This window comes from Rhizobium sp. CF142 (genome assembly GCF_000281145.1).
Classification (GTDB): Bacteria; Pseudomonadota; Alphaproteobacteria; order Rhizobiales; family Rhizobiaceae; genus Rhizobium.
On sequence record NZ_AJWE01000089.1, the window covers coordinates 1 to 57,671 of the forward strand.

Sequence of the window (57,671 nt, forward strand, 5' to 3'; positions counted from 1 at the left end):
TGTAGGAGAGGTTCTGACGGGAAAAGGAGATGATCGGCGGAGCCCGCTGAAGGAGAAGAACCTCCAGCAAATCTGCGTCCTGGTCGTCGAGGCTGACACAATATCACCGCTCCACCCAGCACATCTCTTGAAGTCGTTGTCATCTCAGCAATCCGTCAATTGAGCCACGTATAAGTCGCACCAACAAACGTCGAAGCGCAGCGTGTTTTGACATGCGATACCGCTTCGAAACGCTCTCCGTAATTACTTTGCTCTTGTTAAGCAAACAGTTGAAACGCGTCGAGATCGTTGTCCGGCCCCGCTCATTGAAGGCCTGTTGACCACACTTTGGCGAATACGTTCGAGCCGTTTCCACGCGACAGGGTTATTTCGCCATCGCCAAAATGTGAACTATTAGTAACTTGAAATACAAAATGCAAAGCGCTTTATCCGGGCGATGAATCCGAAGCACTTCATCTCAGCAATGAGCATCGCGGCTTTGACGGCATGTTCACATATCGAGCCGCTTGAGACGCCCCTCGCCCAGTCAGCAACCCCGCACCAGGCGCCCTTGACCGATCAAGCGGTGATCGCAGATACAGTCGGTCGCAGTGCTGTCGGTGCAACTGCGCTCGCTTGGGCCAACCCATCGACAGGCAGCGCGGGCGTTATCGAACAGATCGATGCCAGTAACGATGGACCGGGCGGATGTCGCGGTTTTGTAACCAGTCGGCAATCGCTCGACGGCATGACGCGCTTCAACGGCGTAGCTTGCCGGTCTGGGGACAGTTGGAAGCTGGGTGGGCAGTAGGGTATCCTACTCCTACCCTAGCTCCTTGAATTATATCCGCTAGAATCGCAGCGTGGTATCTTCGCGAGATTGCGAGGAGACCTGGCTTGGTTATGGAGCCTAAACGACTTCATCGCGCCCGAAGTGAGAGGATCTCGTCATGCCGAATTCCAAAACATTGTTCGTGGCTTCGTTTCTGGCGTTGGCTATCGCAGCCTCCGCCTCCGCGCAAATGCCTCCGCAGCAGCCGGACTCAAAAGCCTTCAAGATTGGTTCCCTCGATCTGGTTTCGTTGCACGATGCCCAGTTCGTGCTGCCGAACGACGGCAAAGTCTTCGGTGTCGGACACTCCCCAGAGGAAATTGGTGAAGTGCTGAAGGCAGCAGGCGCGCCCACTGACGCCGTCACGCTAAGCGTCGACGCGTTGTTGGTGAAAGCGCCAAAGCGCGTGATCCTGATCGATACTGGGGTTGGCGGAGCGCTGCAACAGTCCCTCGCTCAGGCAGGCACGAAGCCGGAAGAAGTTACCGACATTCTGATAACCCATTCGCATCCCGACCACATGGGCGGCCTCGTTAAGGACGGGAAGCTGGCCTTCCCCAAGGCAACGATCCGCATGTCCTCGGCGGAATGGGCATTCGCCAGGAAGAACGCCCAGCTTGCGAACATCGTCAAGGTGATCGACGGAAACGTGAAGACCTTCAAGCCGGGCGCGACGGTCGTGCCACAAATAACCTCGGTCAGCTTGAAGGGCCATACACCAGGCCATGTCGGGTATGAAATCGTATCCGGCAAGGGGAAGTTACTGGACATCGGAGACACGGTGCACAGCTCGATCATCTCGCTTGTGAAACCGGAATGGCTAGTCGGGTTCGACAATGACGAAAAAGGCGGCGAGAAGAACCGCATCGACACCTTGAAGAAACTAGCGAAGGACAACGAACTTGTATTCACCCCGCACTTCCCCTTCCCCGGCGTGGGTCGCATCGCAGCCGACGGCGATCACTTCTCGTGGGAGCCGAGCGTCCCGGCAGCGAAGTAACTCGGAACTACCGGGACTAGAATTGGGAAGCAATTGCCGAAGCTTCATCCAGGAACGCGTTAAGTGACGAGGGTTGGCTTCCGACCTGAATGCGACTGGCCATCTCAGACACGTTTGACGGCGGATGGGTCACCTCTCGCCCGTCAACGCATTCGGATCGACGGCGCGCATCAGGCAGTCTTCGCAGGACTTCCGGAACAGGTGTCCTGTCGGTGTACTCGCTCAATTGAAAAAGCTCTGAGTGAGAGGTGGCCGCCTTGAGAGGAATCGAACCGGCGACCTGATCTTTGTGTCAGCCTCTCCATTTCAAGGATATAAGATGTGGAGACGTAGCGGCACGAGCCAAAACCATATCGGGAACGCAGGGAAAACGTCGGCTCCAAGCTTCGCCGCTTTCGCTTGGAACTGCTATCTCCCTCAGCCGTCCAGTTAGAAATGCTCCCCGACCCAAGGCGCGAGTCCCGCGAATGCGCGGTCGAGCATCATGATTGCCTCGTCGGACTCATTGAGACCGCCTGCACGACGAAGGAACGCCGCCGATCGAAAGCCGGTGTACAGGCTCGGAAGCTGCGCGGCATCTATACTCACGGTTACCGGCGTTTGGCTCCCCCGATCGACCGAGGCAATGCCGTCGACAATGGAAACCGTGAGGCAACGATGTCCGGGGCATCGATATACTGGAGGATTTGGAGGAGATTCTAGGTGCTCGACTTAATCTGCCTGACGGTCTGGAAGGACATGAACATTAAAGCAACATCGAGGCACCGCGGTCGAGATAAGTATCGAGGAATTGTTCAAGGCGGGGGTTTCTCGGCTTCTTAAAGACCTCCTGGGGCGATCCGCTGAAGAGCACCTTGCCGTGGTCGAGAAAGATGATCTGCTGGCCGACGGTCGCAGCAAAACCTATCTCGTGCGAGACAACGACCATGGTCATGCCCTCGGAGGCCAGATCGCGCATGACGTTCAAGACTTCGCCAGTCAGCTCCGGATCAAGCGACGAGGTGGGCTCATCAAACAGCATGATCTTGGGCTTCAGCGCCAGGGCACGGGCGATCGCCACCCGCTGCTGCTGTCCGCCTGACAGCTGGGAGGGATAGTGCCCGGCCCGGCCCTCGAGGCCAACCTTGACGAGCTGGGCCATTGCCCGCTCCTCCGCATCCTTGCGGCTCATTTTGTGAACCGTCTTCAATGCTTCGCTGACATTGCCGAGGGCCGTCATGTGCGGCCAGAGATTGAACTGCTGGAACACCATGCCGATTTGGGCGCGGATCGCCCGGTTGGTGGCGATCGAGACCCGCTCGCGCCGTCCTTGAGAATCCTCGGTAAAGCCAAGCACCTCGCCGTTGATCGAGATCGTCCCGCGCGTTGTCTCCTCAAGAAAAGCCATACAGCGCAAAAGGGTGCTCTTGCCGGAACCGGAAGGGCCGATGAGGCAGGAAACCTGTCCGGGCTCGATAGCGAGATCGATGCCATGAAGGACCGTGGTCTCTCCGAAAGTCTTGATGAGATTCCTAACTGCTATTGCGGGGACGCTCATGCGTTGAAAAACCTGAATCTGGAAAGTTTCGTTTCAGCAAGGTTGCCAAGCCAGCCCGTGACTTCGACGAGCACCCAATAGAAAAGCGCCAATGCGGAGAGTGCTTCGACGAAAGCATATTGCTGCGACCCGATTGCACTCAGCGTGGCCGTCAGCTCCGGCACGGTGATTATGGACAAGACCGCCGTCTCCTTCATCAGGATGACCACCATATTCACGGATGGCGGCAGCACCAGCATCGTCATTTCCGGCAATAGAATGCGCCTGACGATCTGCGCCTGCGTTAGGCCGACACATTCACCGGCCTCGATATGTCCCCTCGGTACAGCCTGGAAGCCGGAGCGGAAGATCTCGCTGAAATAGGCCGCGCCATAGATCGAAATGCCGATCAATCCGGCGGGCAAGGGATCGAGATCAAGGCCGACAAAGGGGCCGCCGTAATAGACTAGGAATATCTGGATGAGAAACGGCGTGCCGCGCAGTACGGCTACGACGGCACCCAGCGCCTTGTCGATCAGCACGCTGCCATATTGCCTGGCGACTGCCATCAGAAAGCCGATGACGGCTGCAGCGATTGTGCCCAGAATCCATATCATGATCGTCACGCCGGCACCGCTGACGATGGCGGGCCACTGCCCGATGAGGACATTGATGTCGAAGGTCACCGCGGCGCCCCCGGGAGTCTATTTTCGATCAGGCCGCCGGCAAGCGCCACCAACCAGTTGATCATCAGATAGATGAGACCGGCGGATGCGAAGAGCTGCAGCGGCAGGAAGGTGCTGCCGGCAAGATCCTGAGCCATGCGCGTCAGTTCGACGATGCCGACAACTGAGACCAATGACGACGCCTTGAGAATGAGGATCGCCTCGTTGACGAGAGCTGGAAAGGTGAGGCGCAGGGCGATCGGAACCTTGACGCGTCGGAAGATCTGGCTCGGTGTCAGACCGACCATTTCCGCCGACTCCACCAGGCCCAGAGGCACGCTGGCAAAGCCGCCGCGCAGGTTCTCGGCCTGGTAGGCTGCGGTGCAGAGCGACAGGCCGATGACCGCGGCCACGATGCTCGGTACATTGATGCCGATGACCGGCAGCAGATTGTAGATCAGCAGCAGTTGCACCAACAACGGCACGCCGCGAAAGAAGCTGATGAAAATCTGGGCAGGTCGCACGAAAAGCCCTCGTCCCGACAGCAGCATTCCCGAAAGAAGGATCGCAATCGCAAAGCCGATGAGGATCGACACAACACTGATGGTCACCGTGTAGATCGATGCCTGCAGAAGCAACTCGAAGAGTTTAACGGACATTGTTCAGATTTCGCTCGCTTGCCGGTGAGGAAGATCCGGTCGCATTCCTCGGCCATGCCCTGGCATCCCCGCGGGCATGGCCGATTTCCGATGGCTGATCAGAATGCCGGGTCCTTAACGGAATCCGGTGTGTCGAAGCTCGCGCCGAACCATTTCTTTTGCAGCGTCGCCATCCGGCCGTCAGCTTTGATCTTGAGCATTGCGGCGTCGATTGCGTCCATCAGTGGTGCATGATCTGCATCCCTCAGGCCGATAAAGCCGAAATAGGATTTCTTGCCAAAGGGCGGCAGCACGACTTCGAACGTGCCTTCGCGCTGCTTCGCGACGAAAGCAATATTCGGCAGTGAGTTGGCAACACCGGCGATACGGCCGGCCGCGAGATCCGCATAGGACTCGGTGAAGGCCGGATATTCGCGGATATCGACCTTTGTCGGCAGGGCTTCGGAAAACTCCTTAAGCTGATCCAGCTGGGCGGTCGCCTTGCCGACGCCAATCTTCTTGCCAGCGATATCCTCCGGCTTGCTGATCGTCTGGTCGCCGGCCTTTTTCAGGATCGCGATGGTCGCCTCGGCAAGCGGCGGTGTGAAACGATAGCGCTCCATGCGCTTCTTGGTGATCGTCGCTGGGCCTGCGACGACGTCGAACTTGCCGGCCTCGAGTGCGGGGAAGACCCCATCCCAGGGGAGCGTGACCCATTCGATTCTCACGCCGAGTTCCTTGCCGATCTCGTTAAAAAGATCGACGTTCAAGCCGACATGTTCGCCAGCGTCGATAAAATCGAACGGTGCGAAGGCCGTCTCGGTACCGACCTTCATGGTGCCAGCGGCCTTCGCGGCAGCAAGCGTATCGGCCGCATGGGCGGAAATCGTCGCGCCGAACAGAAATGCAGCGCCGACCAGCCCCTTCAGAAGCGAATTCTTCCTCATGTTTTTCTCTCCAGTTTTTACCCTTCCGGTGGAAGGTCCAAGTTCCCCAATCGTTGTCCCGCCGAGCGGATTTCTCTGATCCGCTTTTGTCTATACAAATAGATACAGGCCGGCCTACACTGTCAAACGCTAAACTCGGCGGACGCAAGATTTGTGCCGCATGATGCCGGTAGACCTGGTAGCGGCGGCTTTGGTGGAAATTGAATGTCATCGCTGGATCGAGGTGAGTTTTGGTCTCAATTCATCAGAGAATTTTTGAAGACATCGAAACCAGGATCATGGCCGGCGTCTGGCAACCTGGTCACCGCATCCCCTTCGAACACGAGCTGGTACATGAGTATCAATGTTCCCGAATGACCGTGAACAAGGCTCTTTCGGCCCTGGCGCAACGCGGCATGATCACACGCCGCCGCAAGGTTGGCTCCTTCGTCGCCTCCCGGCAGATTGACCGCACCGTGATGGATATCCAAGATATCTCCACGGAAGCCGAATTGGCGGGGCATGACCACAGCTACAGGATCCTGCGGCGAAAGATCGAGAGACTGGATGCTGCCACTGCCGCACGGCTCGGCGAACCTACGGGAGCGGACATCCTGCGGCTTCACTGCCTGCACACAGTGGACGGGAAGCCAAATGCGCTGGAGCGGCGCATCATCATGCTCGCCATGGTACCGTCTGCCAGAACCGAAAGCTTTGCTTTGGTTCCGCCCGGCAAATGGTTGCTGGACATGGTGCCTTGGTCGAAGGCAAGGCATGTCATTCGCGCCGTATCGGCCGATGCCGCCACTGCACGACTGCTTGAGACCGAGCGTGGCAAGGCCTGCCTGACCCTGATCCGCCAGACATGGCAGAGCAGCCGCACGGTCACCTATGTCGAGATCATCCATCCCGGCGACCGTTTCCAGTTCGCCGGCGACTTTCATCCAACGGAGAGAGGCATCCCAGATCAACCGCCGCGGAGAAGCGCCTCTTGACTGAGAAACAGGCTATCCGGACAGTGCCGCTCAAGGGCTTGCAGGCCTTCGAAGCCGTCGGCCGCTGTGGCGGCGTAAGCGCCGCGGCCCTCGAGCTAAAGGTTTCCCCGGGCGCGATCAGTCAGCAGATCCGCAAGATCGAGAGCTTTCTCGGCGTCACCTTGCTGGAGCGCAACGGCCGCACTGTGGAGCTCACCCAATGGGGGCGGCTCTATCACCAGGAAATATCGAAAGGTTTCGAGCAATTCGCGCTTGCGGAACAGATTTTGGAACGGGCACGCAATGAGAATGGCCTGGTTCTCAGCGCCCTGTCTTCCGTCGTCAACAAATGGATAGGGCGCCGGATCTTCGACTGGCAGGCCCTTCATCCGAATGCTCATGTCAGGATTGTCGGCCGCGACAAGGAACCCCGCATGGGCTTCGACGACGTCGATTTCCGCATCAGCTATGGATCGGATGTGCTGCAGCATGAACACTATACCGAACTGTTCCGCGATTGGGTCGTGCCAGTCTGCTCGCCGGCGCTGATCAAGGGCAAGGCGCCCTCCGTCGCGCGGCTTCTCGAATATCCACTCCTGCATGTCGAATGGGAGCGGCATTTCACACCCTACCCAAGCTGGCGCGAATTTGCTGCTACGACGGGCGCCACGTTCGAGGAGAGCACAGCCGGTCTTTCCTTCACTCTGTCGAGCAGTGCGATTGACGCAGCCGTCAACAAGCGCGGCGTCGTCCTCGCGCAGATGTCTATGATTGCCGATGAGCTCGAGGCACAGACGCTCGTCATTCCCGTCGACACACGCATAGCACTGCGCGAAAGCTATTATCTCGCCTGGGATCGCGCGGCGTTGCAGAAGCCCCATGGGCGCGAATTCCGTGATTGGCTCGTGGCTGTTTCCCGTCAGCAGGCCGTGGCGTCCGCACCCAGGCCAACACTTTAGAAAAACTAAAACAGAACTCAGCTGCGCAATATTGATGAAAATTTGTGCCTGACGATAATTTGCGCAGGCGGTTTCCCGCGGTGGCGTGACCGACATGGCAGGAGAGCTCGATGGCGCGAACCGACAAGATGAAACTCGGAACTTTCGTCTATACGTTCGGCTTTCATCCGGCCTCCTGGCTGCATCCGGCAAGTAACGTCAATGGCGCCAACGACTTCGCTCATCTGCTCGATGTCGCCAAACGATCCGAGGCGGCCAAATTCGATTTCATGTTCATGGCGGATTCTCCCGCCGCTGCCGTCGGTGATGCGAATGCGCTTGCACGCATTCCGACCAAGATGAACCGTTTCGAACCCCTCTCGCTGCTTTCGGCTCTGGCGGTCACAACCGATAATCTCGGCCTCGTGGCGACGGTCTCGACGAGTTATTACGAACCGTACAATGTCGCGCGCCTATTCTCCTCAATCGACCATCTGAGCAAGGGACGCGCCTGCTGGAACGTCGTCACCTCCGACCATGACGAAACCGGTTACAACTTCAACCGCGAGGGGCTCGATCCGCACGCGCTGCGTTATGAGCGTGGCAACGAATTCGTCGATGTCGTGTTCGGCCTTTGGGACAGCTTCGAGGAAGGCGCACTCCTTCTCGACCGCGAAAACGGTGTCTACTACGACAAGAGCAAACACCATACGCTCAATCACAAGGGCAAGCACTTCCAGGTTCGCGGCCCCCTCAACATCGCGCGAACACCCCAGGGTCGTCCAGTGATCGCCCAGGCGGGCGGTTCGGAGCCCGGAATGGACATGGCGGCACGCACGGCCGAGATCGTCTTCAGCCTCGCATCGAATATCGAGCGGAACCGGGCCTTCTACGAAAATGTCAAGAGCCGAATGGCGGCCTATGGGCGCGATGTGGACGACCTGAAAATCATGCCGGGCATCGTTATCAATGTCGGTGAAACCGAAGCCGAGGCAAAGGCCAAGGTGGATTATCTGATCGACAAGATGCATCCGGATGTCGGCCGATTGATGCTTTCCGAATTCCTGGAAGCGGACCTGCGTGATGTGGCGCTCGACAAGCCCTTCCCCATGGAACGGCTGCCGGCGGCACCAAAGGGATCACGCGCTCTGTTCGATGAGCTGGTCGATTTCGTGAAAGGCGGCCACACTGTCGGCGAACTCATCCGGCACTATGCCGAGAAACATACCGGAAATGGCATCACCGGCACGCCCTCCCAGATTGCCGACTTCATGGAGGAATGGTTCGAGACGCGTGCCGCCGACGGTTTCATCCTGATGTTTCCCACCTTGCCGTCCAGTCTCGACGATTTCGTGCGGCTGGTCCTGCCTGAGCTTCGACGCCGCGGGCTGTTCCGTGAGGAATACGAGGGCAAGACCCTGCGTGAAAACCTCGGTCTTTCAATGCCTGTAAGCCGCTTTGCCAAAGCGCAGGCGCCAGCCGGATGAGTGCTGGGGCTTTGATCAGCGAGGCGGACTTTAAGCTTTCGATGCGTCATCTGGCCGGCGCGGTCAGCGTGATTACGGTCGGCGACGGACAAGACCGCACCGGCTTCACCGCAACCTCGGTGTCCTCGCTTTCGGCGGCGTTGCCTTCCGTCATCGTCAGCGTCAACCGAGCGTCTTCCTCGTGGCCGGCGTTGCAGCAGTATGGCTGCTTCTGTGTCAACGTGCTCGCCGCCGACCAGCAGCCGGTGGCGCAATCCTTTGCCGGCCTCGACGGGCGAAAGGGCGCTGAACGCTACGGCAACGCGGGATGGTATCGCCTCAAAACCGGCGCAGCCGTCCTTAAAAATGCCCTGACGGTCCTGGACTGCAAGCTTGAAACCGCATTCCACCACAATTCCCATGCCATTTTGGTCGGACATGTCTGCGCGATCGAAATCCGGCAGGGCATAGGACCCCTGCTTTACTGGCGCGGCGGCTATCGCCAACTTCCGTCGATCGCGGTGGACTAGCGAAGGCGCTCGGATAATAGCCCGATCGAAGCGACATCGGCGTTGGCGAAGGCAAGTCTGAGGTAACGCTCCTGGCCTTCGCCGAAATAGGCACCGGGCAAACAAACGATGCCGGATTCCTTGGCGAGCTTTTCAGCAATCTCTGAAGACGATCGATCGGCGTGGGGATGGCGGACAAAGGCGAAATAGGCGCCGATCGCTCCGATCTCCCAATCCGGCAGCCCGGAAAAGACCTGCCTCAACGCCTGAGCCCGGCGGGCGATCTCCAGCCTGTTGCCGGCCCGCCAATCGGCGAGCGCCGGGAGAGCCGATGCAACGGCGACCTGAGCCGAACGCGGCGCGCAGATCTGCATATTGTCCATCACCTTGGCGATCTCGGCGATGAGTTTAGGCCCTGCCGTGATTGCACCCAGCCTATGGCCGGGAATGCAGAAGGATTTCGAAAAGCTGTAGAGAAGAACGAGTGTGTCCTCCCAGCCCGGCTCGGACAGCAGAGCGTGCGGCCGTCCGTCATCGGCGCCAAGGAACTCGCGATAGGTTTCATCGAGGATCAGCCAGGCGCCATATTTCCGGCAAAGAACAAAAAGCTCATGAAGCAGCTCCGGCGGATACACAGCCCCTGTGGGATTGTTGGGGCTCACGACTGCAAGGATCTTCGCGCCGGCCGCAAGTGCAGCCTCGGCCGAACGCGGGTCGGGAAGGAACCCGCCGGCGGCGTCGCAATCGACCAATCGACGCCCGATCCCCAACATCGACAGCGTCGTGTCGTGGTTGAAATAAAAGGGATTGGTGAGCGCCACGGTATCGCCGGCGCCCGCAAGCGCGATGGCCGAACACATGAAGGCCTGATTGCAGCCGGCGGTGATATGGATATTGCCGGCGGAAAGATCGGCGCCGTAAAGATCGGCGACATGAGCCGCATAGGTCTTACGCAACAGAGGTTCGCCCTCGATCGGCCCGTATCCGGTCATCGCCTGTTGTCCGGCCGCCTCGCCAAGAAGCCGCAGCATTTCCGGATGCGCGGGATAGCCGGGCACGGCCTGCGACAGATCGACGAGTGGCCCTTTTTCTCCTTTGTATTCGCGACTCCAGGCGACGACGGAAGGAATGGGCGGGGCAGAGAGGCGGGCAACGAGGGTATTGGGTTTTGCAGCGATCATATCGATTTCTCTTTGATACCGATTGCTACAACGATACCAATTACTTTCTCAACCTCTTTGTCTGACGAGACGGACCTGAAGCGGAGGCGCAAGCGCATGGTGTGGGATAAAACGCGGCTGGAACAACTGCGGGCAGAATTTGCGGACGCCAATGGCGGCGAGATCTTCGACGAGAAGTTTCGGAAAGTGGCGGAGAAGATCATCTCCAAGAACGGCACGAGACTGGCGCCCTATGCCGGAATACCGACCTTCCTCAGCGCGCCCCACATGCAGGTTGCGGCCGAGGATCCGGACTTCGGCAATCTCCAGGTTGCAATCACAGGGATCCCCATGGATCTTGGCGTCACCAATCGTCCAGGCTCGCGCTTCGGACCGAGAGCGCTTCGCGCCATCGAAAGGATCGGCCCGTACAATCACGTTCTCGGCACGGCGCCGGTCTTCGATCTTCGGGTCGCCGACATCGGCGACGTACCATTCCAGAGCCGCTACCGGCTGGAGCTCAGCCACGACGACATCGAAAAACGCATCGGCCAGATCGTCGATGCCGGCGTTGCCCCGCTTTCCGTTGGGGGCGATCATTCCATCACCCACCCGATTTTGAAGGCCATCGGTCGGCAGCAGCCGGTCGGCCTCATTCATATCGATGCCCATTGCGACACGAGCGGCGCCTTCGATCAGACGAAGTTTCATCACGGCGGGCCGTTCCGGAATGCGGTACTGGACGGTGTGCTTGATCCGACAAGGACAATCCAGATTGGCATCCGCGGTTCGGCGGAATATTTGTGGGAATTCTCCTATGCGTCGGGAATGAGCGTGATCCATGCCGAGGAGATCAGCGGAATGGGGATCGCGGCGGTCGTCGCCAAGGCAAAATCCATCGTCGGCGACGGCCCGACCTATCTTTCCTTCGACGTTGACAGCCTCGATCCGAGCTTTGCACCTGGCACGGGCACGCCCGAGGTCGGTGGATTGACCACGCGCGAGGTCCTTGAATTGATCCGCGGGCTGAAAGGCATAAATCTGGCCGGCGGCGACGTCGTTGAAGTTGCGCCGCAATATGACGCGACGAGCAACACTGCGCATGCCGCAGCGCAGGTGCTCTTCGAGATCCTGAGCCTGATGGTGTTCAGCCCGTCGATCGGCAGACGCTGAGCATTCTGTTCAACGAATGCGAGTATGCGGGGCCTCTCCAGGCCAGGCTGCCGAGCAGCCAATGACCGATAAAGAGCGCATTGCCAATAATGCAACTGTTATGGCTGAAAAGCTCAAGAGCTGTATTGATCGCCTTGAAGGGAATCGAACCATAAACGCTGCAAAAGGCGCCGGTTTGATGCCAAGTTTTGCGCATGTCGATGCTGTGTGCCTGGCGATATTATGTTAGCTTGCAAGGTGAATTGGCTTTTCGTGGGTCGTCGATACGCCGCCCCCACTCCCGGGCGATTTTAGTGCACGGCGCTTCAGGTAAACGCTTCAATGAAAGTGCTAGCTGATGTCCAAAATCAGTCTGGCAAATACACACTGGATTCATGCAGCAATCAAAAAACCAACCTACCGACATCGAAGTCGCGCTCTGGCAATATTCGCAGGACGAACACGACTGGGGCCGATGGATGCGGTCGCTTTCACAGGATGAGCTTGAACGCGCTGCGGCCTACCGGTTCGACCGGGATCGGGTCGCGTTTATCGCCGGACGTTTTCTCCTGCGGCGATTGTTGAGCGCGCATACCGGGACATTGCCGAGGGAGATCATGTTGGTTGCGGATGCGCAAGGCAAGCCGAGCCTCGAGGGGCGTGGGGTACCGCAATTCAGCCTCGCCAATGCCGACGGTCTGGTAACGGTCGCGGTCGCTTCGAGCTGCGATCGCGTCGGGATAGACTGCGAACGCGCTGGCGCAGAGATTGAAGAGGCGGCATTGGACGCCTATTGCAGTTTGAACGAACGACGCTGGCTCGATGAAATGCCCGCGCGCGAAAGGGCGCGTGCCGCCATTCAACTTTGGGGCGCTCAAGGAGAGCCATCTGAAGGCGCTTGGCGTGGGCTTGTGCGAAGATCCCCGGAACGTCACCTTTTCCTGGGAGGACGGTTTCGCCTTTTGCATTCCCGACCAGGTTGCGCGCGATAAAGATCTTTGTCGGCAACGGAAGCAGCATGGCAGCCGTTCGCTTCGGGCGCCTCCGCTCGCAACTCGAAGATCTGCGCTTGCGAGCGACATGGCACAAATCGAGCTGTTCCGTTGTCGCTTTCCACTCCCGGTTTCCAATGGCAAAATGCCATGAGGCACTTGGGCTTAGCGGCCATGAGGGGCCTCGACTTCGGCTAAGGATTTCGCTCTGGCGTGGAATAGCAAAAGTGGTCGAGAGCCTTGGATAATCGCAAGTTCTCCGCAGGCCGGTTCTTGCTTGTGCCATATGTTGGCTTGCAGGGTGACTCGGCTTTTTCGTGGGGTGTCGAAACGCCGAAGCCCTTGCTCTCAGCCGACGCAGGGACGCCTTGCTTTGGAGTCCGAGATCGACCGCTCATACGCAGGGCGCGTAGAGCGAGAAAAGGAAGCATCACCGTCTCGACACTGGAGGCTTTTGCGCGGGTTCAAAAAGGTGGGCGTCTCAGTGCTGCTCGCTCAGATCGAGGCCAATGCGCTAAAGCCAACGGCGCTTCAGTCAGACAGAAAACGGAAGCGCCGGTAATTTTAAGAAACTTCTGTCGCCATTGGTCTCTTGATGAATCGCCTCGAGAGAATAGAAGCCGGCCGCACTGCCCGGCTCTTCGGCAATGATCAGGCGACACCGAGCCCGATCGTGAAATCGACGCCCCTCAGCTGCTTCAATTCGAAACCGCGATTCGGCAGATCCTGCGTCCATTCCCGCACGAAGCCGATGCCAAGGCCGGCTGAGACAAGCGACACCAGCGAGAAGGTGTCATCGCAGGTGTAAGTGACATTGTCCGTCAGATCATGCTCCTCGAATTTTTCAGCAAAATAGCGCTCGCTGTAGGAGAGGTTCTGAGGGGAAAACGAAATGATCTTCTCGGAGCGCGCAGATCCTCAAGGTCAATCTCGCTCTTCAATGACAACGGGCTCTCCTTGGCGACGGCCAGCAGATAGCGCTCATGGGCAATCGAGAAGAAGCGTAAGGAGCCGATATTCTCCACCGGCCTGATGAAGCCGAGATTGATGCGGCCTGCCTCGATATGGCGGATGATGTCATCGGTGGTGCCGCTTTCGATATGCAGGCGGATATCGGGGATATTTGCGGGCAATGCGCGACAGGAAGGCCGGCAGGGACCGGATCGCCGTGACCAGACGCCTAAGATCTGTGGACTTCCCGAATTTTCAAAAAGGCCGGCGCGCGCAGATCGCTGCGGCTAACGCAACGGTCAATCTCGCATCGGCCTCACCAAAAAAGCTGCCTTCGTGTCACTCAATGCTCCATTGCCGCCTGCAGTCACCTTGCACCTTCTAGAGTCGCACCAACGCCCAAGCGGTTGCAGGCCGTCCATCACTTGAATGAGAATTTAACTTCTGGTTGATACCATCTGAAGGTGCATTAGGAGACACCATATGTCGGAGACAGCCAGAGCGCGAGGATTCTTAATTGGCCTTACCGGATGTGTCTACACCGTCGTCCCAATACTGACCTGGGTCGTTGGTCTATCGGTCGATCCAAGAGGCTTCGCCGAGCTAGTCGCGGCGGCCCTAGTTTTTCTCCTCGTCTTCGCCCCCCTTTGCCATTGGCGCAGAATTCCCTCACTCAAATGTATCGTCGAGTGCGCTGGCGTTGGATTATTGCTTACGGCGCCACTTTTAGTGTCCACCTACATTGCTTTTGCCCTCAATCTGCCTCTGCAGGATCAACAGCTTCTCCAATTAGATCGCCGTCTTGGCATAGACTGGTTGAGCTTGATCACATTCGTCGACTCAAGTGCCCTGCTGGCTAAATCGCTGACACTTGCTTATCAGACCTTCCATCTTCAGCTTTTATTTCTGCCAGTAGCGCTAAGCCTTTACGGTCACCAAGCTCGCGCGTATCAGGTCGCCGGGATCTACGGACTTATTTGCGTCATCGCTAGTATCATTACCATTTGGTATCCTGCACTCGGAACCTACACCGATTTTGCTGTCAATCCCAACGACCTCAAAAACATCAACGGAATGCTCGGCGTAGAATACGTCCCGCAAATTTTAGCCGTCAGAGATGACCCGCATTTTGTCCTGCGATTGGAGCACGCAAGCGGCATCATTTCATTTCCGTCAGTCCACGCGGCGGTGGCGGTACTATGCAGTTGGGGCGCATGGACAATAAGATGGATTCGATTTCCGCTGATCTTCTTGAACACATTGATGCTGCTGTCCGCTATCACCGAAGGCGGCCACTATATTGTCGATTTGATCGCAGGAATTGGCGTTGCTGGTTTCAGCATAGCTGTGGTTCTCAATCATTCCCGCGGCAGTAGGCTTCAGTTTCATCGCAAACCGCTTCAGGAGGTTCAACAGATCTAGCGCCCTTAACATTTAGAAAAACTGCTTGAGAGTAGTCCTGAGTCAATTACGGCCCGACCTGATGAGCCCCGGCAGACAACCCGAGGAAATCTTCCTCGTAGATCGCGTTCAGCAATGAAACCATCGCCCTTTGGACAATCTTGTCCTCCAGCGCGGTGACCGCAAGATCACGTCCCTTTCGCGGCTCAATGGCTGGCCTGCGCATTCTCCTGCCGACGCTTCGCCAACGACCTCGCGATCGCCAGTGCACGGCTCGGCGTCAATGTGGACTGCTACTCCTTCATTGAAATGGACTTCCCCCATTCTATTCCTTGCCGGTTTTTCCGGCACCCACAAGCGGGACCGACTGCCCCATGCCTGAGTGTTCCGCTTCCGGGCCGACCTCGCCACAGTCACAACCCTCGCAACAGACGACCGGCCTTGACGCACTTGACCGGGTGCTTGCCCGCATCGAGGGCCGTCCCTAGAACGTCGGAGGCGTGCAGGCGCTGACGACTTCGCAGGCAACGGGGCCGACGCATCGAAAACGATGCGGGCGGCGGCTCTCGAAATAATAGGCGTCACCCGGACCTAGGATTCGTCGCTCATTGTCGACTGTGACCTCGAGTCTTCCCGACAGGACGATGCCGCCCTCCTCCCCCTCATGCACGAGGGGCACCTTTCCCGTATCGGCGCCGGGCTGATAGCATTCCTTGAGAATCTGCAGGCTTCGGCCGAACATGCTCTCGCCCACCTGCCTGAAGGAAATGCCGCCCTTGCCGATCTCCACCAGTTCGTCCGCTGCATAGAATGCCTTCCTTGGCTTTTCCGGCTCAAGTGCAAAGAATTCCGCGAGCCCAATCGGAATGCCATCCAGAATCCGCTTCAACGCGCCGACCGACGGATTCGAGGTGTTCGATTCAATCAGCGAGATCGTCGAGTTCGGCACGCCGGTCCGCTTCGCCAGTTCACGCTGAGAAAGCTTGTGAGCCGTTCGCACATAGCGCAGGCGATTTCCGAGATCGAACGACATGCATCACCGTTTGCGTTGTCTAGAATATCGAAATCTGTAGGCCAGCATCCGCGTATATTCAATAGGTTATGGACACAAAGAAAAGGACTTGTTCGATCGATGAAAATATCGGAGGTCTCTTGCAGCCGATGGAGGGCAAGATGGATCAGATCAGCAAGACGAACGCGCCGGTGCTCGATAATTTCTGGATGCCGTTCACGGCGAACCGGCAGTTCAAGGCGGCACCCCGCCTCCTCGCTTCCGCTGAAGGCATGTATTATACCGATGTCGACGGCAACCGCGTTCTTGACGGGACGGCCGGCCTCTGGTGCTGCAACGCCGGCCACGGCCGCAGGAAAATTTCCCAGGCCGTTGAGCGCCAGCTATCGACGATGGATTTTGCGCCCACCTTCCAGATGGGACACCCGATTGCCTTCGACTTCGCAGCCAAGCTGGCAAAAATCGCGCCCGGCGGGCCTGACGCGAAGCTCGACCGCGTCTTTTTCACCGGTTCCGGCTCGGAATCGGTCGATACCGCGCTGAAGATTGCGATCGCCTATCAGCGCGCGATCGGCCAGGGAACCCGCACTCGCATCATCGGCCGGGAGAAGGGCTATCACGGCGTCGGTTTCGGCGGCATTTCGGTTGGCGGCCTCGTCAACAATCGCCGGATGTTCCCGCAGATCCCAGCCGACCACATGCGCCACACGCTCGACGTGGAGCGCAATGCCTTCACCAAGGGCCTGCCGGACCACGGTCTCGAGCTCGCCGACGATCTCGAACGCCTCGTTCAGCTGCACGGGGCCGAGACCATCGCCGCCGTCATCGTCGAACCGATGTCCGGCTCGGCAGGCGTTATCCTTCCGCCGAAGGGATATCTACAAAGATTGCGCGCGATCGCCGACAAGTACGGTATTCTCCTGATCTTCGATGAGGTGATCACCGGCTTCGGACGGCTCGGAACGCCGTTCGCAACAGACTATTTTGGCGTCGTTCCAGATTTGGTCACGACGGCAAAGGGGCTGACGAACGGCACGATCCCGATGGGGGCGGTCTTCGCCAGCCGGAAGATCTATGACGGACTGATGGTCGGTCCGGAAAACGCCATCGAGCTGTTTCACGGCTATACCTATTCGGGCCATCCGGTCGCCTGTGCCGCCGGTATCGCTACTCTGGAGATCTACGAGGAAGAGGGGTTGCTGACCCGTGCCGCCAGCCTTGCCGATCACTGGCAGGAAGCCCTGCATTCGCTGAAAGGCAGTCCCCATGTTGTCGACATCCGCAATCTTGGTCTTGTTGGCGCCGTAGAGCTTACGCCTCGCGAGGGAGCACCGGGCACACGCGCCTATGACGTCTTCGTTGATTGCTTCAACAAAGGACTGCTGATCCGCGTCACCGGCGACATCATCGCCCTCTCACCGCCGCTTATCGCAGAGAAGAGCGAAATCGAAGCGATTGTCTCCAAGATAAGCGATGCCCTGAACCGGGTGGCATGAATACGGCTAAGACGTGGAGATTGCGCAACGAGAAAGAAGCGTATCGGAGCCGGACATGTCAGGTAACTGCATGCCGCGGAATTATCCCGAGCCGCAATCGCCGGATGAGCAGGACAGAATGGCTCAATACTGCGTGAGATCGCCCGATTCCGACTGAAGCAGCGTCAGAGGGTAACGCGCAGGATGATGGACCAGCGCCGTCAGGTTGACCGGGCGGTTGCGATCGTCGAAAGCGATCTGGTCCACGGTGAGAACCGCGGCTGGCGGAGGCAGCTCGAGCATCGCAGCCTCCTGATCCGTCGCAAGGCGTGCGCTCAGCGTTGTCTGCCCACGTTTCGGATGAATGCGATAGCGCTCGCGAAGCTCGGCATAGAGCGACCGGTTGGCAACGGCCCAGTCGAGATCAAGCAGGCCCGGAACGCGGGCCGCCGGTATCCAATCGGTCTGGACGACAGCAGGTATATTGTCGAGAAGACGAAGCCTTGACAACAGAACCACCTCGGCGCCGGGTGCCAGGAAAAGCGGACGGCTCACCTCAAGCGGCGCATGTACGATGCTTGCATCGATCAGTCTATGCCCGGGACTTCGCCCGTTCGCTATGGCGATGCTGGTGAAGCTTTTCAGAACCTGGAGCTCGAAGCCGCCGCCGCGCTCAGCGACGTAAAGTCCTTTTCCCGGCTGGCTGTGTATCACGCCCTGCTGGATCAATTCGCGTACGGCATGGCGCACAGTGATCCGGCTGACATTATAGAGATCGACGAGTTCTCGTTCTGACGGCAGCTTGCCGCGCAACGGCAGCTTGCCATCGCGGATGGATGCCAGAAGGGCTTCGTAGACCTGTTTGTGCAAAGGGCGAGGGTCGTTCCGGTCGATGCCGCCCTGTGGCGCGATGAATGATGCCGGGGTTTGCTGCATCTTCGAAATCCGATCCTGCGTTGTGCGGAGCACTCTTGCCGTTTTGTATCTTCGACGCAACCGCCGGCAAAGTCCATGTTGACATGACTGGTCATAACCAGTCCTATTGGAAGCAAGGAGACAGAGAGCTCCGCGTAATGCCGAAGCGTTATCAACGAAGGGAACAATCAATGCTGAAGAAAAGTCTTGCCGCATTGGCGATATCTGCAGCCCTCTGGGGCGGCAGCGCGCATGCCGAAACCATTTCCGTGTTTTGCTCGCCGACGGAATTCGAGCTCTGCACAAACGTTGCCAATGCCTGGAAGGAAAAGACGGGCAACGAGGCCAAGATCAACAAGATGCCCGCGCTTCTGGATGACGCGATCCCGATCTATCAGCAGCTGCTCGCCGCCAAATCCAAGGACGTCGACGTCCTCTTCCTCGATGTGATCTGGCTCGGCATGTTCAAGAGCAACCTGCTGGACCTTAAGACGATGATCCCGCAGGCAGATCAGGACAAGCATTTCGCCTCGACACTCAATGCGGCCAAACTCGACGGCAATCTTATTGCCATGCCTGCCTATATGGATGTCGGGCTCATGTTCTACCGCAAAGACCTGCTCGAAAAATACGGCAAGCCGGCGCCGAAGACCTGGGACGAGCTGGCTGCCACCGCCAAGGAAATTCAGGACAAGGAACGGGCTGCCGGCTCAGCCGACATGTGGGGTTATGCCTGGCAGGCTAAGAGCTATGAAGGCCTGACCTGCGACGCGATCGAGCTTGTTGCTTCCAACGGTGGCGGCACCATCATTTCTGACGACGGAAAGGTGAGCATCGACAATCCGCAGGCTGCCGAGGCGCTCGAAAAGGCGAAGGGCTGGATTGGATCGATCAGCCCCGAGGGCGTCCTCAACTATGATGAGGAGCAGTCGCGCGCCGTCTTCGAATCCGGCAACGCGGTCTTCCACCGCAATTGGCCCTATGTCTGGGGCACCTCGCATGAAAAGGGGAGCAATATCGTCGACAAGGTCGGCGTGATGCCTCTACCGGTCGGCAAGCAAGGCGAAAAGTCGAGCGGATGCCTTGGCCCAATGTATTACGGCGTCAACAAATACAGCGCCAAGCCCGCGGTCGCGGCCGACTTTGTGAACTTCATCACCGGTCCCGATATGCAGAAGATGCGTGCGCTGAAGGCGGCTCTCAACCCGTCGATCCAGGCGCTCTACAGCGATCCGGAAGTTCTTGAGAAGATACCCTTCCTCAAGGATAACCAGCAGGCCTTTGCCGATAGCGCCGTGCGCCCGTCCGGCTACACTGGCACCAGCTACAACCGCGTTTCGCAGGCTTTCTACCGTTCGGTTCACGACATGCTTTCCGGCGGTGCCGAGGTCAAGTCCAGCCTGACGTCGCTGGCCGGTCGGCTCGAGAAACTGAAGGAAAGCCGCTGACGCTCTCCGGATTTCCGGCGGCGGCAACGGTCCGCGGCCGGAACGCGTCACTGCCTCGCCACCAAACACGGTGGCGAGCCCTCTGCCGTCTCATACCCTCAGGTGAAAAATGGCATCGGTTTCGCTCGAATCCGTTTCGAAGAATTTTGGTACGCATGCTGTTATCCAGAATGTTGACCTGCAGATCGTCGACGGCGAGTTTGTCGTTTTCGTCGGTCCCTCCGGTTGCGGCAAGTCAACGCTTTTGCGCATCGTCGCCGGCCTGATCTCCGCATCGAAAGGCGTGGTGAGGATCGGCGGCGACGACGTGACTGATGTGCCTGCCTCCAAGAGAGGCGTAGCCTTCGTCTTCCAGTCTTATGCGCTCTATCCGCATATGAACGTTGCGCGCAATATCGGCTTCGCGCTTGAGACTCTCGGCATGAACAGGGCCGCTATCAGCGAGAAAGTGCGGTCGGTCGCACGCATGCTGAAGGTCGATCATCTGCTCGAACGCCGGCCGCGCGAGCTGTCCGGCGGACAGCGCCAGCGCGTGGCGATCGGCCGCGCCTTGGTGCGCCAGCCCGAAATCTTCCTCTTCGATGAGCCGCTGTCCAATCTCGACTCGGATCTGCGAATGGAGATGCGCATGGAGATTGCCAAGCTCCACGACGATCTGAAGACGACAATGATCTATGTCACCCATGACCAATCGGAAGCGATGACGCTTGCCGACCGGATCGTCGTTCTCAATCACGGACGCATTGAGCAGGTCGGCACGCCGAAGGAACTCTACCACACTCCTGACAACCGGTTTGTCGCAGGCTTCATCGGCAGCCCCCGCATGAACTTCCTGCCCGTGCAGACAACATCAGCCAAAGTGACCGGACCGGGCGGTCTCGTTATCGATGCAGACGCCGGGAGCCAAACCATCACCGAAATCGGCATACGGTCGGAAGCGACCCAGCTGGTGGCGGCAGGGGACGGACGAATGACCTGCGTGCTCGAACGTATCGAGGATCTTGGCCACGAGCATTTCGCCTATTGCCGCATCAACGGCGACGTCATCTGGGTCGTCCGCGTCAATGTCGAGCCGCCGAGGGAACTGATCGGCAAGGAGGTCGGCCTGAATTTCCAGGATGCCTCGATCTTTGCCTTCGCCGCCGACGGAAGGCGGCTCATTCTCAACCGCCAGGCCGGCGTGATCGAAGGAGCGCGGCAATGAGTGCCCGGCTCGCCCGCCGCGACCATCGTGCGGCCTGGCTGTTTCTGCTGCCGGTCATCATGGTCATGCTGGTCGTCGCCCTCTGGCCGCTCGGCCGCACCTTCTTCTTCGCTTTCACCGATGCCTATCTTGACGATCCCTCCGTCTATTCAATGACAGGGGTCGACAACTTCCTTGAGGTCATCAACGACCGCAGCTGGTGGATTGCCGTCAAGAACACGCTGATCTTCACGGTCATCTCGGTGGCGATCGAGACAGTTCTCGGCCTGGCGATAGCGCTTCTCGTCAATGAAGCCATTCCGGGCCGCGGGCTGGCGCGCGCCGCCATCCTCGTGCCCTGGGCCATCCCGGTCGTCGTCTCGACGAAGATCTGGGAATGGATGCTGAACGACCAGTTCGGCGTTATCAATAAGGTCATCATCGGGCTCGGCCTCGTCGATCATGGCATCCCCTGGACGGCGAGCGGATCGCTGCTGATGGGCGTCGTGATCTTCGTCGACGTGTGGATGACGACCCCGTTCATGGTTCTGCTCATCCTGGCGGGCCTGCAACTGATATCCTCGGAGATATTCGAGGCAGCGGAGGTCGATGGCATTCCGGCATGGAAGCGCTTCTGGTCGATCACCCTGCCGATGCTGCGCCCGGCGATCGGTGTGGCGGTCCTCTTCCGCGCCCTCGATGCGCTCAGGATGTTCGACCTCGCCTATGTGATGGCTGCGAGCAACGAGAGCGTCATGACCGTCTCCATTTACGCGCGCGACCGGCTGATCAGCTTCCAGGAACTCGGCATCGGCTCGGCGGCATCGACCTGGGTCTTCCTGCTCGTCGCGCTTGTCGCCATCATCATCATCGGGGTCCTTCGCCTCGACAGAGCCGCGGGGACCTGAGCGACATGGCCGATGCAATCATCCCGAAGACCGTGCGCAAGCCTGCCTCCTACTTCCGGATGCGGCGCCGCGCCGTGCGAAGCCTCCAGATCCTGGCCCTTCTGCTCGTCCTGTTCTACACGCTGTTTCCCTATTACTGGGCCTTCGTTTCCTCGACGAAGCAGGGTTCGGCGCTCTATCAATCCGCGCTGATGCCGGCGTTCGACTTCACCTACTATCGCCAGCTGATCGACAATCCTGTTTTCATGGGTTCGCTTCTGAACTCGGCCTATGTCGCGGTCTCAACCACTTTCCTGTCGCTCGTCATCGGGCTCAGCGCCGCTTATGCGCTGGGGCGCATCGACTTTCCGCAACGGCGCACTATTCTGATGATCGTGCTGATGATCTCGATCTTCCCGCAGGTCGTCGTTCTCTCCGGCATGTTCGAGTTGATCAACTGGATGGGTCTGTTCAACCGGCCAAGCGCACTCGTCCTCACCTATCTTCTGTCGACCGTGCCCTTCACGACCTGGATCCTGACCACCTTCATCCGCGAGTTTCCAAGGGAGCTGGAAGAGGCTGCGATCATCGACGGCTGCTCACATTTTAGAATTCTGACGAAGATCCTGCTGCCGCTGATGGGACCTTCGCTCGCCAGCACGGGCATTCTTGCCTTCATTCTGTCGTGGAACGAGTTTCTCTTCGCGCTGACCTTCACCCTGACGGACGAGAACCGGACCGTGCCGGTTGCGATCGGCCTGATCGCAGGCAATAGCCGGTACGAATATCCGTTCGGTCAGATCATGGCCGCATCCGTTACCGTGACGCTGCCGCTGATCATCATCGTATTGATCTTCCAGAGACGCATCGTTGCCGGCCTGACGGCGGGCGCCATCAAAGGCTGACAAAGGAATAGACCATGGACATGCTGGTAAAACTCTACGAGCTGAAGGCCGATCCTGAACTCGATGCGCGCATCGCCGAGCAGGGCATCACCATCCGACGCGTCCTTGCGCCGGAGTTAAACGCTCTGACGGCCTGGATCGAGCCGCGCTTCGGATCCGGCTGGGCCGCGGAAGCGACGGCTGCCACCATGCGCCAGCCGCCCACCTGCTTCATCGCAATCCAGAACGACGAACTCATCGGCTTTGCCTGCCACGAGGCAACCGCGAAGGGCTTCTTCGGGCCGACCGGCGTCGATACGGTCGCCCGCGGCAAAGGTGTTGGCCACGCTCTGCTGCTGACCACGCTTCTCGATATGTACGCGCAGGGGTATGCCTACGGGGTAATCGGGGGTGCCGGTCCAATGGAGTTCTACCGCCGAAGCGTCGGGGCAGTTCCGATCGAAGGCTCGGAACCGGGCATCTATCGCGGCATGCTGCCGCTTGCAGAGCCGAAAGGCATTTCGGAATCGGGCCACTAGGTCTTGTCGAGACTGCCACAAGAGACCGTCGCAAAGGTCGCGGCGACAACGAATGCAATGATTGCTGAGCCGGAACACGCCCAGGAATATTGTGAGGTGTCAGTTCAAGCTCTCATCCCTACAAGGTCGTGAAGATGATGTCATTACATGTCGCGGCACACCTTTCACCTTGCTGATGAGCGTTTGTCTTGCACTTTAATTTCCACAAATGAAAAGGGCGGCATTGTGCCGCCCTTTTAATCAGTTGTTGCAGTTGGGGTCGCCCGGATCACACGCGCCGCGCGGTCTTCTTCGATCATTACCCGCGCCGCCATTATCGCCTCTGCGACGAATGTCACCGTTGTTGCTGTCGTCGCCTCCCCGACGTTGAAAGTCCCGGCGATCACGGTAGCCGTTGTCATCGCCGTCGCGGCGAAAATCCGGCTGGCGATCGAATTGCGGGCGGCGATTTTCGTCACCGTTGGCTTCCGGCCTGCGGTTGTCTCGGTCGCGATTGAAATCAAACTGTCGGCGCTGATCGCGATCGAAGCCCGTCCGGCGATCAGCGTCCGGAGTGCGGCCAAGATCAGGGCTTCGATCAAATCCGCGACGTCCGTCAGTGTCTTGTCGGCGATCGAAGTCTGGCCGCCTATCGAATTCTGGACGGTTGAAGTCACGAGGCGGCGGGCGGTAAAAATCCGGGCCTCGACGCCACCGGTCACGGTCCCGATAAAAATCACGGTTGCGGTAATAGCGGTCCCAATAATTGCCTACGCTGAAGACAACGGTCGGGATTCCAAGCGGGCGATAATATTCGGGTCCGACGTAAACACGCCGGCTTTGATACACCGCCTGAACATATCGTCCGGCGACCCAACCGCGACCACCGTAGAATTCGACGTCACACCATGGCACGTCAGCAAGGCAACCATGAATCTCGACAGATTCGCCAAGCGGGATAACGGCAACTGCGGGGTAGCTCGTGCTCGGACCTGCACGCATATTGACGTTCGCCGTCGAATAGCCTTCGGCGGCAGAGGCTATCGCAGGCGCGAGCAAGAGAAGGCCGGTTGCGCAGATTCTGAGAAGTGTATCTCTCACATTCAACTCCATTGGGGCCGCGCCGCTGTCATGATCGAGAGCGGGCAGCTCCACATTGCGGTCAGGTGGAAAAAACGTAGCGCGTTCTGCCACTTAAGGTGTGACATTCATGCCCTTGTTTCTCTGAAAATAGATCTGTGGCAATGAACCTAGGTTGAACGCGCCAGTCATCGACTTCTTTATTTTATACCTCTTAGGTATGGCCCTTTCCGGCGTCGGCGTTACTCCAATGGCAGGTTGGCCATCGTGACGCGCAAATTGATGGACTCGCGCGAAGTCAGAGCGTTCACTCGCGACCGTCGGACAACACCGAGTGCTACGATCTCGCCTCACTCGCCAACCCGGGAATGCACCGCCGGCCCCTCACGAAGCCGATGCCAAGGCCGGCATACCGGTGAGAAGGTGTCGTCGCAGGTATGGGCGACATTGTCGGTCAGATCGTGCTCCTCGAACTTTTCCGCGAAATACCTCTCGCCGTAGGAGAGGTTCTGGCGGAAAAACGAGATGATCTTCTCACTCCTCAGATCCTCGATGTCGATCTCGTTCTTGCATGACAATGGGTGCTGCCCGGTCACTTATCACCGGCAGTCGGCAAGAATCGTCGCCTTCTCCGGCAGCCGTTTTGACCCTCTAAAGCGCATCAAGTTAGAAATGCTCGCCGACCCAAGGTGCAGGCCCCGCGAACGCGCGGTCGAGCATCATGATTGCCTCGTCGGGACCATCGAGCCCGCCGGCATGGCGAAGGAAAGCGGCTGATCGAAAGCCAGTGTACAGGCTCGGAAGCTGTATGGCGGCGATGCTGACGGTCATCGCCGCGTGGCGATCCTGATTCACGGAAGCGATGCCATCGACGATTGAAACGGATAGGTGCTCTATATCCTGGCCGTGGATTTCCAAGCTGAAATGCATATCGGCGCAGGCGTATCCTCTGCGCGACAATGCCTCGGCAGGATCCAGCAATTTAAGCAGAAATTCTTCCTGATGGGTCAGATGCCAGCCCTTGTCAGGCAACGCGAAAATCAGTGGATCATGGGGAGCGCCGTGCCAGCGCACGCGCGGATAGACCGTCGAAAACGACCCGAGGAACTTGAGAATCTGACGGGATGCACTGCCGTTCAAGCTGGCATAATCTCTCAGAACGAGACAATCCGGGTCAGCAGTATCCAACAGGACATATCCGTCGTTCTGCCCAAAGACGAATGCGGAAGGTATTGAACTGGAGCGATCAAGGAGGCAATTCCAGTGCGCATCGCTACGGTCGAGCCGCCCGGCATCGATCCGGCAGGAACGGTCGTAAATGTCGCGGAGCACGCCGACCTTCTCGAGATCCAGCCGCGTCGATGCCGCCTCCTCTCGGACACGGTAGAGCTGTGCAGTTTCCGCCTCGTAGATGATTTCCGAGCCAGCGAGGTTGAAGCCGGCCTTCCGGTAGACCGGGCGTGACGATGCAAACAGGCTCGCGATGAGCGCGCCGGCCCGCATCGCATCTTTGCATGCCGCTTCGAGAAGCACGCCCGCAAGCCCGGTTCCTCTGTGTTCGGGGCTGATTGCGACATGGGCGATATTGGCCGCGGGAACCGCCTTGCCACCAAGCCAGTGGCCGGAGGGAAGCAGAGCCCAGACCGCGGCCTGCAGTCCATCGACCTCAAGAACGCGAAAATGCTCCAGACCGACCATGGAAACATAGTTCGTGGTGCGCGCTTCGTCGAAGGCAAAAGCCAGTCGATAGGCATCGACAATGTATGGAAGGTCGTCTTGCGATGCAGATCGGGTAATCATCATGAAATCCTCAGCAAGGAGCGTGTTGAATACGGGCTGCGAGGTCGCCAATCCCGAGGATGCCGGCCTTTGTTCCAAGCCTGGCTGAAAGCAATTTTGTCGGCTGCACGGGTCCGACAGCGTTCATGCCTTTTTGAACGCGGTCAAGGTAACCGTTCGCCAGGCCGATGCCGCCACCGATGATGATCCTCGGAGGATCGAGCATGAGTTGAATATTGCTGCACAGCCGCGCCATTCGGGATGCGGAGGCCTCAACAATAGCATCCGCCCACGGCTGACCGGCTTCAGCTTGAAGGAAGATCTCGCGCGCGTCCGCAGCATGGCCACGACGGGCAGCTTCCGCAAACATCCAGCGACCGGACACTTCGTTTTCGAAGAACTGCGTATCCTCCACGGATCGCGCCGTCAGCCCGAAATGCCCTGCCAGCCCGGTCATGAGGCGGCCGTTCGCGACGATGCCGCCACCGACGCCGGTCGAAACGGTCAGGAAGACCAGATCTTCCCCTTCGCCGGCGCCAAAACGAAACTCCCCCCATGCCGCTGCCTGCGCGTCATTGATAGCTGTGACCGGCACCTCGAGAAGCTCGGACATTCTGGCCACAAGCGGATAGTCCTGCGGAATCCTAAGAGTTGACGGATTCATAGCCGACCAGCAACCATCGCGGACGAAGCCAGTGACGGCCATGCCAACCGCGGCGAAATTGCCCGGCAATTTGTGAGCAGCCCGCCTGATCGCATCAAGCCAGCGATCGGGCCCGTCGTGATGTGCCGTCGGCACAGTGACTTCAGCCTGAACCGCGTTGCCTGCTACTAGAGCCACAAGGGTCTTGGTGCCGCCGAGATCGACCGCAAGAACCGGACGCAGCCGATTATCGGAAATGTCGCTATGCATCGAACATGTCCTTCCTCAGTTGAGCAGCTTCTGGCTTTCCGCGTCGAACAGCGACAGGCGCTCGGCGGCAAGGGTAATGGCGACCGTCTCGCCGGCTCGGACGGAGCTTGTCTCCATGCGCGCGACGATCGGATAGCCGTGAAGCGCCAACGTAACGTTATCTTCCGGACCGGTCGGCTCGACCAGGTCAACGACTGCCTCGACACCCTGCTCACCTGGTTTTGCGATACGGACATGCTCAGGCCTGATACCAAGCTGGACGCGCTTGCCCGCGGCGGCCACCGACACTGAACCGACAGGGATCGTCCATCCCCTGCCATCGTCGAACAGGGTTTGGCCAGAAACAGTTTGCAGAGTACCAGAAACAAATTGCATCGAGGGCGAACCGACGAATTTTGCGACAAACAGATTTGCGGGACGGTGATAGATCTCGAAGGGGGTGCCGACCTGCTGCACGTCACCCTTGTTCATGACGACGATCTTCGTGGCGAGCGTCATCGCCTCGATCTGGTCGTGCGTGACATAGATCATCGTCTTGCGGATGCGCTCGTGCAACCTCTTGATTTCGGCACGCGTCTCCACGCGCAAGGTCGCATCGAGATTGGAGAGCGGTTCGTCGAATAGAAAAACCTTCGGATCGCGAACGAGGGCACGCCCGATTGCAACGCGTTGCCGCTGGCCACCCGAGAGTTCGCGCGGCCGGCGCGAAAGCAGCTGCTCGATCTGCAGCAGCTTCGCGACATCGTCGACCTTCCGGCCGATTTCCGAAACTGGGGTTCCACGCATACGCAGTGGAAAGGCGATGTTCTGGCGGACCGTCATGTTGGGATAGAGCGCGTAGGATTGGAAGACCATGGCGATGTCCCGCTCCCGTGTCGGGACGGACGTGACATTCGTCCCTTCGATTTCGATCGTCCCCTCGTCAATCGGATGGAGTCCGGCGATTGCATGCAACAAGGTCGATTTCCCACACCCCGAAGGGCCGAGCAGGACAACGAAATCCCCCTCGTCGACATCAAGATCGATACCCTTGAGGACGGAGACCGGTCCGTAGGACTTCCGGATGCCCTGCAACAGAAGGGAATGGGTATTTTGCGTTTTGGTTGTCATCTTATTATCCCTTGATACTGCCAAGCGACATGCCGCGCACGACCTGTCCCTGCACAAGCATCCCAAGAACCAGCATGGGCAGCATGACGAGGGTCGCAGCCGCGGTGAGCGGACCCCATTGCACGCCCTGGAAGGTGAGGAACGAAGTGATGCTGACCGGCAGGGTCTGCGTGTCCCGGCCCGTCAGCACGAGCGCGATGAAGAATTCGTTCCAGGTGAACAGCACGCAGAGAATCAGCGTTGCAATCAGCCCGCCCCGTGCGACAGGAAAGAAAATTTCCCGGAAGATCGTGAATTCGCGCGCGCCATCCACCTTTGCCGCGTCTCGCAACTCGCGCGGAATGTCTTCGAAGAACGTCACCAGAAGCGAGATCGCAAAGGGGATGTTGACGAAGGCATAAACGCCGATCACCACCCAATGATTGTTCAAAAGCTTCAGCTGTGCCGCCAGGAAATAGGTCGGAATGATGAAGATCAAAGGCGGTGCGATGCGCAGGCTGAGGATGAACTTCTCGTTCGAACGTTTTGTCGGTTCGTCCTGGGCGACGAGGCCGTAGGCGACCAGCGCTCCCACCCCAACGGCGATCAGGCTTGCCGAAAACGAGATGATGACGCTGTTGAAGAACGCCCTGACGAAGACACCGTTGTTCAGCACCCTGGCATAGTTTTCAAAGGTCGGCTCGAAGAGCCAGACCGGCGGCATTGCAAACGCGTCTCGTGACGTCTTCAGAGAGGTCGCCACGACCCAGTAGAGCGGGAAGAGGACGAACAGAAGCAATGCAATCAGCGCGATGACGAAGAGCGCCTTTTTCATGATGCCTCTCCCTTGGCCGGTGCCTTGAACGCAAGATTGTAGAGCAGAAGCAGCGCGACATTGGTGAAGATCGTGAGCACCATGGCGATCGTCAGCGAATAGGAAATATCGAAATTGGTGAAGGCGCTGATGTAGCCGTAGAGGTTCAGCGTTTCGGTCGAAAGCGCCGGTCCGCCGCGCGTCATGATATAGAAGATGTCGAAGGCCTTGACGCTATCGATCGCCCGAATGAGAGCCACCACCATCAGCGCCCGCTTGAGGGCAGGCAGAGTAATGTACCAAAGCACCTGCCATTCGCGCGCGCCGTCGACGCGGGCCGCATTTTGCGGATCGCCGGGCAGTGCTTCGAGCGATGCCATGGTCAGGAGCACAACGAAGGGCGTCCATTGCCAGACATCGGCAAGCAACAGCGAGAAGAGCGCCACATTCGGGTTTCCCAGCCAATCGACCGGACCGATACCGACACGCGACAGCAGATAGTTCATCATGCCGCTCGATGGATCGAGCAGAAAGCGCCAGGTCAAGCCGACGACGATCGGCGTCATGACGATCGGCACGAGCAGGATCGCCCGGGCGATTTTCTTTCCGAGGAACTCGCGATCCATCAACAGGGAAATCAGGAGCCCGAGGATGACTTCGACAATCGTCGCGGCAACCGTAAACAGTGCGGTGCGGCCGAGAGCGTTGAGAGCGCGGCTGTCGAAAACCAGCCGAAGGTAGTTATCGACACCGATGAACTTTTCCTGACCAGGCCTCAGAAGACTGATGTTGTGAAGCGTCAGCCATAACACATAGAGCGTCACGACTGCCGATACCGCGCCGAAGAACAAGACGACGGGTCGATAGAAATATGTCGTTGGGTCTTTCACTGTCCGGCTCTCCGACGGGTCGGCCATGCCGGGCGAACCGGGCATGGCCGATATGTCATCAACGGCCGAGGGCCGCATCGTTGGCGGAATTGGCTTCGGCGAGAGCATCCTTGGCGGACGCCGTGCCGGCCAATGCCTTGGACACCGCGATACCCGCATTGTTGATGATCTCATTGGCCGCTTCGACCGTCGGCAGATATTGCGGGTTGCCCTTGGCAATAGATGCCAGCATGGCCTCCTTGAAGGCGCCATAGCGCTTGTTGAACTCTTCGGAGTTCAGGGCTGCCTGGGAGGTCACGCCTGAATTGGGCGCGATGCCGAAGGACTTGATCTGCTGTTCCTTGGCGGTCGCCCATGAGGCGAAGAGGAAAGCCGCTTCCTTCTGCTTGGAGGCCGAGGCCACATAGAGGCTGTGAACGGCAAGCGAGGAGGAGCCGCCCTTCAGCTTGTCGGACTGAGAGGGTACCGGCACATAGCCGACCTTGCCGACGACCGAGGAAACCGACGGGTCTTCGTTGAAAGCGCCGTTGACGGTCGCATCCATTGTCATGCCGGCCTTACCCTGCTGGAAGAGAACACGGTTCTCCTCCCAGCCGAAGTTGGCGACACCGACCGGACCGTAGTTGCGAAGGACATTGGCGAAGGCATCGAGCGACTTTGCGGCCTCGTCCGAACCGAGCGCCGACTTACCGTCACTTGAGATAAACTCACCGCCATAACCCCAGAGCCAACCGGCCCAGACATAGACGTTCTGGATGCCCTGCGCGCCACGCATCGTAATGCCGGTGATCTCGCTGTTCGACTTCTCCTTGATCGTCTTTGCGGCGGCCGTCACGTCGTCGAAGGTCTTGGGCGGCGTCAGGCCGTACTGATCAAAGAGATCCTTCCGGTACATCAGGAAGGTGCTCTCGCCATAGACCGGGAGACCGTAGAGCTTGCCGTCGACAATGTTGGTGTTGAGATAGCCCGGGACGAAGTCCGCCTTGTCGAGATACTTCGGAAGCTTCTGCGCCAGCTCGTCGAGAGGATCGATGTAACCCGCCTTCACGAAGCCGGGAATGTAGATGATGTTGTTCTGGACGACGTCATAGCGGCCGGAACCGGACGAGAATTCCAGGAGCATCTTGGCGGTGATGTCAGATTCCGGCACGACTTCGAGCTGGACCTCGATGCCCGTCTCCTTGGTGAATTCCGGAATGAGTGCCTGAATGCCGTCGGTCGTCGGATGTCCTTCCATCAGGACCGCGAGCTGCGTTCCCGCGTAAGGCTGAGCCGCATCCTGCGCCAAGGCTGGCAAGGTGATTGAGGCCGAAAGCGCTATCGTCAAAGCAAGAAACTGTCGTTTTTTCATGTCATTCCCCTTTTCTCGTTGCGAAGTTCTGATGTGCGGAAGGAAGGGCTACAGACGCACCACCTCTCCGGTTTCTGCCGAGCGGACAAGCGCGCGGGTCAATTCGAGCGAACGGATCGCTTCTTCCCCGCTGGCAACCTGGCACGGCGCACCGTCGAGCCAGGCAAGAACGGAAGAAAGCTGTGCCCTCAGATCACCGCCGACCTGCCCGCCAATCGTCGGCCAGTGCTGGGTGTCGATCTCGCGAGATGCCTGATTGTCGGCAAAATAAAGCCCGCTGTCGCCGCACTGGACCTCGAAAGACCCTTCGGTGCCGATCATCTCGAGACGGGCATCGATCATGTGGCGGGCACCGGCCGGCAGCGACCAGGCGCTTTCGAAAGTGACCAGCGTGCCGCCAGAAAAGCGGACGATGCCGGCGATCGTGTCTTGTGTGCCGATTGATCCGAGCAGGATGTCGGTCTGCTGCGCGTAGACGCTGACGGGCGTCTGTCCTTCAAGCATCCAAAGGATCATGTCGACGTCGTGAACGGTGACGTGGAGCGCCAGCGGCAAGGTGCCGGCGTAACGCTTCGGGCCTTCGGTGCGCGCGCTGTTGCGACGGGCGTAGATGTGGATCGGTATGCCGATCTGACCGTTCGTGATGAGTTCACGGGCCTTGTAATAGCGCGGGTCGAATCGCAGGAGATAACCGACTGCCAGTTTGACGTTGGCGGCCTTGCAGGCATCGACGATCTTCTGACCGTCTTCGATGGTCGAGGCGATCGGCTTCTCGATGAAAAGATTGACGCCTTTCGCCGCTATATCGAGCGCCGGCTGCAGGTGCAGGTGATCGGGCGTGCAAATGCTGACGAGATCGAGCTCTTCTGCCGCCAGAAGTTCCTGATGAGACGCGTAGGCCTTCACTCCACCGCCGAGCTGTGCGGCAAGCGCCGTCGCACGGGCGAAATCGCTGTCGACGACAGCCACAAGCTCTGCACGTGGGTCGCCTGCGAAAATCGATGCATGCATCGAACCCATGAAACCGGCGCCGATGACCGCAACTTTGGACTTATTGCTCATTGATTTCTCCAACGCTTCAATTCTCGGGGGCCTGTTCGACGGCGTCGACAAAGCGACGCGTGATCTCGTCAGGCCGGGTGATTGCTGAACCGATCACGACGAATGCCGCTCCGTTGCGGATGGCTCGTTGTGCCTCGGCGGGCTCCCAGATTCTTCCCTCCGCCACGAAGGGGACGGCAGCAGCCGACAGGCTGGCCATGAGATCGAAGTCGGGGGCTGCCCGACCCTTTGTGTAGTCTGTGTATCCGGAAAGCGTCGTACCTACGAAGTCAGCGCCCGAGGCGATTGCGTCCCGACCTTCCTGCGCGGTGCTGATATCCGCCATGGTCATACGGCCATGCGCTTTCGCCTCTGCGACCAGATCACCGACAGAGACGGGCCGCGGTCGATTGGTTGCGTCGAATGCAACGATGTCTGCGCCGGCCTCGCAGAGTTGACGGACATCCTCGCGTGTGGGGGTGATGTAAACGTCAGAGCCTTCCTGGGCGATCTTGGTAATCCCGATAATCGGCACACTGACGGCCTGGCGCACGGCGCGAACGTTCTGGATTCCCTCGATCCTGACGCCCTGCGCACCGCCTTTGACGACGGCGAGCGCCAAGGCGACGATGTGGGACGTATCGCGGAGCGGACTGTCTTCCGACGCTTGGCACGAGACGACCAGTCGGCCGAGCAATTTTTCAAGAACATTCATTACGGACGCACCTCCATGATAGGGGCACGTTAGGAAAAATAATAAAATTCGTCAAATATTTTTTTTAGATGAAAATTTTTTTTATTTCATCTTCTAAACATTCCTGTCAGTGACGCTAAGCGCCGTCTGCGCGATGAGTTCGAGGCGCGATGGATCGATAAGTGTGATCGCAGACGCCAATGCGTCGACGATGAGCAACTGACTGATTTTCGAGGGAAAAGCGCCACCCGTCAGCGGCGTCTCCGGCCATGAAGCCAGCAGGACCGACTTACATACCGCCGCAAGCGGGCTCTTCGTGCGGTTTGTTATGCCGACGACATGAGCGCCGCTTGCATGCGCTGACTGGGCAACGCGCAACGTGTCGAGCGTCGAGCCAGAACTTGAGACCAGCACGAACACGTCGGTCGGACCAGCGGTGGCGGCCGCCATGGTTGCCAGGTGCGGATCACGCGGGCAATGCGCCTGAAGGCCGAGGCGAGCGAGTTTGTATTCCAGGTATTGCGCAGTAATCGCCGACGCCGCGACCCCGAAAATCTCGATGTGCCGAGCCTTCAAAAGGGCTGCAGACACATCATTGATGACACTGCGGTCAAGCAACCGATCGGTTTCGTCAAGAGCGATGCGCGCCGTCTCGACAAGATCATGGACGACATCTCCGGAAGCACTATTCGAAGCTTGCTGCTGCGTTGCCACTTCCTGAGCCAGAGCGAGCTTGAAAGTCTGAAACCCTGTAAAACCGAGTTCTCGGCAAAATCGCATCACGCTCGCCTCGGAGGATTTCGCCTCGTCCGCCAGTTCCGTAATGCTCTTGTAAAGCACCGCCTGCGGATCGTTGAGGACAAAAACCGCAACGCGCTCAAGCGCCCGCGTCATTGTCGGAGCGTGCGATCGAATTTGGGCGATGAGAGGCGGCTGGGGACTGGCCAAGATGAATTCCTGATGCGAGGGAAGAAGACAAAACGCAACCAAGCCTAGTTGAAACCTGAGAAAATGGAAATCGAGACGGATGGCCAGGGTTTTCTCTTAGTTCCATTGCTCGAACGAGATATCCGTCCTTCTTCCTGTCGAGGGATGCGGGTCCATCTTCAGGCGCAATCGGCAATTCGAAGCCGTCCACCATTCATGTCCTGGTTATTCGGGCGTAGGAGTGCGCAAGATCTTCAGAAAATGGCCGCGTGCGAAAGCTTTCCTAAATGTCAGCTCTCTTTGCCGTACTGAACTGCGCTCCAAGCCACGATCACGTGGGTGCAGCGCCGCAATGCCCGCATCCAAAACAAGCTCCGAACCCAGGTCTATCGCCGCTTCCGATGCAGCCGGTTCATGCCTCTATCCAAGCGGGCGTCGCTTCACGGTGGACCTGCCGATCGAAGTAGCCGCCTGAGGCCCAGGTTTCATCAACGATCCTTTGCCACAATACGAAACTCTCGGGGGCCGAGAAGCTGACCGTCTTGGGCTGCAAGCTGAAGCTTCGGCAATGGTTGCCCCTTCCGACTGTCCACGATTGCGTAGTTCAGTTCCCCGGGCACAAAGCAATGCTCTTCCCCCCATTGCCAAAGAGCTACAAGGGCCACGCTCAGTTGATGCCCTTTCGGTGTCAAAAGATAGAGATGGCTAAGCGCGGATTCGGGGTCCGGCTCTACCGTGAAGATGCCTTCCTCTACGAGCTTGCGCAGTCGAGCCGACAAAATGTTTCTTGCGAGACCGAGACCCCTCTGAAATTCGGAAAATCGTCGTCGCCCCTTGAAAGCCTCTCGGACAATAAGGAGTGACCACCAATCACCGACGACCTGGAGCGCGCGCGCGATCCCGCACTGGACGTTCCCCATGTCAGTCCGCTTGCCCTTCATTTTCCTCACCTTCCTCAAAATAATGGTTGCAAAGTTAAACTATATAGCGATAGATGTCGATAGGTTTCAAAATTAAACCTTTTCCGTCGCCGCGAACTTGGAGGGTGTGAGAGTGACCGACCTATTGGATCTCGCAATTGAAGCGCATGGAGGCTTGGAACGCTGGCAGCAGATCGAGCAATTGCATGCGCACATTAAAGTCGGGGGCGCGATCTGGCATGTGAAGGGCTGGCCGGATGTCTATGCCGACATCCACACCTCGGTTTCCACGCGCCAGCCGCGTACTGAATTCACTCCCTTCTTTAAGGCAGGACAGCATTGCGTTTGGGAGCCGGAGCGAACGGCTATCGTTGCGGACAGTGGCGGAGTCACTGATCAGCGTGTCGCACCGCGTTCCCTCTTTGAAGGACATACGATCACCACGCCCTGGGACCGGCAGCACCTGATTTATTTCACCGGCTATGCAATGTGGACTTATTTGACCACACCGTTCCTCTTCAAGCTTCCCGGTTTCAAGACGGAGGAGGTCGAGCCGTGGCAAGAAGAGGATGAAATCTGGCGCGGGTTGAAGGTAAGCTTCCCCACGACCGTCCCGAGCCATTCCACAGTGCAGACCTTCTATTTCAACGCGAGCGGCCTGTTGCGGCGCCATGACTACAGCGTCGACATCATGGGTGGCACCAGGAGCGCCAACTATGCAAGCGATCACCAGAATTTCGCCGGCTTGGTGATCCCGACAAAGCGTCGGGTCTACGCGACCGACCTCGACAACCGGCCGATCCTCGATCGGGTCGCTGTCGCGATTGACTTCCTCAGCATCGAAATCGAAACCGACCGACGAAGCAACTGAATGCGTGACCGCCGCGCCGCCCGTGAACCTCACGTCCAGACTTCCTGGTCGTGAGAACCTCCAATGCACCATTCTGACATTTGTGCTGGCTCTGCCGAACAACTGGAAACCGTCAGAAACCTTCGGACATATTCAGAGCGCAATTTCGCCTCTTCGTTCCGCGATAAGACATCTCGTCCGCCAGGTCATCGACGGATCAGTTGGAGCACCTCTGCGTTTGTTTTGCCTGTGCGTGCTGCTCACGCATGGCACTTCGCGATCTCTTTCCCTCAAGTCGCATGATGCGTCGCCATTTCCGGAGTGGCCGCCGATCGTCTGGGTCGTCCAGCGTGTCGGACAGCGTGCCCACCTGGGAAGCTGAGCAGGAGCCGGTGCATCCTGTCGTGCGTTCGAGTGCGTGCCTATTGCGTAGCGTAGCAACAGCGTCCCCTTCCAGCGCTCGCCTTAGGAGGTCCCATTGACGAGCATTTCTGTCACTTCTTCTTCGTCCTATCGCTATCCCTACCTGCTGTCGTCGCTGCAGGACGACGGTGATGATTTCACCCTCGGTTCCACAAAGACATCCACGGGATCGACCTCCAGCTCAAGCGGTGCGTCCTCGGCATCGTCGTCATCGGACTCCGACGATTCGTCCCTTATCGCCTCCGTCGAACAGCTGATCTCCCAGCTCATGTCGATCATGCTCGACATGCAATCGTCGAGCCAGCAGAGCGATGGAAGCAAGTCTGACCAATCTTCGTCGGGCCAATCCTCGTCTCGTATCGATGTCATCCAGAAGATGGACACCAACGGCGATGGCAGCATATCAAAGCAGGAATTCGTTGCCGCCCGGCCGTCCGATGTCAGCGAGAATCAGGCGACTTCGCTGTTCGACAGCTTCGACTCTGACGGTACTGGATCGCTCACCGAGGACCAGCTGGCTCAGGCCATGTCAATCAAGAACCAAGGCGGCCCGATCGGCGGGCTTGGGGGCAGCGGCGATCTCTCCGATCTGTTCACGTCGATGGACAGTGACGGCGATGGCGAGGTTTCCGAAGCGGAGTTCCTGGCCGCAAAGCCTGACGACGTCAGCGACGATCAGGCGACAAGCCTCTTCGAAAGCATGGACAGCAGCGGAAGCGGTAGCTTGACTGAAAGCCAGTTCGAAACCGCCATGCAGGCCAAAGGTCAGCCGCCGGCACTGCCTGATTTCGATTTCTCTAGCCTCTATGCGTCATCCTATCAGGATGACGACATGACGAGCACCTTGCTGCAACTCTAGCCTCGCCGGCCAGTCGATCGCCGCGGATTGTCCGAGCGGCCGGGCATCGATCCCCCGACATCTCGCCACTGGCCGATGTCGGCCTTGTCGGGTCGTCGCGACCATGGGCGAGATAGGAAACGGTATTGGCATCGGCTACGCTACGGCTATCCAAGCGTTACGGTCAGAGCGGAGGTGTCCGGGCGCATCGTTTCGTTCGAGGTTAAGCTCGGCAACTTCACATGTTTCCAGATGTTGCTGGATTGAGGCGACTCCGGGGAATTTAATGTCTTATTGTGAATTCCGGAAGCGCGATTGCCGCGCAAAAGAGGTGAGCTCGAATTCATATCTATCTATATTATAAGGCAATTTCATTCATTGTTGAAATGCCGATCCGGATTCCGCATGAGAAAAGAAAATCCCTCGGTCAAAACGCATTTACCATCGATTAACGCTGTCGCAACAGATTTGCCGGGACGCATCACTCAAACGGGAAACGGACATATGGTCAGCGCTATTTCTTCTTCGACGCTTTTAAGCGCCGCTTCGACAACCTCTTCCAGTACCTCAAGCAGCAACGATGCCACGAAGATCCAGGCTGAGATTGCTGCAAAGAAGGCCGAACTCGCCAACACCAAGGACGCGGACGAAGCGCAAACCTTGCAAGAGGAAATCACGGCTCTGCAGGCCCAGCTAGACAAGCTGCAGAAGACGTCCAACGCTCAGCAGACAGGCGGCACCAAACCCATGTCCGGCGCGCGGGAAGCAGACAAGGACGATGCCTCGAAAAATGCCGGCGATACGAAGCTCTCAGGCGAAAGCGACCGTATCGGCACCAGGAATTTCGATCAGGATAGCGACTTCGGCAATCGCACCGCCTACCTCTGATCGCCTGCTCGTTCGCATTAAGCGTCTGTCGCGAGCGGTGGCGCCAGATGGAAGGTAACAATCTGTTCCAGGCCCTTGATCGGCCGATTGCGAACCTCGATGCGCCCCTCAAAGCGCAGGAGGATTTCCTTAGCGATCGCCAAGCCAAGCCCCGCACCCGGGAATGACTTCTGCCGGCCGGCATCGATACGGAAGAAAGGTTCGAACACCTGATCAAGCCGCTCTTCCGGAATACCTGGGCCGGTGTCGACGATGCGCAGCGTGCCCGTACCCTCGTCATGCACGACATCGGCGACTGCCGACACGCCATGTGTCGCGGCATTGATCAGCAGATTGCGCAGCGCACGCGTCAACGCCAGCGGCGCTGCGCAAATGGTCGTATCCTCGGCAACATTCAGCCTTATGTCGAGCCCCATGGCAGCGAGCTCCTGGACGATGCCACCAACCACCTGATCGAGCCGGATGCGCTCCAGCGGATCCCGGTTGATCTCCTCCCGCACCAGGCCAATCGCGCTATCTGCAATCTTGTCCAGCTCTTCGAGATCGGAGAGCCATTTCAACCGTTCGTGCTCTTCACCGATGAACTCGGCGCGCAGGCGCAGGCGCGTCATCGGCGTACGCAGGTCATGACCGGCGGCGGCCACGAGCCGCATCCGACTTTCGGTCGCGGCCTTGACGCGAGCAGAAAGCCTGTTCAGCGCCTGTGCCGTCGCCTTGACCTCGCTCGGCCCCGTTTCCGCAACGGTCGGCAATGTGCCGTCCGGCTGTATCCGGGCCAAGGCATCTTCGATGAGCCGGAGCGGCCGGATGATCTTCGAGGCCGCAAAGACCGAAACCAGCGTGCTGCCGGCAACGATCAGAAAAAGCCATCCGACGAGGATTTTCCATCCACCGGGCGGAGGCCCGAATTGCGGCAAGGGCGCCAACATCCACGACCCATCGGCAAGGCGGATGGATGCTGTCGCCATATCGCCCGGCCCCGGCCCGTGCGAGACAGAGACCTCCCGCGGCGCACCGATGCGACGCAGCGCTTCGGCAAGAAATCCCGAAAACATGTCGTCCTGAGGGCCTCCCGCCGGCTCGGACGCCAGCACGACACCCCTTGCGACGGCCATGGAACGATCAGCTTCGGCGAATTCCGCGATCAACCTCAGTTGCTGCGCAACCGGCTCCATCGTGGTCTCGGGCCGCGGTCCTCGCAGCACGAGGCTCGCTGCGAAGGACGAGGTTATCACCACGAGGACGATCGCCATCAGCAGGAGAAGCGCCAGACGGGCGCCGAGCGATTTCATTCCGCGCACGTCGAGGAGTGCACTGGTAGGACAAGCTGGTAGCCGCCATTGCGAATGGTCCTGAAGATCGGAAACTGCGGCGTTTCGCCGAGTTTGCGGCGCAGCCGGCTCATCAGGACGTCGATCGAGCGATCAGCCGGGTCGCGTCCTCGCCCCTGGGTGACGTCGAGCAATTGATCGCGTGAGAGCAGCCGGCCGGAGCGCTCGACGAAGGCCCGCAACAGATCGAACTCAGCGCCGGTCAGCGAGATCACCTCGCCATTGTCCTTCGACAGCCGGCGCCGGCGCGAGTCCAGGGTCATATCGGCGAAATGGAAATTGCGTGGCTCCGGCTCGATATCGGCATCGTCGTTGATACGGCGAAGCACGGCCTTGATCCTTGCCGAAAGCTCCCGCGGATTGAACGGCTTTCCGAGATAGTCGTCCGCACCGATCTCAAGACCGAGAATCCGGTCGATATCCTCCTTCAGCGCAGTGAGAAGGATCACGGGAATGCGAGGCCTGGCGTTTCTGAGATCCCGGCACAGATCCAGACCCGAACCGTCGGGGAGCATGACATCGAGGACAAGGAGATCCGGGGTGCGGCGGGCGAGCAAATCCTTGCAGGCGCGCAGACTGGATGCCGTCAAAGCCCGAAATCCCTGCTCTTCGAGATAGCGGCTGAGAAGGGTGCGGATTTCATAGTCATCATCGACGATCAGGATGTCGGAGGTGTGAATCATGACCCGCTTTTCTCGCTCTTCTCACACCCCTATCCATCGCTCATCCAACGATTGAAGAGAAGCATTTTCCGCCAAGGAACCGGCTTAACCCCAGCCATTCGCAGTGCTTGTCAAGCGAGGACCAATCTCAACGCGAGAAAGGGCGTCAGGACCTGGCCAGCCATAGAAGGCAACCCTTAAGTCGACAGATCGTCGGATCGGCCGCACCGCCGATTGGAATCTGACACGGCGAGAATATGGGTTTCAGCCACTGGCTCAGTGGGTTGGCATTCCTAAAATGAGGAAGGCACCAGGCCAAGCACTCCAAATGAGTGTCATCAGTTGGGCGCCTTGAGATAGTACCAACCATCGACCACCCATTGCTCATTCAGTTGGTTTGCCTGCCTTGCCGTCCAGGAGATGAATGAGTTCCATGGGGAACGGGAATATGATCGTCGAGCTGTTTTCCCCGGCAATAACGTTCAGTGTGCTCAAGTAGCGCAGCTGCATTGACAACGGTTGTCTGGCCAGCATTTCAGCCGCTTCCACCAGCTTTGCCGCGGCCTGCTGCTCGCCCTCGGCATTTATGATTTTCGCACGCCGCTCGCGTTCTGCCTCGGCTTGCCTGGCAATCGCACGGATCATCGACTCGTTGATGTCGACATGCTTGATCTCAACATTGGCCACTTTGATGCCCCACGCGTCTGTTTGGGCGTCGAGCATTCTCTGGATATCTTCGTTGAGCCTGTCGCGTTCCGCGAGCATCTCGTCGAGATCGTGCTTGCCGAGCACCGAGCGCAACGTCGTTTGGGCAAGCTGGCTTGTGGCTGCCATGAAATCCTCGACCTGAATCACTGACTTCTCCGGATCGATGACCCTGAAGTAAATCACCGCGCTAACTCGAACCGAAACGTTGTCATGGGAGATGACGTCCTGGCTGGGGACGTCGAGCACGCGCGTGCGCAGGTCGACCCGCACCATTTGCTGTACGTAGGGAACAAGTAGGATCAATCCGGGGCCTTTCACGCCGGTAAATCGACCAAGTGTAAAGACGACGGCCCGCTGATACTCGCGCAAGATTTTGATCGCGTTCGCCAGGACGATCAGCAACAGGACGACTGCGACGATATAGAAGATGAAACCTCCAATCATGGTCATGTGCGCTCCTCCTTGCTTTCTTTCTTGCGGGGATCACGGGCGACCTCGAGGGTTAGCCCATTTCTGGCAATGACCGTCACGTCGTCTCCGTCCGTGAGCGGTTCGGCGGAGACGGCGCTCCAGCGCTCTCCATGCGCGACAATGTAGCCGGTCGTGCCCGTCCAACTGGAGACTTTCCCTGAAATGCCGATCATCTGCTCCGCACCGGTCACCACGGCACGCCGGCGCGCGCCGAATGCAAGGCGAACGACAATGAGGCTGAAGGCGAGGGCTGAAACACCGATACCAACCAGGACCTGTCGGCTCACTTTCAGATCGGGCACATCCGTATCGAAGAGAATGGTTGCGCCCAGGACGAGGGCGACCACACCGCTAAGGCCGAGGACGCCGAATGTCGGTGCATGCGCCTCCGCGACAAAGAGAGCAACCGCAAGCACGATGAGGCCGATGCCGGCATAGCTGACCGGTAGCATTGCCAAGGCGTAGAGACCGAGCAGCAGGCATATGCCGCCGACTGTTCCCGGGATAACCGCTCCGGGCGTGAGAAACTCGAATATCAGGCCGTAGATGCCGATAACCATCAGAATGAGTGCGACATTCGGGTCGGCGATGACCGAAAGCAGGCGCGTTCTCCAGTCAGGCTCGATGCTCTCGACAGCGAGGCCCGTCGTCTCAAGCCGGATGTCCGTTCCTCCTGCCCGTACCGTGCGACCGTCGGCTTTCGCCATCAGCTCGTCGACGGTGAACGCGACGAAGTCGATGACTTTTTCGCGTTCGGCTGCAGTCGACGAGAGGCTGGCTGCGTCGCGTACCGCCTTTTCCGCCCAGTCGGCGTTGCGATTGCGCAACTCGGCCAGCCCCCGAAGATAGGCAGCAGCGTCGTTCACTGCCTTTGCCTCTGCAGCGTTGGACGACTGTCGCTCCTTGCTGTCGCCATTCTGGCCGTTGTCTTGTCCGCTCCCACCGAGAGCAATAGGCGTTGCGGCGCCCAGATTAGTACCCGGCGCCATGGCGGCGATATGACTGGCATAGAGGATGTAAGTGCCAGCACTGGCCGCGCGGGCGCCGCTCGGAGCCACGTAGCTCGCGACCGGCACCGACGAGGCAAGGATTGCCCGAACGATGTCCCGCATCGACGTATCGAGACCGCCGGGCGTATCCATTTGCAGGACGACCAACGCCACTTTACGATCGTTGGCAAGCTGGATGCCGCGTATCACATAGTCGGCGGACGCGGGGCTGACGGCGCCATTCAATCGCAGCAGTAAAGCGACGCGTTCCGAGCCCGCTGTCGGGGCGGCGGAAAACAGGAATGCTGAACCCCAGATCAATGCCAAAGCGAAAATACGGATTGCCTCTCGGCAATACCCCCGGGGCCGCACGGTCACCCGATCAATATTCATACACTCAAATATACGCCAGATTTACCAAAAGATAAGGCAGAAGTTTCTTCACCGAAGAGGCAGGCGATTTACCAGTTCAAATTCGAAACCCGACTTGCCCTTGTCGATCAACCAGGTGATTGCGGGAAGACGGAAGACGCCCGACGTGCCTGAGGTTTCCGCTTCCACCCGGTATGCAGTCGCCACGACGGTCACGCGGATACGCCGCTGTCAGACGTCGGCTTTCGCAAGATGCGCGAGGAGGTCGTCGAGCATGGGCCGCTGCCCCTTGAGTATCCTTCGAGCTGCGTCCTTCAACGAAAACCAATCCGCACGATCGACTTCTGGAAACCTCCGGATCCGACCGGACCTCGGAGGCCATTCCATCTGAAACTCCGAGCTTCGAATGTCATTCAGGTCCAGCGTGGGATCGGCTTCCATGTACCAGGCGACAACGACCTTGCCACCCGGCTGCCGGTATTCGCCCAACGGATTGAAGTCACCATCGACCGCGACCCCCAACTCCTCGAGGGTTTCCCGCTTCGCAGCCGCGAATTCGTCCTCCCCGGGCTCGACCAGTCCTTTGGGAATGGACCAGGCGCCCTCGTCCTTCTTCGCCCAGAAAGGACCCCCGGGGTGGACGAGGAGGACCTCGACTTCGTCAGAACGGCGCCGAAACAGGAGGAGCCCGGCGCTACGAATGGCCATACCGCCCCTCCTCAATCATGGTTCAAAGCATTCTTCGCAGATGCCACAGCCGTCCATCCATCGACGGGCACATCGGCAACAGAGACAAATACGACCATCCGGCTGCTCCCTGTCATTTTCCGAGGGGATGATTTCGGTCGTTTCGTCGGGAAAATAGCCGAAACCTCTTCTTGTTGCTCCACCAGCCTGATCTCACCAAATAGGTGGTCGGGGTCGGCCGGCAAGATGGCATCGCCATTGCAGGAATGTCGCATGATGGACGGCCGATACCGAAGCTCGGATGAAGTTGTCCCTAGCCATCTTATTCAGATCAGCGATGCGGCCATTGCCAGCGGATGCAGCCGAGACTACCCATTCCAGTGCTCCCTCATATCCTACCGGCATCTTGCTTCGAATGTGCGACCCGAGCGATCGCGATAAACACAATAGCCTGGGCGTTCAGTCGATCGACCAATAAGGGCTCCGGCGACCCCACCGGCGACGGCTCCTACCGCGGCGCCGCCCCAACTATTCGAGACCGCGCCGCCAATGACTGCACCGGTTCCCGCTCCAATAGCTGTCCCCTGTTCAGTTGCTGTACAGGATGCCAGGGCGGTCACAACAACACCAACTAGTAAAACTTTCTTCATGGTATTTCTCCTGTGCTTTAGCCCAGAATGCAACTAGGGCAGTATTTTAAAAATACGATGCACCGATAGGTATTACTATGGACGTCGGGAGCGCTACGCTCGTTGGCCAGCCGGCGGGCACGTCGACCTCGCTCCCAAGCGGGATGGCGGCCGTACACGGCGAAGTGGGCCTTCCCCAATCCTGTCTGGAGGTAACTCCGTCGGGCTTATCGGGAAGGCCGGGACGATGCGGAATGCCTCGACCTAGTCGCCCGGTGGAGTGGGCAGATGCCGTCCGGGCCTGCGTCTACCGCACCGACGTGTCCACGCGCGTGACGACCGACATTCCCGGCCGCAGCCTTTCGGCCAATGGCTGACCGCGATCGATGGATATACGAATCGGCAGTCTCTGGACGATTTTCGTGAAGTTTCCCGTCGCGTTATCCGGCCTCAATATGCTGAATTCGGAACCGGTTGCGGGCGACAGTTCTTCCACTTTGCCTGTCAGTCGCGCCCGATTGAGCGCGTCGACAGTGAACCAGACCGCCTGGCCGACGCGAATGTCGTTCGTCTGCGTCTCCTTGAAGTTCGCAACCACCCAAAGGTCCGATGGTACCAGAAACATCAACTGCGATCCGGACGTCACAAATTGCCCGAGACGCACCGAGGCCTCGCTGATTTGGCCATCTCTCGGAGCGGTGATCACCGTATTCGACAGGTTGATGCTCGCGACGTTGACCTGCGCGTCGGCCATCCGCAAGGCCGCCTGAAGTCCCTGTTTGGAAACCTCCGTGGACGTCAGCGTCTGCTCCGCGATGGCGATGGCGGCTTCGGCGCGCTTAACGCCCGCTTCGGCGGCGCTTAGGGTCGCCTGCGATTGCTCGGCCTGCGCTTGTGGGGTGACTCCCTGGCGACCAAGTGCCTCGACGCGAGTGGTATCTGCCGTTGCTCGTTGCAGCTCAGCCTGAGCCTGCAGAAGATCCGCCCTGCGCGCAACGATCTCCGCACGGTTTTGCGCCGTCGTCTGTTCCACGTTGGCCAGGTTTGCGATCGCCTGATCGCGCTGGGCCTGAGCCTGCTCGAGTTGCTGCTTGTAGGTTCTGTCATCAATCCTGACCAGCGTATCGCCGACACGAACCCTTTGAAAGTCACGTGCCGGCACCTCGACCACATAACCACTCACCTGCGAAGACAGGACGGTGATCTTGCCGCGAACAAAACTGTTGTCGGTCGTCACGATGCTCAATGCGAAGGGCCACAGCCCCCACGCGAAAAGGATGAGGGTAACGCCGACGACCGCCACCAAAAGCATCGCGGCAACCGTCAGGGGCTTGGGTGCCAACGTCTTCGGTCGAAAAGTTACGGCAGCTTCCGGCACCGTTGAAGAACCTTCCGCGACTCGGGGCCCGTTTGGCGTCTTGCCGCCATCAGGCGACGGATCCAGGCCCACCGGGGCGCCGCGCAACGGTTCCGCCGACGGCCGCTCTTCTAGTGCATCTGGTTCGCGATCTTTCATCTCGAGTGCACTCCTTCGATTCAGGCCGTGCTAGGCCCTGAGGCCACGCGCGCGAGGACAAAAATGCGCGTCATCGACCAAGCGAGGAAAATGACCGCCAGTATCGTGTTCAAGACAACGACGTCGTTGTATGCGCGAACATTCGACTCGCGCGTGGCTATTTGCGAGAGCGCAGCCACACCCAGCGCGTTTCGAAGCGCAGGATCCGTGACGACGGGTTTGTAGACCTGCGATTGGAGTGCAAGCCGCAATGCGACAGCTGGATCCGTCTGCTGGGTATGGGCAGTGATAAGCGCCGAATATTCGTGCTCGCGATATTGCTGGAACGTCGCGAATAGCGCCGGCCCCGCCAATCCGCCGATCCCCTGGGTAATCGAAAATAGCACGATAAAGGTAACCATATGGTCTGCGCCCTCTGCCAGGGCGCGATTTACGCCGAAGAGAAGCAACGGTCCGATGAACATTCCTGCAGCGCAGGAAACAAAGAACTGGCTGACATAGAGGTCGTGGGGTCGGGTCAGGTTCGTGGCGTGCCGGTCCATCAGTCCCGCGATGATGATAAGGACGACCGAAGCGGAGATCAGGGGCAGCACCGTCTTAGGTCCGAAAAGCAGAGCCGAGACGATGGTGCCTGTCAGCGTTCCGATGAATATCACCGAATAAAGCGATTGCAGTTGATCGGGTCCCATTCCCAAAGTCCGCATCAATCCTGTTGCGGCATAGGTCTGCTCGGAGAGAAGCAGCCGGATGCTCAGCGCTCCCAAGGTGAAACGTACCGTACCGGATGTCCCCAGCCAGCGCGTGCGAACAAGCGGCCGCTCCCTGTGATGCTCGAGATAGAATGCGCACAGAAGAAGAAGCAGAGCAGCGATCAATGCATGCGCCATCCAGGGCTGGTCCGGCCACCATTGAACACGACCTTGCGCCAGCACGGCGACGATGAGCGCCAAGGCCGGGGAAATCAGCAGGAAACTCAAGACATCCAGAGGCTCGAAAGCCTTTATGCGAATACCGGGCGGCAACTTCAAAACGACGACGGCGGCAAGCGAACAGAGACCGAGGCCGAGCTCAAAAACATAAAGCACATGCCACTCGCCGATATCGAGTAGCGGCACAGACAATATCCACGCGAGCGGCGTCGCAAGCTGACCGACGCCAAGAGCTATACACATGCCCGCGCCAAGCTTGGCTTTTGAGAACGCTTGCATCATGTAGAAATTGGCAACTGCGCTGATGGGCGCCGACGCGAACCCCGTCACCGCGCGAACAAATAGGGTCATCGGATAGTTGTAGGCGGCAAGCTGAAGAACAGTCGCCAAGACATAAGCCATCAATCCGAGTTCGGCGAAGCGACGTATCCCGAATTGCTGACGGCACTTGAACAGGATCAGGTTGGAAGAAACATTGACCATCACCCAGGCGGCAGGGAGCCACGCGCCTTCGATCGGCGTAAGCCCCAGTTCGCCTTGAATCTGCGGCAGGTTGGCCAACACCATGGCATTGCCGAGGCCGCCGGTTATGCCAACAAGCACCCCCACGAACGCGTAGGCCAATCGCACCGCTGGCGAATGGTACGGCGTCGACGGCGAACCTGCCATTCGCGGCCGCTCGTCGGACGTCCAGTTCGGAATTGGTTCCAGATAGCGCGGCATTTTAGGACAAGCCAACCGAAGGTTGGATGCTAATACAAGATGCGAAGAATTGCCAGGATGACGCGAGCCCGGGCGATGTCCTCAATGTGTCTTTGCACGCGGGCTCACATACGGTCGGCAGACGAGCGCCTAAGAGGCCGCTACCGACAGGGTCTGCAGCAGCGGCCTTAGCCTGTCGACGAACTCCTCGCTTCCGCAAGCGAAGCGAAGCTTCTGAGGAAGTTCGGTTCGATCCCAGTCGATGGTGCTTGAAACACCGAGACGCGCGAGGATTGGAAGCGCTGCCATCACGTCCCAGGTTGAATCTCCAATGGAGAGGTAGCCGTCGGTCTCGCCGAGCATGACCTCGATCAGCGAGATCGTTGCAGCCCCGCAAAGCCGGAAGCTGATACCGAGATCATCCGAGATGAAGCGGATGGCTTCGAGCCTGTCGGCAGTCGATACGGTGGGATGGAAACTGAAACCCGTAGATGCCCGCGACATGTCGAATGCCGGAAGCGGCTTGATCGGGCGGCCGTTGAGCCGCGCCGGGACCGTCGTCCCTCCCATTATGGTCAGGTCGCGGACGGGTGCATGGATCACCCCGAAGACGGGTCGCCGGTTCTCGTAGAGCCCGATCGAGATCGCCCAGTTCTGGCTGCCACGCACGAAATTGAAGGTGCCGTCGATCGGATCGATGACCCAGATACGGCCCGACGTGCCGGGGACCTCGCCGCCTTCCTCGCCGAAGACGCCATCGTCCGGGAAGGCTTGATTGAGCCGGGCGATCAGCAGCGCCTCGACCTGCCGGTCCGCCTCTGTCACGAGGTCGAGGTGCCCCTTCTTCTCGACCGGCAGGCCTGCCAGCGAGCGGAAGTGCGTGAGGGCCAGTGTCCCGGCCTCCCTTGCGATATCTTCGATAATCACCTCGACCGGACGCACCGGCGAGGCGCAAGCATGCCTGTCAGCCACGGGCACGATCCCTGATCCGTGCCATCTGCGCGACGTCGTCGCCCATCAGCTGGTCCAGCTGGCCCTCGCGAACCCACTGGACGATCTGGGCCTCGATATCGACGCCGTATTTGATCATCTTCTCGTGGTGGCCGCCGGGCAGATAGGTGAAGACGGCAAAGCCCTCGTCGTGAAGCTGGCGGGCCTCGCCGCTCGCGAAGTGATAGACTTCGATGTTCATCGCATTGAGATTGGCCTGCCGGGCAAGCGCCGCCGGATCGATCAGGCGGGAATGCATCAGGCCGACGGTCGGCACTTCGGGGATCGCGGCCTTCACGGCCCTCAGTTGGACGAAGTCGAAAGAGGAGAATTGCAGGAGGTCTGCGCAGCCCAGTTCGTCGATCAGCGCACGCAGCTTGGCGATGATCACGTCGTTGCGGTCGTAGATCTTGAGTTCGAGCTGATAGAGTATCCCAAGTTCGCGGGCGAGCTGCAGCGCGTCGCGCAGCAGGGGTACGCGTTCGCCGGCGAAACCCTCGCCGAACCAGCTTCCGGCATCGAGCCTGGAGAGTTGCGAATAGGTCATGTTCTCAACGATGCCGTGGCCGTTGGTGGTGCGATCGACGGTCTTGTCATGGATCAGAACCAGCTCGCCGTCGCTCGTCATGCCAAGGTCTGTTTCGCAGGTGGCGAGCGGCCCGCCATGTTCGAAAGCTTTGCGAAACGCGGCAAGCGTGTTTTCCGGAGCGCCGGCGCTGTGGCCACGATGGCCACCAACGCGCAAGGTATCGAGGTTCATTCTGAGCGGATTCATTGTGTTTTCCTTTTTCAATTCAACGGAGGCGCGCGTCGAAACGATCGCGCAGGTAGTCGCCGAGCAGGCTGATGGAGAGGGTCGTCAGGACGATGACGGCGCCGGGGAAGGCGGCGATCCACCAAGCGATCGCCAGATAATTCCGGCCGTCTGCGACCATCAGGCCGAGGCTGGTCGCCGGCGGCTGGATGCCGAGGCCAAGAAAGCTCAGCCCGCTTTCGAGCAGGATGATTTCCGGAAAGTTCACGGTGAACTGTACGATCAGCGGGCCGGCGATATTGGGAAGCATGTGGCGGAGGTAGATCCGTCGCGACGGCACGCCGACGATGCGGGCCGCTTCCGCATAGCCTTCCTCCCGGGCGCCGATGACGAGGCCGCGGGTCAGCCGCGCATAGCGTTCCCAGTTCTGAAAGCCGACGAGGAAGACGAACAGCAGCGGGCTGGAACCGAACATGGCAAGCACGCCGAGCGCGATGATTATGAAGGGGACCGACGCCATCGAATCGGCAAAGCCCATGATGACGTTATCGATCCAGCCACCGAAATGGGCGGCCAGCAGGCCAAGCGTCGTGCCGATCAGCGCGCAGACGATCGACCCGACGAGCGCGATCATAAGCGTGGTCTGGGTGGCAACCAGCACGTTGCTCAGCACATCGCGGCCGAGATAGTCGGAGCCGAACAGATGGCTTGCGGACGCGAAGGGCCGGGCAAAACGGGCGAGCGGGTCCTGCGAGAGATAATCGAAAGGCGATATCCAGCGCGCCGCAATGCCGGTGACGACGACGATGCCGATCCACAGGCAGCAGAGGCCAATGCTGGACGGCATGTGGTGGAACGGAGCCCAAAGCCACCCCCGGATCGGGCGGGACGAGGTCACGATCGTCATGTCAATGCATCCTGAGTTTCGGATTGAGGACGACATAGAGAATGTCGACGGTGAGGTTGATGACGACCATGAAGGCCGTAAACAGCACGATCATCGCCTGTGCGACCGGCAGGTCACCAGCGCTCGTCGCATTGACGAAGCCGCTGCCGAGGCCAGGCCAGGCAAAGACGGGTTCCACCAGAACGGCGCCCCCGAGCAGACCGCCAGCGACGAAGCCGAGCGTCGTCACCATCGGGATCGCCGCGTTCGGCAGGGCATGGCGCAGTATGATCTCCCAGTTCGGGACGCCGTCGGCGCGCGCCGCGGCAACATAGGGCTGGCCCAGGACATCGATCAGGGTCGAACGCATGAAGCGGGCGACGGCCGCGGCATTGAACAGGGCGCAGGTCGCCACGGGCAGGATCGCATGTCTCCAGGTCGAGCTGCCGGAACTCGGCAGCACGCGCAGCCAGACCGCGAAGGTGAAGATGAAGACGAGGCCGAGCAGGAAGTTGGGAATGCTGTAACCGAGGACGGCGCCCGCCATGACGCCCTTGTCGACGGCAGATTCCCGGCGCACGGCCGCAAGGATGCCCGCCGGGATGCCGATCAGCAGACTGAGGATGAAGGCCGGCACTGTGAGGGCGAGCGTCTTCGGGATCCGCTCGGTGACGACGGCAAATACGTCGCGGCCATCGGCAAAGGAGACCCCGAAATCCCCGCTCAGGATGTTGGCGACATAGAACAGGTATTGTTCGAAGATCGATCGATCCAGCGCCCATTTGGCATTGAACGCAGCCAGCGCCTCGGGGCTGGCATTGTCGGACAGCATCTGCTGGGCCGGATCGCCGCTCAGGCGCAGGACAATGAAGACGAGTGTGACGGTGAAGATCAGAACGATGATCGCCCGGACCGCACGGGCAAGGATGAACCCGATCATTGCGCCGTTTCCTTCTGCTGCTGCACGATTGCCGAGGAGGAGATCGGCAGGGCGAATTCCTCGGCCCGGTGGCATGCCGCCTGCTGTCGGTCGAAGGCCCGGAGCGGGGGCGCCTCTATGGCGCACCTGTCAATGGCAAAAGGGCAGCGCGAGCGGAAAGCGCAGCCGCGCGATACCTTGCCGGCATCGAGTTCGCCCTTGATCGGCGGCTCGATATTGCGGATCGAGGGGTCCAGTGTGGGTACGGAGGCGAGCAGCGCGCGCGTATAGGGGTGGCGCGGCTGTTCGTAGACGGCCCTGATGTCGCCGGTCTCGACGATGCGGCCGAGATACATTACCGCGATGCGATCGACGAGATGGCGCACGATCCGGAGATCGTGGGTGATGAAGACATAGGCGAGATCGAGCTCCTGCCAGAGTGATCGCAACAGGGCCACGACCTGGGCTTGAACGGAGACATCAAGCGCCGAGACCGCCTCGTCGAAGACGACCAGCTTCGGTTCCAAGATCAGGGCGCGGGCGATGACGACACGCTGGCGCTGGCCACCGGACATCTGGTGCGGGAAGCGGTTCATCATGGCGCTCGACAGGCCGACGCGCTCCAGCATCGCGGCCGTGCGCTCATAGGCTTCCGACCGGCCGGCGACACGATGGACCAGAAGCCCCTCGGCGACCTGTTCACCGATGCTCATCTGCGGATTGAGGGCCGATAGCGGGTTCTGTTGCACGAGCGAGGTTCGTTTGCGGAATGCCGTCCAGTCTTTTGGCCCACGGTCCTTGTGGTTGACACCTTCGAACCACACGTCGCCGCGGGTCGGCGGGATCAGGCCGAGAAGGAGCCGACCCAGGGTCGATTTTCCGCTGCCCGATTCACCGACGACGCCGATGCGTTCGCGTGGCGAAAGTTCGAAGCTGATGGAACTGGCCGCCAGTTGGCTGGTTGGCCTGGCGAAAAAACCGGTCTTGTGCCGATAGGCCTTGGTCAGATCGCAGGTGCGGAGCAAGGGCGTGTTCATGCGGCCACCCGATTAAAACAGGAGGTCTCGTGAACAAGACCTATCGTGGTGGGCGCGGGGAACCGGGCGGTGCATTCATCGCTCGCGCGTAAACAGCGCGGATGGAAATGGCATCCCCCAGGCAGGCTGTCGAGTAGCGGAACGGAACCGGGAATAGGAACGGGCGGTTCGAGATCGGCGGGATCGATGCCCGGCATGCAGTCGATCAGCGCGCGGGTGTAAGGGTGCGACGGGCGCTGCAGCAGCTCAGCCACCGGCGCGGTCTCGACGATCTTGCCGCAATACATCACCACCGCCCGGTCGGCGAGGCGGGCGATAACGCCGAGATCGTGGGAGACGAGGATCAGGGCCATGCCGGTTTCGGCCTTCAGTTCCTCGAGCAGGTGCAGAATCTGGGCCTGCATGGTCACGTCGAGCGCCGTGGTCGGCTCGTCGGCGATCAACAGTTGCGGCCTGGCTGCAAGTGCATGGGCGATCATTACGCGCTGGTTCATCCCGCCGGAAAATTGGTGCGGATAGGCGCGCAGCCGGCTTTTGGCGCGGTCGATGCCGACGCGTTCCAACAGGCGCATGGCTTCGAACCGGGCGTCGTTGCCCGTCAGGCCCTGATGCCGGTAGAGCGCGGATTCCAGATAGTAGCCGATCGTGTGGACCGGGTTGAGGCTGCTGGTCGGATCCTGGAAGATCATTGCGATCGTCGGATCTGCGGCCTTGCCTGACTTCGATGGGTCGCGCGCGAATTCGATGCTGCCGCCGGTACGGGCAATCCCGCGCGGAAGCATGTTGGCGACCGCATAGCAGGTCATGCTCTTGCCGCAGCCGGACTCGCCAACCAGGCCGAGCGTCTGTCCGGCCTCCAGGGAAAAGCTGATCCCGCCGATGATCTTCATGTTTCGTGCCGGGACCTCGACGACGAGATCGCGAACGGTCAAGAGCTTTGACATGGGTATTCTCCGGGGAGGCGGTGCGCACGAATGCGCACCGCCGATACACTGGATTGTCGTTACGAGAAGCTGAGATTGTTGCGGAATTCCATCATCTCGAAGCTGATCGGCCTCCAGTTGACGTCCTTGCGTGCGGCGTAGACGTCGAAGGGCTGGTAGAGAATGACGGCAGGCGCCTCTTCCTCGAAGATGTCGCGCAGACGGTTGAAGGCGTCGAAACGTTCCTGGCCGTCAGGGAGCTGGGCTACCTTCACGCACAGCTCATTGAATTCCGCCGGCGCTTGCCAGCCCCAGCGCTTCTGGATACCGCGCCCGGGACCGAATTCGGACACCATCGTCGTGTAGGCGTCGGTCAGCGACATGCCGTTCGACCAGTTGCGCATCATGACGTCGTCGTCCTTGGGGTTTGCACCCGGAGCGTAGATCTTCGGCTCGACGGTGATGCCGATGTCCTTCCACATCTCGATCATCATCATGAGCGCAGGAATGGCGTTGGCGTAGTAATTGCCCATCGTGTGGTAGGTGATCGGGGTGCCATCGTAGCCGCTTTCCTTGACGAGGCGCCTGGCTTCTTCGACATCGTATTCCATCGCACGGCGATTGGGGTCGAAAGTCTTGCCCATGTGCGGGAAGTTCATGCCGGCCGGAATGGACGCTCTGCCCTTCCACAGGGATTCGACCATCAGCGGGCGATTGACGGCAAGCGCCAGCGCGCGGCGCAACGTCTTCGACTTGAATATCGGCTTGTTCATATTGAACGTGAACATGTGGAAGTTCTCGATCAGCGTGCCGCGCGTCTCGATGTCCTGATAGCCGTCGATCAGCGCCATGTCGTCGGGCGTCAAGGTTGTGATGATGTCGTATTCGCCGCTGATCAGGCCGGCGACGCGGGTCGCGGGCTCTGCGACCACTTGGTAGGTAATCTTCGATGCGGTCGGCTTTTCGCCCCAATAGGTGTCGTTTGCCTCAAGCACGACGCGGTCATTGGCCACGAACTCGACGAACTTGTAGGGGCCGGTGCCGATCGGCTTGTTGCCGAAGGCGACGGCGCCGAGGCTCTTGTAATATTCCCTTGGGACGATGCGACCGAGCCAGGAGGCGAGAAAGCGCTCGATCAGGAAGGACGGGGTCTTGGTGCGCAGCACCACGGTGTACTTGTCCTCGACGACAGGCTCATCCCAGTCCGGCGAGAAAGCGCGTCCGTTCGGAACGGTCTTGATCGCATCGTCGCCCCACAGGCGCTCCGACGAGAACGTGTAGGCGACGTCCTCGGCGGTCATGTCCGCGCCATCGTGGAATTTGACGTTCTGGCGCAATTTGAAGCGCACGGACTTGTCGTCGATTCGCTCCCAACTCTCGGCGAGCTGCGGGACGAGCGCGATGCCGTTGCCCTTTGCGCCGTTGCCGAACCAGTCGCGCGTCAAGAGCGTATCGAAGATCTGGTTGACGATACGCGGGCCGACATTGCTGATGGCGTTCACTGGCTCCAGTGAAGCTGGCACCCCGTTGACGCCGATCCTCAGTTCGCGCCGTCCCTGCGCGAAGGCAAATTTCGTGCTGGTGGTCGATGCCAGCGCCGCGACGCTTGCACCGATGATGAATGTTCTGCGGTTGGTCGTAAGCATCCAATGTCTCCTGCTTGGCAAGATGCGGTTGATGGAAGGGAGGTCGGGCTCAGTCCGCGATGACAAACTTCTTGCGCAGCCTCTCGGGGGCTGCGTCGATGATCGACATGGCGCCGCGATCGGTGACGATCGTGCCGACGTCTTCGATCTTGGCCACGACGGACATGCTGGATTTGGTGAACTTGGAATTGTCCGCGACGACAATGACGCGCCGCGAGACTTCCATCATGGCCCGAGCGATGCTCGCGTTTACCGGCTCAACGGTACAGACCAATCCGCGATCGACATCGATCGATGCCGCATTGAGGATGAGCTTATCGACGTTGAATTGCCGGATGAACTGCTCCGCCAGCGGCCCACGGAAGGAATGGTTTGTGGCGGTGTATTCGCCGCCGACCGCGTAGACGCTCTGCCCCTCGTCACGCGTCAGTTCGGCGATAATGTCGAGGCCGTTCGAGATAAGCGTGAGGCTGCGGCGACCGACGAGCTTTTTTGCGACTTCCAGAGCCGTGGTTCCGGCATCCAGCAGCACGGTGTCGCCGTCGACGATCATTCCCGAGACGACCGATGCGATGGCGGCCTTCTCGGGCTGGTTCCAGACGGAACGGGCCTCGTTCGTTTTGTCCTGGGCGACCTGATTGATGCTTACGGCGCCGCCGTGGGTGCGACGGAGCAGCCCGGCTCCTTCGAGGTCACCGAGGTCGCGTCGGATTGTGGCGACAGAGACGTCAAATCGCTCAATCAGGGTGCGCAAATCGAGGAAGTTGCGTTCGCGCAGCAACTCGACGATCTTCGCCTGACGATCTTCCGCTTGAGTCAGCAATGGCCTGCTCCTTGTCACTAAAGTGACGCATATCGCTCATGTATGAGCGATATCTATCGCCAAGAGATGACAGGCATATGACGAATTCAGGTCAGAATTGGACCCTTCATTTGCATCTCAGCTTCGTAAAGTGGAATCGGCAGCTACGATGATCGAAATCGCTCATCGCAGCCTATGGCGGTTTTACGTCCAAAGGATCGACATCATTTCTGCCGCGGTCCTCGCGATGGGGCGGTGGAACACTTTGAGATTTTTGGCTTAACAGGCCGAGTGCAGGGTGATGGGAAGGCAGCGATTGTCTGCAACTGGCTGGAAGCCAGCCATCGCCATGATGAGAGGAGAACCACCACGATGTCGTTGCGTGATCGCTTTGAATACGCAGACCTGAGAGGGTTTGAACTGATTAAATTGGGAATACTATGGCAGCCACGCAGTGTTGCGAGCATGCGCCCGTCTGCGCGCGCCGATTCCTAAATGCTTCCGCCGTGATCGGTGGAGGTACCGATCATTTTCGCCGTTTCCTCGCCGATAGGAATACTTCGCTGACTTCCGGCCCGTGAGCATGCCAGACCGGCCGCGATCGACGCTCTTTCCATCGCGGCCTCGAGCGACAAGCCACGATCCAGTGCGGAGGCGAGCGCGCCGACAAAGCAATCGCCCGCGGCGGTCGTGTCCTTCACATCGATCGGCATGGCGGGAAGCCGAATATACTTGCCTTTGACGAATGCTTCTGCGCCCTCAGCGCCGAGCGTGCGCAGCACACCCGTATCAAGCCGGGCTGAAAGGACCTGTGCGGAAGCATCGCAGCCCAGCCAGCCGGCCAGCGTTTCGGCCTCGTCTTCGTTTACGACGAGCAAGTCACAGAGCGACAACACTTGGTCTTCCAGAGGAAAGGCCGGAGCGAGATTGAGGATCGACATAGTCCTCGACGCGGCGGCGCGGCGGATGAGCTTTTCCACTTCGGCCACGTCGTTTTCCATCTGCATCAACACGATGTTCGCGCGCTGCAGGAGATCGTCTTCCACTGCGTCGGACGATGCCATCAGGTTGGCGCCAGCCGCCACCACGATCATGTTGCGACCCTTCGCATCGATCTGGATCGACGCACTGCCGGTCGGCTCGGCGACGCGGCTGACGCGACTGATGTCCGTCGCAGCCTTGAGGTTCTGCAGTCCGATCTCGGCCAATGCATCATCGCCAACGGCACCGACCATGACCACTTCGGCACCGTCACGAGCCGCCGCCAATGCCTGGTTTGCACCTTTGCCGCCGGCCTCGGTACGCAACGTTTTGGCCATCAACGTCTGGCCGGGCTGGGGCATCTCTGCGACCGAGTAGACGAAGTCGACATTGATGGAACCAAAGGTGACGATCATGATGTGTCTTTCTCAGGCCACCTGAACGAAGTGGCCGTCACCGGCTTGTTCGTAGGTGCGCTTCGGCGGCACATAATCTGCAGCGCGGAACGGGCTCTTGATCTCGGCGTCGGAGATCCGCCGCGGCTGCCGGCGTGACGGATCGGCGATCGGCACCGCCGCCATCAGGCGCTTGGTGTATTCGTGCTGCGGGTTTTCGAACACAGCCTGGCGCGGGCCGATCTCGACGATTTCGCCGAGATACATGACCGCCACCCGGTGGCTAATGCGCTCGACCACCGCCATGTCATGGCTGATGAAGAGATAACCGAGGCCGTATTTTTCCTGCAGGTCCAGCATCAGGTTGATCACCTGCGCCTTCACGGAGACATCGAGCGCGGAAACGGATTCGTCGGCGATCAGAAGCTTTGGCTCCAGCGCGAGCGCACGCGCGATGCAGACGCGCTGGCGCTGGCCGCCGGAAAACTCGTGCGGAAAACGATCCGCCATCGAAGCTGCAAGGCCGACACGTTCCAACAGATCGCCGACACGTTGGCGGGCTTGCGAAGCCGTCGCGAGACCATGAGTGACAATCGGCTCGGCGATTGCCTGGCCGACACGGATGCGCGGGTTAAGGCTCTCGAACGGGTCCTGGAAAACCATCTGTGCTTCGCGGCGGATATCGGCGAGCTCGCCCTTGCCGGCCTTGAGCACGTCCTTGCCGCCGATGTTGACCACGCCGGAGACCGGGTCCGTCAGGCGGATGATCGAGCGGCCGGTCGTGGACTTGCCGCAGCCGGATTCACCGACCAGCGACAGGGTCTCGCCCTGCCGCAGCTCGAGCGAAACGCCCTCGACGGCATGGATGCGGCCGATCGTCCTGCGCAAAAAACCCTGCTTGATCGGGAAACGGGTGATCAGGTTGTCAACCTTGAGGATCGGCGGCTGATCGCGCTTGACGGTGTCTTCGGTCGGCTTGACCGGTGCGATCTCGCCGGTTGCCATATCGACCTGCGGAAAGCGCAGCGGCCGGTCCTTGCCGGTCATGGAGCCCAGCTGCGGCACCGCCGACAGAAGCACGCGGGTATAGGGATGCCTGGCGCCGGCAAAGAGGTCATGCGTGGTGCCCGTCTCGACCTGCTCGCCGCGATACATCACCACCGTGCGATCAGAGATTTCGGCAACCACACCCATGTCGTGCGTGATGAAGAGGACCGACATGCCCTCTTCGTCCTGCAGCGTCTTGATCAGTTCGAGGATCTGCGCCTGAATTGTCACATCGAGTGCCGTCGTCGGTTCATCGGCGATCAAAAGCTTTGGATCGCAGGCGAGCGCGATGGCGATGACGACGCGCTGGCGCATGCCGCCCGAAAAATTCATCGGATATTCGTTGAGGCGCGATTTTGCAGATGGAATACGGACCT

55 protein-coding genes and 4 pseudogenes (1 of these 59 running past the window's edge) are annotated in these 57,671 nt (G+C 59.3%); 19 read left to right on the forward strand and 40 right to left on the reverse strand.

The annotated features are described in order from the left end of the window. Positions 1–463: 463 nt before the first annotated feature. Together PMI11_RS17280 and PMI11_RS17285 are read left to right on the forward strand one after the other, a co-directional pair. Positions 464–790, forward strand: a complete 327-nt coding sequence (locus PMI11_RS17280; protein WP_244430605.1) for an RT0821/Lpp0805 family surface protein — start codon at positions 464–466, stop codon at positions 788–790. A gap of 139 nt (positions 791–929) precedes the next feature. Next, the gene (locus PMI11_RS17285; RefSeq protein ID WP_007819385.1) at positions 930–1,811 is read left to right on the forward strand and encodes an MBL fold metallo-hydrolase; all 882 of its coding nucleotides are present in this window, start codon (positions 930–932) and stop codon (positions 1,809–1,811) included. Between the two features lie 429 nt (positions 1,812–2,240). Here PMI11_RS17285 and PMI11_RS36555 read toward each other — a convergent pair whose 3' ends face one another. From PMI11_RS36555 to PMI11_RS17305, 5 genes are all read right to left on the reverse strand, one after another. Then, on the reverse strand, positions 2,241–2,450 hold the full coding sequence (locus PMI11_RS36555) for a sterol carrier protein domain-containing protein (RefSeq protein ID WP_081493264.1): 210 nt from the start codon (positions 2,448–2,450) through the stop codon (positions 2,241–2,243). Between the two features lie 106 nt (positions 2,451–2,556). Then, complete coding sequence (locus PMI11_RS17290) at positions 2,557–3,348, reverse strand: amino acid ABC transporter ATP-binding protein (protein ID WP_007819393.1); 792 nt, start codon at positions 3,346–3,348, stop codon at positions 2,557–2,559. Beyond that, positions 3,345–4,013 (reverse strand): amino acid ABC transporter permease, encoded by a 669-nt coding sequence (locus PMI11_RS17295; protein ID WP_007819394.1) that lies wholly within the window; start codon positions 4,011–4,013, stop codon positions 3,345–3,347. Before PMI11_RS17295 ends, PMI11_RS17290 begins: the two co-directional genes overlap by 4 nt. Beyond that, a complete protein-coding gene (locus tag PMI11_RS17300) occupies positions 4,010–4,651 on the reverse strand; it encodes an amino acid ABC transporter permease (RefSeq protein WP_007819395.1) in 642 nt (213 codons plus the stop codon). Before PMI11_RS17300 ends, PMI11_RS17295 begins: the two co-directional genes overlap by 4 nt. Positions 4,652–4,749: 98 nt before the next feature. Further along, the gene (locus PMI11_RS17305; RefSeq protein ID WP_007819396.1) at positions 4,750–5,577 is read right to left on the reverse strand and encodes a transporter substrate-binding domain-containing protein; all 828 of its coding nucleotides are present in this window, start codon (positions 5,575–5,577) and stop codon (positions 4,750–4,752) included. Between the two features lie 230 nt (positions 5,578–5,807). Between PMI11_RS17305 and hutC the strand changes: the two genes are divergently transcribed. From hutC to PMI11_RS17325, 4 genes and pseudogenes are all read left to right on the forward strand, one after another. Further along, the gene (gene hutC / locus PMI11_RS17310) at positions 5,808–6,551 is read left to right on the forward strand and encodes a histidine utilization repressor (RefSeq protein ID WP_007819397.1); all 744 of its coding nucleotides are present in this window, start codon (positions 5,808–5,810) and stop codon (positions 6,549–6,551) included. Then, a complete protein-coding gene (locus PMI11_RS17315) occupies positions 6,548–7,489 on the forward strand; it encodes a LysR substrate-binding domain-containing protein (RefSeq protein ID WP_007819399.1) in 942 nt (313 codons plus the stop codon). Before hutC ends, PMI11_RS17315 begins: the two co-directional genes overlap by 4 nt. Before the next feature lie 110 nt (positions 7,490–7,599). Further along, positions 7,600–8,955: an LLM class flavin-dependent oxidoreductase gene (locus tag PMI11_RS17320; RefSeq protein WP_007819401.1), complete on the forward strand. Its 1,356-nt coding sequence runs from the start codon at positions 7,600–7,602 to the stop codon at positions 8,953–8,955. After that, positions 8,952–9,481: pseudogene (locus PMI11_RS17325) on the forward strand (flavin reductase family protein). The gene PMI11_RS17320 and the pseudogene PMI11_RS17325 overlap by 4 nt, the downstream one beginning before the upstream one ends. Here the strand turns inward: PMI11_RS17325 and PMI11_RS17330 are convergent. Further along, positions 9,461–10,624 (reverse strand): aminotransferase, encoded by a 1,164-nt coding sequence (locus PMI11_RS17330; protein WP_007819404.1) that lies wholly within the window; start codon positions 10,622–10,624, stop codon positions 9,461–9,463. The pseudogene PMI11_RS17325 and the gene PMI11_RS17330 sit on opposite strands and share 21 nt — an antisense overlap. Before the next feature lie 96 nt (positions 10,625–10,720). On the opposite strand from PMI11_RS17330, the gene speB reads away from it, so the two are divergent. The 3 genes and pseudogenes from speB (at position 10,721) to PMI11_RS36560 (ending at position 12,901) form a co-directional block, all read left to right on the forward strand. Beyond that, entirely contained in the window at positions 10,721–11,776 is a 1,056-nt protein-coding gene (speB, locus tag PMI11_RS17335) for an agmatinase (RefSeq protein ID WP_007819406.1), read from the forward strand. A gap of 61 nt (positions 11,777–11,837) precedes the next feature. Then, positions 11,838–12,005 carry a hypothetical protein gene (locus tag PMI11_RS37345; protein WP_157179650.1) on the forward strand — a complete coding sequence of 56 codons (168 nt, stop codon included), beginning with the start codon at positions 11,838–11,840 and terminating at the stop codon, positions 12,003–12,005. A gap of 145 nt (positions 12,006–12,150) precedes the next feature. Continuing rightward, positions 12,151–12,901 (forward strand): annotated as a pseudogene (locus PMI11_RS36560) (4'-phosphopantetheinyl transferase superfamily protein). A 500-nt stretch (positions 12,902–13,401) separates the two neighbouring features. Here PMI11_RS36560 and PMI11_RS36570 read toward each other — a convergent pair. Then, positions 13,402–13,902 (reverse strand): annotated as a pseudogene (locus PMI11_RS36570) (LysR family substrate-binding domain-containing protein); the annotation flags it as partial. 279 nt (positions 13,903–14,181) lie between these two features. On the opposite strand from PMI11_RS36570, the gene PMI11_RS17360 reads away from it, so the two are divergent. Then, a complete protein-coding gene (locus tag PMI11_RS17360) occupies positions 14,182–15,120 on the forward strand; it encodes a phosphatase PAP2 family protein (protein WP_007819410.1) in 939 nt (312 codons plus the stop codon). 463 nt (positions 15,121–15,583) lie between these two features. Here PMI11_RS17360 and PMI11_RS17365 read toward each other — a convergent pair whose 3' ends face one another. Continuing rightward, entirely contained in the window at positions 15,584–16,132 is a 549-nt protein-coding gene (locus PMI11_RS17365; RefSeq protein ID WP_007819412.1) for a cupin domain-containing protein, read from the reverse strand. Between the two features lie 140 nt (positions 16,133–16,272). Between PMI11_RS17365 and PMI11_RS17370 the strand changes: the two genes are divergently transcribed. Beyond that, positions 16,273–17,607: an aspartate aminotransferase family protein gene (locus PMI11_RS17370; RefSeq protein ID WP_007819414.1), complete on the forward strand. Its 1,335-nt coding sequence runs from the start codon at positions 16,273–16,275 to the stop codon at positions 17,605–17,607. Positions 17,608–17,730: 123 nt separating this feature from the next. Here the strand turns inward: PMI11_RS17370 and PMI11_RS17375 are convergent, their stop codons facing one another. After that, positions 17,731–18,522, reverse strand: a complete 792-nt coding sequence (locus tag PMI11_RS17375) for a GntR family transcriptional regulator (protein WP_007819421.1) — start codon at positions 18,520–18,522, stop codon at positions 17,731–17,733. A 170-nt stretch (positions 18,523–18,692) separates the two neighbouring features. On the opposite strand from PMI11_RS17375, the gene PMI11_RS17380 reads away from it, so the two are divergent. From PMI11_RS17380 to PMI11_RS17400, 5 genes are all read left to right on the forward strand, one after another. Then, positions 18,693–19,949: an ABC transporter substrate-binding protein gene (locus PMI11_RS17380; protein WP_007819423.1), complete on the forward strand. Its 1,257-nt coding sequence runs from the start codon at positions 18,693–18,695 to the stop codon at positions 19,947–19,949. A gap of 109 nt (positions 19,950–20,058) precedes the next feature. Beyond that, complete coding sequence (locus PMI11_RS17385) at positions 20,059–21,153, forward strand: ABC transporter ATP-binding protein (protein ID WP_007819424.1); 1,095 nt, start codon at positions 20,059–20,061, stop codon at positions 21,151–21,153. Next, complete coding sequence (locus PMI11_RS17390) at positions 21,150–22,040, forward strand: carbohydrate ABC transporter permease (RefSeq protein ID WP_007819426.1); 891 nt, start codon at positions 21,150–21,152, stop codon at positions 22,038–22,040. The genes PMI11_RS17385 and PMI11_RS17390 overlap by 4 nt, the downstream gene beginning before the upstream one ends. Positions 22,041–22,099: 59 nt before the next feature. Further along, complete coding sequence (locus tag PMI11_RS17395; RefSeq protein WP_051034598.1) at positions 22,100–22,924, forward strand: carbohydrate ABC transporter permease; 825 nt, start codon at positions 22,100–22,102, stop codon at positions 22,922–22,924. A gap of 14 nt (positions 22,925–22,938) precedes the next feature. Further along, positions 22,939–23,442, forward strand: a complete 504-nt coding sequence (locus PMI11_RS17400; RefSeq protein ID WP_007819430.1) for a GNAT family N-acetyltransferase — start codon at positions 22,939–22,941, stop codon at positions 23,440–23,442. Between the two features lie 240 nt (positions 23,443–23,682). On the opposite strand, the gene PMI11_RS36575 is transcribed toward PMI11_RS17400, so the two are convergent. The 12 genes and pseudogenes from PMI11_RS36575 to PMI11_RS17460 all read right to left on the reverse strand — a co-directional run bounded on the left by PMI11_RS36575 (position 23,683) and on the right by PMI11_RS17460 (position 34,940). Continuing rightward, a complete protein-coding gene (locus PMI11_RS36575; protein ID WP_081493265.1) occupies positions 23,683–24,522 on the reverse strand; it encodes an SH3 domain-containing protein in 840 nt (279 codons plus the stop codon). A 367-nt stretch (positions 24,523–24,889) separates the two neighbouring features. Then, a pseudogene (locus PMI11_RS37050) lies at positions 24,890–25,085 on the reverse strand (LysR family transcriptional regulator); the annotation flags it as partial. 82 nt (positions 25,086–25,167) lie between these two features. Next, positions 25,168–26,304 (reverse strand): GNAT family N-acetyltransferase, encoded by a 1,137-nt coding sequence (locus PMI11_RS17415; RefSeq protein WP_007819437.1) that lies wholly within the window; start codon positions 26,302–26,304, stop codon positions 25,168–25,170. 7 nt (positions 26,305–26,311) lie between these two features. Continuing rightward, entirely contained in the window at positions 26,312–27,193 is an 882-nt protein-coding gene (locus tag PMI11_RS17420) for an ROK family protein (RefSeq protein WP_007819439.1), read from the reverse strand. A gap of 15 nt (positions 27,194–27,208) precedes the next feature. Next, positions 27,209–28,303, reverse strand: coding sequence for an ABC transporter ATP-binding protein (gene ugpC / locus PMI11_RS17425; protein ID WP_007819441.1), 1,095 nt, complete (start codon positions 28,301–28,303; stop codon positions 27,209–27,211). Positions 28,304–28,307: 4 nt separating this feature from the next. Then, on the reverse strand, positions 28,308–29,117 hold the full coding sequence (locus PMI11_RS17430; protein ID WP_007819443.1) for a carbohydrate ABC transporter permease: 810 nt from the start codon (positions 29,115–29,117) through the stop codon (positions 28,308–28,310). Then, positions 29,114–29,986: a carbohydrate ABC transporter permease gene (locus PMI11_RS17435; RefSeq protein ID WP_007819444.1), complete on the reverse strand. Its 873-nt coding sequence runs from the start codon at positions 29,984–29,986 to the stop codon at positions 29,114–29,116. Before PMI11_RS17435 ends, PMI11_RS17430 begins: the two co-directional genes overlap by 4 nt. A 58-nt stretch (positions 29,987–30,044) precedes the next feature. Further along, a complete protein-coding gene (locus tag PMI11_RS17440) occupies positions 30,045–31,337 on the reverse strand; it encodes an ABC transporter substrate-binding protein (RefSeq protein WP_007819446.1) in 1,293 nt (430 codons plus the stop codon). 48 nt (positions 31,338–31,385) lie between these two features. Continuing rightward, entirely contained in the window at positions 31,386–32,399 is a 1,014-nt protein-coding gene (locus PMI11_RS17445) for a Gfo/Idh/MocA family protein (protein ID WP_007819448.1), read from the reverse strand. Positions 32,400–32,415: 16 nt separating this feature from the next. Beyond that, positions 32,416–33,093: an N-acetylmannosamine-6-phosphate 2-epimerase gene (locus PMI11_RS17450; RefSeq protein ID WP_007819450.1), complete on the reverse strand. Its 678-nt coding sequence runs from the start codon at positions 33,091–33,093 to the stop codon at positions 32,416–32,418. 93 nt (positions 33,094–33,186) lie between these two features. After that, positions 33,187–33,966: a MurR/RpiR family transcriptional regulator gene (locus tag PMI11_RS17455; RefSeq protein WP_007819452.1), complete on the reverse strand. Its 780-nt coding sequence runs from the start codon at positions 33,964–33,966 to the stop codon at positions 33,187–33,189. Positions 33,967–34,487: 521 nt separating this feature from the next. After that, the gene (locus tag PMI11_RS17460; protein WP_007819454.1) at positions 34,488–34,940 is read right to left on the reverse strand and encodes a winged helix-turn-helix transcriptional regulator; all 453 of its coding nucleotides are present in this window, start codon (positions 34,938–34,940) and stop codon (positions 34,488–34,490) included. 112 nt (positions 34,941–35,052) lie between these two features. On the opposite strand from PMI11_RS17460, the gene PMI11_RS17465 reads away from it, so the two are divergent. The 3 genes from PMI11_RS17465 (at position 35,053) to PMI11_RS17475 (ending at position 37,918) form a co-directional block, all read left to right on the forward strand. Next, positions 35,053–35,790, forward strand: coding sequence for a hypothetical protein (locus tag PMI11_RS17465; protein WP_007819456.1), 738 nt, complete (start codon positions 35,053–35,055; stop codon positions 35,788–35,790). 457 nt (positions 35,791–36,247) lie between these two features. Beyond that, entirely contained in the window at positions 36,248–37,051 is an 804-nt protein-coding gene (locus PMI11_RS17470) for an EF-hand domain-containing protein (protein WP_007819458.1), read from the forward strand. Positions 37,052–37,435: 384 nt separating this feature from the next. Beyond that, positions 37,436–37,918: a hypothetical protein gene (locus PMI11_RS17475; RefSeq protein ID WP_244430596.1), complete on the forward strand. Its 483-nt coding sequence runs from the start codon at positions 37,436–37,438 to the stop codon at positions 37,916–37,918. 17 nt (positions 37,919–37,935) lie between these two features. On the opposite strand, the gene PMI11_RS17480 is transcribed toward PMI11_RS17475, so the two are convergent. From PMI11_RS17480 to PMI11_RS17560, 19 genes are all read right to left on the reverse strand, one after another. Next, a complete protein-coding gene (locus tag PMI11_RS17480; protein ID WP_007819462.1) occupies positions 37,936–39,210 on the reverse strand; it encodes an ATP-binding protein in 1,275 nt (424 codons plus the stop codon). Continuing rightward, positions 39,207–39,932, reverse strand: coding sequence for a response regulator (locus PMI11_RS17485; RefSeq protein ID WP_007819464.1), 726 nt, complete (start codon positions 39,930–39,932; stop codon positions 39,207–39,209). The genes PMI11_RS17480 and PMI11_RS17485 overlap by 4 nt, the downstream gene beginning before the upstream one ends. A 363-nt stretch (positions 39,933–40,295) precedes the next feature. Further along, positions 40,296–41,069 (reverse strand): slipin family protein, encoded by a 774-nt coding sequence (locus PMI11_RS17490; RefSeq protein ID WP_007819466.1) that lies wholly within the window; start codon positions 41,067–41,069, stop codon positions 40,296–40,298. Then, positions 41,066–42,406, reverse strand: a complete 1,341-nt coding sequence (locus tag PMI11_RS17495) for an NfeD family protein (protein ID WP_085990550.1) — start codon at positions 42,404–42,406, stop codon at positions 41,066–41,068. Before PMI11_RS17495 ends, PMI11_RS17490 begins: the two co-directional genes overlap by 4 nt. A 114-nt stretch (positions 42,407–42,520) precedes the next feature. Beyond that, positions 42,521–42,658 (reverse strand): hypothetical protein, encoded by a 138-nt coding sequence (locus PMI11_RS37350; protein ID WP_157179651.1) that lies wholly within the window; start codon positions 42,656–42,658, stop codon positions 42,521–42,523. Between the two features lie 24 nt (positions 42,659–42,682). Then, positions 42,683–43,159 carry an NUDIX domain-containing protein gene (locus PMI11_RS17500; protein WP_007819469.1) on the reverse strand — a complete coding sequence of 159 codons (477 nt, stop codon included), beginning with the start codon at positions 43,157–43,159 and terminating at the stop codon, positions 42,683–42,685. 374 nt (positions 43,160–43,533) lie between these two features. Then, positions 43,534–43,788: a YMGG-like glycine zipper-containing protein gene (locus PMI11_RS36580; protein WP_007819471.1), complete on the reverse strand. Its 255-nt coding sequence runs from the start codon at positions 43,786–43,788 to the stop codon at positions 43,534–43,536. A gap of 286 nt (positions 43,789–44,074) precedes the next feature. Then, entirely contained in the window at positions 44,075–45,079 is a 1,005-nt protein-coding gene (locus tag PMI11_RS17505; RefSeq protein WP_202803154.1) for an HlyD family secretion protein, read from the reverse strand. Positions 45,080–45,303: 224 nt separating this feature from the next. Beyond that, entirely contained in the window at positions 45,304–46,935 is a 1,632-nt protein-coding gene (locus PMI11_RS17510; RefSeq protein WP_202803153.1) for an MFS transporter, read from the reverse strand. Positions 46,936–47,064: 129 nt separating this feature from the next. Next, positions 47,065–47,886: an inositol monophosphatase family protein gene (locus PMI11_RS17515; protein WP_037071625.1), complete on the reverse strand. Its 822-nt coding sequence runs from the start codon at positions 47,884–47,886 to the stop codon at positions 47,065–47,067. Further along, positions 47,879–48,679, reverse strand: coding sequence for a glycerophosphodiester phosphodiesterase (locus PMI11_RS17520; RefSeq protein ID WP_007819480.1), 801 nt, complete (start codon positions 48,677–48,679; stop codon positions 47,879–47,881). Before PMI11_RS17520 ends, PMI11_RS17515 begins: the two co-directional genes overlap by 8 nt. 19 nt (positions 48,680–48,698) lie before the next feature. After that, positions 48,699–49,565, reverse strand: coding sequence for an ABC transporter permease (locus tag PMI11_RS17525; RefSeq protein WP_007819481.1), 867 nt, complete (start codon positions 49,563–49,565; stop codon positions 48,699–48,701). A gap of 1 nt (position 49,566) precedes the next feature. After that, positions 49,567–50,484, reverse strand: coding sequence for an ABC transporter permease (locus PMI11_RS17530; protein ID WP_007819482.1), 918 nt, complete (start codon positions 50,482–50,484; stop codon positions 49,567–49,569). Further along, positions 50,481–51,500, reverse strand: a complete 1,020-nt coding sequence (locus PMI11_RS17535; protein WP_007819483.1) for an ABC transporter ATP-binding protein — start codon at positions 51,498–51,500, stop codon at positions 50,481–50,483. The genes PMI11_RS17530 and PMI11_RS17535 overlap by 4 nt, the downstream gene beginning before the upstream one ends. Beyond that, the gene (locus PMI11_RS17540) at positions 51,497–52,390 is read right to left on the reverse strand and encodes an ABC transporter ATP-binding protein (protein WP_244430597.1); all 894 of its coding nucleotides are present in this window, start codon (positions 52,388–52,390) and stop codon (positions 51,497–51,499) included. Before PMI11_RS17540 ends, PMI11_RS17535 begins: the two co-directional genes overlap by 4 nt. A 113-nt stretch (positions 52,391–52,503) precedes the next feature. Next, entirely contained in the window at positions 52,504–54,069 is a 1,566-nt protein-coding gene (locus tag PMI11_RS17545) for an ABC transporter substrate-binding protein (protein WP_007819485.1), read from the reverse strand. A 49-nt stretch (positions 54,070–54,118) separates the two neighbouring features. Continuing rightward, the gene (locus PMI11_RS17550; RefSeq protein ID WP_007819486.1) at positions 54,119–54,892 is read right to left on the reverse strand and encodes a DeoR/GlpR family DNA-binding transcription regulator; all 774 of its coding nucleotides are present in this window, start codon (positions 54,890–54,892) and stop codon (positions 54,119–54,121) included. Positions 54,893–55,362: 470 nt separating this feature from the next. Then, positions 55,363–56,268, reverse strand: coding sequence for a ribokinase (locus tag PMI11_RS17555; protein ID WP_007819487.1), 906 nt, complete (start codon positions 56,266–56,268; stop codon positions 55,363–55,365). A 12-nt stretch (positions 56,269–56,280) separates the two neighbouring features. Continuing rightward, positions 56,281–57,671 carry the 3' portion of an ABC transporter ATP-binding protein gene (locus PMI11_RS17560; RefSeq protein WP_007819488.1) on the reverse strand. It continues 415 nt past the right edge of the window, so 1,391 of the gene's 1,806 nt are visible here — the last part of the coding sequence; its start codon lies off the right edge, out of view; it ends in the stop codon at positions 56,281–56,283.

Coding starts and splice junctions, on each gene's coding strand:
- PMI11_RS17280 (WP_244430605.1), top strand. CDS start 464: ATGAGCATCGCGGCTTTGACGGCATGTTCACATATCGAGCCGCTTGAG.
- PMI11_RS17285 (WP_007819385.1), top strand. CDS start 930: ATGCCGAATTCCAAAACATTGTTCGTGGCTTCGTTTCTGGCGTTGGCT.
- PMI11_RS17290 (WP_007819393.1), bottom strand. CDS start 3,348: ATGAGCGTCCCCGCAATAGCAGTTAGGAATCTCATCAAGACTTTCGGA.
- PMI11_RS17300 (WP_007819395.1), bottom strand. CDS start 4,651: ATGTCCGTTAAACTCTTCGAGTTGCTTCTGCAGGCATCGATCTACACG.
- PMI11_RS17305 (WP_007819396.1), bottom strand. CDS start 5,577: ATGAGGAAGAATTCGCTTCTGAAGGGGCTGGTCGGCGCTGCATTTCTG.
- PMI11_RS17320 (WP_007819401.1), top strand. CDS start 7,600: ATGGCGCGAACCGACAAGATGAAACTCGGAACTTTCGTCTATACGTTC.
- PMI11_RS17330 (WP_007819404.1), bottom strand. CDS start 10,624: ATGATCGCTGCAAAACCCAATACCCTCGTTGCCCGCCTCTCTGCCCCG.
- speB (WP_007819406.1), top strand. CDS start 10,721: ATGGTGTGGGATAAAACGCGGCTGGAACAACTGCGGGCAGAATTTGCG.
- PMI11_RS37345 (WP_157179650.1), top strand. CDS start 11,838: ATGACCGATAAAGAGCGCATTGCCAATAATGCAACTGTTATGGCTGAA.
- PMI11_RS17360 (WP_007819410.1), top strand. CDS start 14,182: ATGTCGGAGACAGCCAGAGCGCGAGGATTCTTAATTGGCCTTACCGGA.
- PMI11_RS17365 (WP_007819412.1), bottom strand. CDS start 16,132: ATGTCGTTCGATCTCGGAAATCGCCTGCGCTATGTGCGAACGGCTCAC.
- PMI11_RS17370 (WP_007819414.1), top strand. CDS start 16,273: ATGGATCAGATCAGCAAGACGAACGCGCCGGTGCTCGATAATTTCTGG.
- PMI11_RS17375 (WP_007819421.1), bottom strand. CDS start 18,522: ATGCAGCAAACCCCGGCATCATTCATCGCGCCACAGGGCGGCATCGAC.
- PMI11_RS17380 (WP_007819423.1), top strand. CDS start 18,693: ATGCTGAAGAAAAGTCTTGCCGCATTGGCGATATCTGCAGCCCTCTGG.
- PMI11_RS17385 (WP_007819424.1), top strand. CDS start 20,059: ATGGCATCGGTTTCGCTCGAATCCGTTTCGAAGAATTTTGGTACGCAT.
- PMI11_RS17390 (WP_007819426.1), top strand. CDS start 21,150: ATGAGTGCCCGGCTCGCCCGCCGCGACCATCGTGCGGCCTGGCTGTTT.
- PMI11_RS17395 (WP_051034598.1), top strand. CDS start 22,100: ATGCGGCGCCGCGCCGTGCGAAGCCTCCAGATCCTGGCCCTTCTGCTC.
- PMI11_RS17400 (WP_007819430.1), top strand. CDS start 22,939: ATGGACATGCTGGTAAAACTCTACGAGCTGAAGGCCGATCCTGAACTC.
- PMI11_RS17415 (WP_007819437.1), bottom strand. CDS start 26,304: ATGATGATTACCCGATCTGCATCGCAAGACGACCTTCCATACATTGTC.
- PMI11_RS17420 (WP_007819439.1), bottom strand. CDS start 27,193: ATGCATAGCGACATTTCCGATAATCGGCTGCGTCCGGTTCTTGCGGTC.
- ugpC (WP_007819441.1), bottom strand. CDS start 28,303: ATGACAACCAAAACGCAAAATACCCATTCCCTTCTGTTGCAGGGCATC.
- PMI11_RS17430 (WP_007819443.1), bottom strand. CDS start 29,117: ATGAAAAAGGCGCTCTTCGTCATCGCGCTGATTGCATTGCTTCTGTTC.
- PMI11_RS17440 (WP_007819446.1), bottom strand. CDS start 31,337: ATGAAAAAACGACAGTTTCTTGCTTTGACGATAGCGCTTTCGGCCTCA.
- PMI11_RS17445 (WP_007819448.1), bottom strand. CDS start 32,399: ATGAGCAATAAGTCCAAAGTTGCGGTCATCGGCGCCGGTTTCATGGGT.
- PMI11_RS17450 (WP_007819450.1), bottom strand. CDS start 33,093: ATGAATGTTCTTGAAAAATTGCTCGGCCGACTGGTCGTCTCGTGCCAA.
- PMI11_RS17455 (WP_007819452.1), bottom strand. CDS start 33,966: ATGACGCGGGCGCTTGAGCGCGTTGCGGTTTTTGTCCTCAACGATCCG.
- PMI11_RS17460 (WP_007819454.1), bottom strand. CDS start 34,940: ATGAAGGGCAAGCGGACTGACATGGGGAACGTCCAGTGCGGGATCGCG.
- PMI11_RS17475 (WP_244430596.1), top strand. CDS start 37,436: ATGAGAAAAGAAAATCCCTCGGTCAAAACGCATTTACCATCGATTAAC.
- PMI11_RS17480 (WP_007819462.1), bottom strand. CDS start 39,210: ATGAAATCGCTCGGCGCCCGTCTGGCGCTTCTCCTGCTGATGGCGATC.
- PMI11_RS17485 (WP_007819464.1), bottom strand. CDS start 39,932: ATGATTCACACCTCCGACATCCTGATCGTCGATGATGACTATGAAATC.
- PMI11_RS17490 (WP_007819466.1), bottom strand. CDS start 41,069: ATGACCATGATTGGAGGTTTCATCTTCTATATCGTCGCAGTCGTCCTG.
- PMI11_RS17500 (WP_007819469.1), bottom strand. CDS start 43,159: ATGGCCATTCGTAGCGCCGGGCTCCTCCTGTTTCGGCGCCGTTCTGAC.
- PMI11_RS36580 (WP_007819471.1), bottom strand. CDS start 43,788: ATGAAGAAAGTTTTACTAGTTGGTGTTGTTGTGACCGCCCTGGCATCC.
- PMI11_RS17505 (WP_202803154.1), bottom strand. CDS start 45,079: ATGCTTTTGGTGGCGGTCGTCGGCGTTACCCTCATCCTTTTCGCGTGG.
- PMI11_RS17510 (WP_202803153.1), bottom strand. CDS start 46,935: ATGCCGCGCTATCTGGAACCAATTCCGAACTGGACGTCCGACGAGCGG.
- PMI11_RS17520 (WP_007819480.1), bottom strand. CDS start 48,679: ATGAATCCGCTCAGAATGAACCTCGATACCTTGCGCGTTGGTGGCCAT.
- PMI11_RS17525 (WP_007819481.1), bottom strand. CDS start 49,565: ATGACGATCGTGACCTCGTCCCGCCCGATCCGGGGGTGGCTTTGGGCT.
- PMI11_RS17530 (WP_007819482.1), bottom strand. CDS start 50,484: ATGATCGGGTTCATCCTTGCCCGTGCGGTCCGGGCGATCATCGTTCTG.
- PMI11_RS17535 (WP_007819483.1), bottom strand. CDS start 51,500: ATGAACACGCCCTTGCTCCGCACCTGCGATCTGACCAAGGCCTATCGG.
- PMI11_RS17540 (WP_244430597.1), bottom strand. CDS start 52,390: ATGAAGATCATCGGCGGGATCAGCTTTTCCCTGGAGGCCGGACAGACG.
- PMI11_RS17545 (WP_007819485.1), bottom strand. CDS start 54,069: ATGCTTACGACCAACCGCAGAACATTCATCATCGGTGCAAGCGTCGCG.
- PMI11_RS17555 (WP_007819487.1), bottom strand. CDS start 56,268: ATGATCGTCACCTTTGGTTCCATCAATGTCGACTTCGTCTACTCGGTC.